Origin of the sequence: Coleofasciculus sp. B1-GNL1-01 (genome assembly GCF_040220235.1) — a bacterium.
In the GTDB taxonomy this organism is placed as follows: Bacteria; Cyanobacteriota; Cyanobacteriia; order Cyanobacteriales; family Coleofasciculaceae; genus Coleofasciculus.
The window spans coordinates 1-47,592 of the sequence record NZ_JAVJTO010000023.1 but is presented as its reverse complement, the minus strand read 5'-3'; the positions used below and the strand labels follow the sequence as shown (position 1 = coordinate 47,592).

Here is a 47,592-nt window from a genome sequence, read left to right as displayed (position 1 = left end):
GGCTCGATTCCCGCGATAGGTGCCATCGGGATAGCCCGCGATACAACCATACCGTTCCACCAGACTGCGTAGGGCTTCATACGCCCAATCGCCAGGGGAAACATCTCGTAACTGAGAGACACTGGTGACTTGCTCAAGAGCATTCGTTTGGGTGATGGGGTTGTACCGCTAGGTGATCGGGCAAGACCTTAGAACTGAATAGGGTGTGAGGAGTAACTATGGCAAAAACATGGTGGAATACTGTAATCGTGAACCCAGTGGTGTTGGGTGGTACTTGGGCAGTTTGTGCCGCCCCAAATGCTTTGGCACAGATTGAGGGGTTACTCGGCGTCACAATTGTGATAATCATTATCATAAGAACGATTATCGTTATTGTAAATCAAAGGTCAGAGTTTTCATGACAAACCATTCGGCATCCTTACCCGCGAACATTGACATTGCCATTGTTGGCGCAGGTCCCCAGGCTCTAACTCTAGTCACTCACCTACTGCAAAAACGTAAGACAATGAAGGATAGGTTTTGGGTGTTTGATGCTAGTGGCAGATGGATGAATCGGTGGTTCCATCAATTTGCCGCCCTAGACATTCCTCATCTGAGATCCCCTGCGGTTCACCATCCCCACCCCAACCCTTATGCGCTGCGCTCTTTTGCCGAAAACCGGGAGTCGGCATTTTTTCCACCCTATGATCTTCCCGGAACGCAGCTATTTGAGGAGTTTTGTCAGGATGTTATCCATCAGTGGGGATTGCCGGATAAGCTGGTTCGGGCTGCTGTGAGTAGCCTTAAACCAACCACGGTTCTCAAACGCCCTCGATTTCGCCTAGAGTTATCCAATGGGCAATCAGTCATCGCTCGTCGGGTGGTTCTGGCGACGGGTGCAGGGAGGAAGATTGTACCGGATTGGGTGGATAAGATGACATCGGCTTATCCAACTGACCGATTATGCCATGCTCAAACTGTTGATTTACGGAACGTGCCGATAGTTGGTGAGCAGGTGTTGATTATTGGGGGTGGGTTGACGAGTGGACATTTAGCCGTGGGTGCAGCAGCACGGGGAGCGAAGGTGATGTTAATGTCGCGGCGTCGGCTTCAGGAAAAATGGTTTGATGCTGAACCGGGTTGGTTGGGACCGAAGTATCTCAAGGACTTTTGGGCTGAACCGGATTGGCACAGGCGGTGGGAGATGATTCAGGGAGCGCGAAATGGGGGATCAATGACGCCAAAGATGATGTTTCAGTTACGCCGCCTGGAACGGCAAGGTAAGCTGAGGTTTTATCCGGAATGCCAGGTGGTTGAGGCACGGTGGCAGGATAACCAGTGGCAGGTTGACTGTGATGATGGTCAAGTCTATGAATGTCAACGTATTTGGTATGCCACTGGAACTGGCTTTGATGCCACCGTTGACCCGTTACTTAAGGATGTTATTGACGCATATCCTGTACCGCTTGTCAAGGGTCTGCCCGTTTTAGACGAGCATCTGCGTTGGTCGGGTTGTGAATTATTTGTGATGGGAGGTTTAGCCGCACTCCAGATAGGACCCGTGGCACGGAACCTGTACGGTGGGAAAATGGCGAGCGATCGCATTGTACCCGCCTTAACCAAACCGACGCTGTATCATTCCTCTTCAGGCTAATTTTCACCTGTCATTAGTTTGAACGGAGTACAAGTTCCACCCAACCCTTTCGCGATCGCGCAGGTATTGTGTGTCATCATTCCGATATAGGTTGCCGTGTCACTATTTTGGGCACCCAGACTACCAACAAACAGTTTTTGGTCCCAAACCTTGACATTCGCTTCCCTAGCCACAGTCTCAATGGCGGTGGAATTGGTTGTGGTTTCCACAAAAATCGTGGGAACCTTGGCTTGTTCAATGGTTCCTACCAATTCCTTTACCCGTGCGGCTGAGGGGGTTTCTTCGGTACTGAGTCCTTGTAGCGATTCCGCCGCTTCAAATCCATAAGCGTTGACATAATAAGCCAAAGCATCATGAGTGGTGATAATTTTACGTTTTCCTGAAGGAATTGTTTCCACTTGTGCGTTGACCCAGGTATCTAACTGGTCGAGTTGGGTGGTTAACTGTTGGGCATTTTCCGTATAAAAGTCAGCCTGATCGGGATTAATCTCTGTCAGTTGGTTGCGAATCACATCGACCATCGCTATGCTGTTTTGCACATCATGCCAAACATGGGGATCGGGAACGTTTTCCCCCTTATCGGCGGCATGGTGTTCTTCATGATCTGAGTGTTCACCTTGTTCCTTTTCCCCGTGATCATGGTGATCTCCATGATGATCATGGTGATGTGCTTCTCCCTCCAGGGGATTGGGGACAGCTTCCTCAAATACAGCAACGATAGGGGCTGATGTATTGCTGGCTTCAATTAATCCCTCAACGCCTGGTTCTCCATCATAGCCACCATAAAGGATCAGTTGTGCGGTTTCAACGGCTTTGCGATCCGATGGGGTTGATCGGTAGGTGTGAGGATCTTGGTTCGGATCTAATAAACAGTTGAGTTGAATGGTGTCTTGGGCAATTTCTTCAGTTAAATTGCAAAGGACGCGATGAGACACCACTACACTGGGTTTCTCACCTGATGTCCCATCTTCTGTTGGCGAAACCGTTGTCTGGTTGGTTTGAACACACCCTGTCAGTGCGATCGCTAATGCCAATACCTTACTATTCCAGCCGTTCAAGGTTTGGTTGAATACATACTTTAGCATAGTCAAGCTCCTGAAACCGAGAGACAATTATAATGATAATCATTCTAAATAGATAATCGTTCTAAATATTGGAGTTGAAACGGATGCCGACAGCTATATCCCCAATACGGCTCGCCAGGAGTTCTCATGTATTTTCCTCTCCCCCAGCTTCCCCAGCTTCCCTATCCCTTCTCAAAGCGTGAAATCATGGCAATCGCTATCCGATAAGCTGAAAGCAGAATTTGTTAATGGTAGTCATTCTCACAGACAGGTCGTAATGCTCGAAGTTCATGATTTGGCAGTCAACTACCGAAATACCTGGGCAATCTCCGGTGTTTCCTTTTCCATCCAACCCGGACAGTTAACGGTACTGTTGGGACCTAACGGTGCTGGGAAAAGTACGATTATTAAAGCAATTCTGGGACTCATTCCCCTCACCAGAGGGGTAGCCACATTTCACGCCAAGCCCCTGAAAAGCCAACGAAAACGGGTTGCTTACGTACCACAGCGCACCCAAATTGACTGGAATTATCCGGTTACCGTCTGGAATGTGGTGATGATGGGGCGCACTATCCACACAGGTTGGTTTAAAAATCCATCTCGTCAATCCCAGGAGATTGTTCAGGATGCATTAGAACGGGTGGGCTTGTTTGAATACCGTCATCGTCAAATTGGCGAACTATCGGGTGGACAACAACAACGAGTATTTTTGGCAAGGGCGTTGGCGCAACAGGCAGAATTGTTTTTTTTTGATGAGCCGTTTGCTGGGATTGATCAAAAGACAGAAGAGATTATTTTTGAGATTTTTCAAGACTTAAAGTTTCAAAATAAAATGATATTGGTTATTAGTCATGATTTGGGGGAAACCTTGGAGCAATATGATCAAATATTACTATTAAATAAGGAGCTAATTGCTGTGGGTTCAAAGTCAGAAGTCTTGACAACTGAAAACCTTAAGAAAGCCTATGGTAAACTCATGAGCCTGGTTGTTGCCTAATGTCAATGCAGAAAACTCTAGGGCAAAAAAACAGAGTATAAGTACCTGGGAATAAATTCTGTTTGCTGTACTAAGTAGTCGGACAAAAGAAAACGGTACTGTGTTAAGTTTTGCAAGTTGCCTTCAAACCCTTACTGCTCCCTGTTCCCTGTTCCCTGTTCCCTAATCTCAACCGTTCACTTTAATTGTGTCCACCTACTTAAACAATCAGCAAAAATTGACATCCGGTAAAGCTAAAGATACCATAATACGGATTTTCAGGAAAAATTCATACCAATAGGAAACCAACAATCAATGAGGTGGATAGGATGTGGGATTGGTTAATTGAACCACTTCAGTGGGGATATATGCGTGACGCCATAGCGATTGCGGTGCTGCTGGGAATTTTAGGCGCAGTCGTGGGGAGTTATTTGATTGTGCAACAGATGATCATGATCGCTCATGTGATCGCCCATGCTGTTCTACCTGGACTATCCATCGCCTTTTTTGTGGGGGAACAATTTCTGTCTCTGGGGGCGTTTATCGCGGGAACGTTGAGTGCTTTAGTGGTGGCTGGTATTCATCAGCGATCGCGAGTTAAGGTAGATGCAGCCATGGCATTAACCTTAACCAGTTTTTTGGGCTTAGGAGTTATCCTAATTACCCTCTTAGAAACAAATCAATTTGACCTCAGTTCTATTCTATTTGGTGATATTTTAGGGGTCAGAACCAGCGATGTCTGGCATACGCTCATCATTACCGTCATCGTTTTACTGTTAACCAAACTGTTTTACAAAGAACTCCTTTTTTACACCTTTGACCCCCTCGGCGCTCAAGCCAGTGGTTTACCCGTCACCACCATGTATTTCGGCTTTGTCTGCGCCATTACCTTGACGATTGTCGCCAGTATGCAAACCGTGGGCGTGCTGCTGGTTATCTCCCTCCTGGTTGGTCCTGCCATTACTGCCTATCTTTTGGTCAAAGAATTGCATCAGATGATGGGATTAGGGGCAATAATTGGTGTGATTGCGGGTGTTACGGGGATGTATTTAAGCTATTACCTGGATTTGCCATCGGGACCCGCGATCGTCATGGTTGTCTTTAGTTTCTTTATTCTGGCATTTTTATTCAGTCCCACCCAGGGAATTTTAACCGAACCCGAAACCCTCCGTTGGATTGCCAAAATCCTGCAACCGCTCAAACTCTGGAAACGCTGAGGCTCTCCCTGTTGTGACCGCTAACTGGGGGTTCTATAAGTTAGAATCCAGTCCGCGCAGGCGGACGAAAGTTTGTGTAGCAGCGATTTCAATCGCCATGGCAAAAAAGGGTTTTCAAAGCGGATTTGGTATGAAATGTATCTATCGACTGATTCAAGATCACCTCATATCCTCCTTTAGCTTGGCGTCAGCAATAACGGTGGATTGGTAAGTTAAAGAAAGATACAACAGAGCCTTAAACCCGAAGAGGGAACATTCAATATCAATAAAGGAGGATAACTCTACATGGATAGTAATAAGCAATTTTTGGATAAAAATAATCAACCTATTGAACCTACTGCCAATCAACCCGATGAATCTTCGTCCAATCAAGACAATCAAGGTAAGGGTATAGTTGGCGCTGGTGTAGCTGGCGCAGCCGTTGGCGCTGTAGTTGGTGGTCAAGTGGCTGGCAAACGAGGTGCAGTCGTGGGTGCTGTTACAGGCGCTGTAGCGGGTGGTTTGACGGCTAAGGCTACCCCGGAGGATGCACCGGATAAACTTAAAGGTGCTGCGGATAAGGCAGCCGATAAAGTGCAAGATGCGGCTGAACAAGCCAAGCCAGCTATTGAAAATGCCGCTAACCAAGCGAAAAGTGCTACGGAAAAAGCAGCCGACAAGGTAAAAGATGCGGCTGAGAACGCTAAGCCAGCTATTGAAAGTCAAGCTGACAAAGCCAAAAGTGCTGCGGTGAAGACAGCCGACAGGATTCAAGATGCGGCTGAGAATGCTAAACCTTCACTCCAGAGTAAAGCCGACCAAGCCAAAAATGCGGCGATTGGTGCAGCCGATAACGTTCAAAACAAGGCAGAGAAAGCAAAGCCATCGAATCAAAATAATCAAGATGGTAAGGTAGTGGCAGAACAAGAACGTATTATTGTGGAACCCGACCCAACGGCGGTAGTCGCGGCAAAACCTGTCACTGCTGTGGGAAAAAACGTCGCAGAAACAGAGGTGACGCAGGTTGAGGTTAAGCCAGAAACACCTGAAATACCTGACATTGACAAGCAAACATCCTCTGCCCGGAACAGGAAATGGTAGGATAACTATTCCTAGTGGAACAAAGGGGGAAAGGGATTCAGTTATCCTTTTTCCCCTTTACTCAGATGGTTAGTAAGCTGAGGCTAAGTCTGTGTTTTCGGTGTAGCCAAAATTTACACTTTTTTGTTTGTGCCTTATCATCGCATTGAAGTAAATCCTGAAGTATATCAACCGCCATAGCGGTTAGGACACATCATTTATGTAGAGACGCGCCATGGCGCGTCTCTACAATGGTGCTTATTATAAAGGGGTGTGCTATGCCCCTTTATATATTCTCTGGTGCCATCATCTATTAGTGGCTAAATTGCGTCCTTCTAATGTAGATTCAGCAGAAGGAGCTTTGGAAGAATTGCAGAGAATCATTAGGCTCAAATAGCTTGAGTTTTACCTTTATCTTATTTGTTGACCTTATTCTTCCTTCTCGAATGCTCTTGCTTGAGTCCAACTCCAAAACCTAAGGCGGCAGCTGAACCAAGAAGTGTCAGGGGTTCAGGAACAGGAGTATTGTTAGTCACTTTGTAGGAGAGCGAATCACTGAAGTCTCCATTGATCAAAGTTGCTCCTCCAGTTACCATTCCACCACTTTCCTGGGGAAGTGATAGTATGTCGAATAGAGTGACACTCTGAGTCGGCTGTGCAGAATTGCTGAACAGAATTTGGGAACCATTATTTTCAAATTCACCCTGATCAAAAAAGAGGAAATCCCCCATCTCTAGAGAAACCGATTCAATTGCATCCATTGAATCGTTCGTGGTGAAGTAACCTATATCTACGTTGTTTATTGTTGTTGACCCCCCCAGTGCTGGTGATACAACGTCTATACCATTGATTCGTAAATCATATTTCATTGAAGCGGCTGTAGCCGGGGATACATTGACCATCGTTACGGTAGCGGCAGTGGTAGCAACCGTTAAGGCAGACAGCCACGGTGAGTAGCTAAATTTCATAAATTGGAAACCCTGTAGTAAGTGAAACAACTGTGACAATTAAATGACTAATAAAGGAATGTTTCCTCTATCTTTAGAAGTATTTATAAGACCATACTTATTTGTCTTTGTCAAGTTAATCTCATTTATTATTCTTTATGCTTTATATAAGTTATAATTTTAACAATACACAGATTTTGTATTGCAAGTTGCATTTTATAGCTATAACTAGAACTAGCAATTATATGCCAGAAACAGGATGTATGATTAGGCGTCTAGGTATTTATTCAGTGAGAGGATAAAGTCATAATTTCTACAGGGATTCGGAAGATAATTTTGGCGAAGTGAGATAAGCCAAACTTAAATTTAAGCGATCGCGGCAACTCTTGCCAGGATACTGGCACAAAGCCAAAGCGCCTGTAGAACTGGGCGAGGCGTGTTCCTAAGCATTCCAGATACAGGGGGTGGCTGGCTTGGTGAATCAGATGCTGCGTCAGCAACGTTCCCAAACCGCGATCGCGCCACTCTGGGACAACCACTAAACTGCCTAACTCCTGGGCGTCAGCAAACTGGCGTAACTGTCCACATGCTACCACCTGTCCCTCGCATTCAATCACCCAGAACTGTTGCCATCGTAATTGCGTCGGATCAAGTTTTGCCCCCAGTACCAATCGGAAAATCACGCCCCGATCTCCAGAATTGGCGCGTCGGAGGACACAGTTGGTGGGTAGAGACGGTTGACTTGTATGCATGTAGGATAATTTAGGGGTGCGATCGCTGATTTTAATGGTTCGAGAGTACCCGAAACCTGATACATTTACCGAGTATCGGCAAGCAACATTTATGGATTGACTATGAAAGTCTTGGTTATTGGCGGCGATGGTTATTGTGGGTGGGCAACCGCCCTGCATCTATCCAACAAAGGATATGACGTCGGGATTATGGATAACCTGGTGCGTCGTCACTGGGATATGAAACTAGGTGTAGAAACGCTGACGCCAATTGCACCGATTCAACAACGTATCCAGCGTTGGCAGGATCTGACGGGTAAATCCATTGACTTGTTCGTGGGGGATATTACCGACTACGATTTCCTGATTAAATCCCTGCATCAGTTTGAACCGGAGGCAATTGTTCACTTTGGCGAACAACGTTCTGCCCCATTCTCGATGATTGACCGCGAACATGCGGTGCTGACTCAGGTGAATAATGTCGTAGGCACATTAAATATTCTCTATGCCATGCGACAAGACTTCCCTGATTGCCATTTGGTCAAACTGGGGACGATGGGTGAATATGGCACGCCGAATATCGATATCGAAGAAGGCTATATCACCATCGAACATAATGGGCGTAAAGATACCTTACCCTATCCCAAACAGCCTGGTAGCTTCTACCACCTGAGCAAAGTCCATGATAGCCATAATATCCACTTTGCTTGTAAGATTTGGGGACTGCGGGCGACGGATCTGAATCAGGGCGTCGTTTATGGCGTCTTAACCGAAGAAACGGGAATGGATGAGATGCTGATTAACCGCCTCGACTACGATGGCGTTTTCGGTACCGCCTTAAACCGTTTCTGTATTCAGGCGGCGGTAGGTCATCCCCTAACAGTCTATGGTAAAGGGGGACAAACCCGAGGCTTCTTAGATATTCGGGATACGGTGCGCTGTGTCGAACTCGCGATCGCAAATCCAGCTGATCCGGGTCAATTCCGCGTCTTTAACCAGTTCACGGAAATGTTCAGTGTGGGCGACTTAGCCGTGATGGTGAAAAATGCGGGTACCCATTTGGATATCGATGTGGATATTAAGCACCTGGATAACCCACGGGTGGAGTTAGAACAGCACTATTTCTACGCCAAAAATACTTGCCTGTTAAGTTTAGGACTCCAACCCCATTACCTATCTGATTCCCTGATTGATTCCTTACTGAACTTTGCCAGCAAGTACAAGCACCGTGTAGATGAAAAACAAATCTTACCCAAGGTGTCTTGGCGGCGATAACTCACTCGACTATCGGTTCAGGATTCAGGCTTACGGTAGGAAGACATAAAACATCCAGAAAATGGGGTTTCGCTGGTTGATGTTTCTGTTTTTTCCATCCAAATCAGTCTAGAGGCGTTCATCATAATTACTGAACCGATGGTTTCAATCATCTGCTGTATGTTCCGATAGCTTGTCATCATGATGATCAAATCGGCAATTCTGCTCGTGTTTGTCGTCTTACCGGGTTTCGCTGCTTCTGCCCTCAGTGCTTATTATCTTGTGCCAGAATGGGTAGAATTAGAGCGTCATCATGCTTATTACCAGAAGTTGTCTCAATCTCCGTCTTCGACAATGCGGGATCTATCCATCGCCCAAGCCGCAGAAAACAGACATCGAATCAATTGTTTTGCTGAAGGTGTGGGCGTTTTATTAGGGGGAATTATTGCTGCCATTGGCATTCATGGACTCTGTACGTTACCGCTCAAAAACGCTGAAGATCCTTAGTTGTTTTAGCGGGTATCTTATTAAAACCGAGGTCACGCTTTAGTTGCTCTAAACTAAAGAACTCTCTCCAGAAGCCGCCCCGTCCCCTGTTTAGCTCCCCCTTCCGCCCCCTTAAAAAGGGGAAAATCCTAAGCACCTTCTCGCGTTTGCAATAACACTCCGCACACAGTCACACGATTATGCGAATTGCCTTATTCACTGAAACCTTTTTGCCCAAAGTTGATGGAATTGTCACGCGACTGCGGCATACGGTTGACCATTTACAACGGAATGGTGACCAGGTTCTAGTTATTTGCCCTGATGGTGGACTCACAGAACACAAAGGTGCCAAAATTTATGGCGTTTCGGCTTTTCCATTACCTTTATATCCCGAACTGAAACTGGCATTACCTCGACCCGCGATTGGTATGGCGTTAGCTGAATTTAAGCCGGATGTAATTCATGTGGTGAATCCGGCGGTATTAGGGTTAGGGGGACTCTATTATGCTAAAGCGATGCAAATTCCTTTAATCGCGTCCTATCATACTCATTTACCCCAGTATCTTCAGCATTATGGGTTAGGCATGTTAGAACCTGTGATGTGGGAATTAATTAAGGCAAATCATAACCAAGCCCAGCTTAATTTATGTACCTCAACGGCAATGGTGGAGGAATTGAGAGGGCGAGGGATTCAACACTTGGATTTGTGGCAACGGGGAGTGGATACAGAGACATTTCGTCCCAGTTTGGCGTCTGAGGACATGCGATCGCACTTGTCCCAAGGACACCCAGAAAGTCCCTTATTGCTGTATGTGGGGCGGCTGTCGGCGGAAAAGGAAATTGACCGGATTAAACCCGTTCTGGAATCGATTCCCGGTGCGCGTTTGGCATTAGTGGGGGATGGACCCCATCGCAGCGCCCTAGAAAAACATTTTGCTGGAACTCCCACCCATTTTGTTGGGTATCTGACGGGAGAAGCTTTAGGATCTGCCTTTGCGTCGGCGGATGCGTTTATTTTCCCCTCCCGTACCGAAACCTTGGGGTTAGTTTTACTCGAAGCGATGGCGGCGGGGTGTCCCGTGGTGGCGGCGCGTTCTGGGGGAATTCCCGATATCGTCACCGATGGGGTGAATGGCTACCTGTTTGATCCTAGAGATGAACAAGGCGCGATCGCAGCCACTCAACGTCTATTTCAGGAACAAACCGAACGGGAAACCTTACGCCAAAACGCTAGGGCGGAAGCGGAACGATGGAGTTGGTCAGCCGCCACCCGTCAGTTACAACAATATTATCAGGGCGTGGTATTGTCGCGATCGCTCTTACCTGCGGCTTGATTAGGGGTTGCTGAATAAGTCTTGTGGCGGGAATAGGCAACACCTCGACTTGCAATCAGAGGGTAGTGGCACGGCATTGCCGTGCCTTCTTATATAGCTCTTATATCTCTCCAAATATTATTATTATTATTCTTTAATAAACTAGCTCCTAAAGATTTAAATACCAAACCTTTAGAAGCCAATACACCTAAACTATCCTTAATAATATCATAACCCGGAATCACCGAGTTTGGTGTTGTAAAATGTTGGATTTTGTGTGAGAACCACTCCATATAGTCTGTCTTTGATCAAAAAAAATTACCAAATACAAGGACAAATAATCTAGCTTACTTCTCACAGAGAAACGAGAATGACATAAAACGTAAGACGAATGACGAATGACGAATGACGAATGACAAATTACACAGGTAACTCAATCACAAACTCTGTACCTTGCCCTAATAACGATTTACAATGAATCTCACCCTTATGTCGCTCCACGATACTGGTGTGGGCAACCGATAAACCTAATCCTGTGCCTTGACCAATGGTTTTGGTAGTAAAAAATGGGTCAAATATGCGCGATTTAATCTGACGATCTATCCCTACACCATTGTCGGTAATCCGAATAATAATTTTATTGATATCCGGTTGATTTTGAACGGTAATAAAATCGGTACAAATCCGAATCTTAGGAATAAAGTTTGTATCCTGCTGCATTCGTACTTCTAAAGCATCAATCGCGTTACTCAAAATATTGATAAAGACCTGATTCAACTCTCCAGGATAGCAATCAATTAGGGGTAGATCATCATACTCTCGCATCACCCGAATCGCGGCTCGGTTCGGCTGTTTTCTCAGGCGATGTTGTAAGATCATTAGGGTACTTTCGAGACCCTGGTGAATATCGGCTTTTTTGTAGTCCGATTCATCTAAACGGGAGAAGTTTCGCAAGGATTGAACGATTCCCTGAATTCTTGCCGATCCTTCTTGCATGGAATCCAATAATTGTATAAAGTCTTGCTGAATAAAATCGAGTTCTCTATCAACAATATAGTCTTGAATTTCCTGAGGCGGTGTAGGATAAAATTGCCCGTAGAGGTAAATTAGCTGCAAAAGATCATAGATATACATCCGGGCGGGGTTAATATTGCCAGCAATGAAGCTAACCGGATTATTAATTTCATGAGCAATCCCAGCAACTAACTGACCCAAGGATGCCATTTTTTCCTTTTGGATGAGTTGGACTTGGGTTTGTTGCAATTCGCTGACAGTGAGTTCTAAGGTTTCGGCTTTTTCGCGCAGTTTAGCTTCACTGAGACGTAAATCTGATTCTGCTTGTTTACGGGGGGTAATGTCGGTGACGCGGACTAAATGGAGGGTTTTATCCGCCACTTTAATTCGCTTGACCGCTAAACTTCCCCAAAATAACCGTCCTTTTTTGCTCACATATTCTAGTTCTCGACTCCAAAATCCATACCTCTGAATTTCATCAACGATAGACTCTAGGTCATCGGGATGAAATGGTTCTTTTTGAAGCGCCTGTCCTTCGATATTTAGTAATTCAACTTTGCTGGTGACTTCAAATAACTCGATTGCCCGTTGGTTGCAGTCTAGAGTTAAAAGGGTATCTGGATCAACTAAAAAAATAGCATCGGCTGATTCATTGAAAATCGCTTGCCATAAATCCCGCGCCCGGATAATTTCTGCCTCGGCGTGTTTCCGTAGAGTAATGTCCCGGACAATGGCAATAATTTCCTGGGAATTACAGGCAATAATCCGCGCTTCATACTCGCTGAGTTGCCCGTTAATTGTCAACTGATACTCACAGGTTTGAAGTTGACCGGAGAGAATAGCCTGCTGGGAGGCTTGCTGTAAACGTTGAGTTACGTCTGGCGGCAAAATATCCTGGGGTTTTTTACCGATAAATACCTCGGGTGGCGCGACAGGAATGATACCTTTGGCGGGTTTGAAATCAACAAATGTACCATCAGCACGACAGCGGAACATCATGTCGGGAATGGCATCTAATAAGGCTTGATTGGTATCCGCCACTTTTTGCAATTTGGCTTTAATATGTTGGCGCTGGGTAATATCGAGAATGATGCCATCCCATATTAGCGTCCCGTCAGACAGGCGCATCGGTTTAGCTTTTCCCTGACACCAGCGAATTGTCCCAGATGGTGTTAAAATTCGCCATTTCATACACCAGGATTCTAAGGTTTTAGCGGAATGGTTGATGGATGCAACATAAGCACTGTAGTCGTCGGGGTGAATCCTGTCCCAGATTAATTGAGGGTTGTCTTGAAGGGCTTCGGGTTCTAAGTCAAAGAGTTCCCGAACGCCAGAACTGATGTAGGTAAATTGATGACGACCATCGGGATATTGATAATATTGATAAATTACGCCCGGTATCGTTTCCGTCAGCTTTTGGAACCGCGCCTCGGACTGGGATAACGCCGCTTCTGCTTGTTTAAGGGCGGTAATGTCCCGTTGTACCCCGATAAAATGGGTGACGTTTCCATCACTATCTCGTACTGGGGAAATCGATACGTGATTCCAAAATAGTGTACCGTCTTTCCGATAGTTTCGCAGGGTGACATGACAGTCTCGTTGTTCCTGAAGGGCTTGGCGTATTTCCTGCAATTCGGGTTGATGGGTATCCTCTCTCTGGAGGAAGCGGCAATTTTGACCGAGAAGTTCAGCTTGGAAGTAGCCCGTCATCTGTTCAAAACTCGGATTGACGTAAACCAGGGGATGATCAGGGGCTTGAGCATCCGTAATCACGATACCATTACTTGCCGCCGCGATCGCCCGTTCGAGCAGGTGTAATTTTTCTTCGGTCTGTTTGCGGGCGGTGATATCATGAGCAACGGTATAAATTAACCCTTCTTCAACTACTGGCGTTGCACTCCAGAGTAACCACCGATAAGACCCATCTTTACAGCGATAACGATTCTCAAAATTAATCGTGGAAACGCTATTATGCACTAGCTGTTGGGCTTCCCGTTGAGTGGCGTCTTGGTCATCGGGATGGACAAAATTCAGATAAGGTTGACTCAAGAGTTCCGAGAGAGAGTAACCCAAGGTCGTTTCCCAAACTGGATTTAACTGTTTAAAATAGCCATCAAACCCAGCAATACAAAGCAGATTCATGGACAGGTTAAAGAAACGCTCCTGTTGATGTTCGGGGAGTTGTAGGGGTGGAGCAATAATTGGCGTATTCCAGTTAATTTTATCAGCATCGCATTGACAGGCGAACTCTAATTGATCTGATGTTGGCTGGGTAGATTGTCCGTTTCCATTCTCGTCCGGAATCAACGCTGAGGATTTAGAGAGGAGAGAGTGGCAAAATTCGTTCTTGTCTTCCCTGCTTGGTTTCTCCTCTGTGTCTTGGTTCTGTCGATTCCGCACCTGTTGGCGGGCGATGGCATAGTGTAGGGAACGGATAAGTTGAGAATTATCGAATTTTCCTTTAATTAAATAATCCTGAACCCCAGCTTGAATCAGTTGCAATGCTAACGCTTCATCCTGTGCTGCACCGAGGACGACAATGGGAATTCTGGCATGGGTTGGACTTTTTTCACTATACTCCTGAAGTCGGGCGATCGCATCCAGCCCCTGTGCTGGGCTAGTATCCTGTTCCTCTAAGCGATAATCATATCCGTCGCTCTCCTGAACGCCTTCTGTCTTTTTTTTCTTTGATATCTGACCCAAATCGATTAAAATAATATTAATTTTCTCTTGCTGCAAATGTTCTAGGGCGGCATTAAGACTTGCCACCCGAATGAGCGATAGGTTCGGATTCTGATTATCCAGGAAAATGCCTTGAATCTGTTGGGCGATTTCCGGGTCATTTTCCAAAAACAAAATTTGCCAATTTGCAGGATTCATCGGTATTTAAATTTTGCTGGTTATCTGGCATTTTTTGAGTTGAGAAATAATTGGTACTGACCGTTCAGTTATTCACGGTAGTGTAAACGCTGACGTGATCCGCACAGACACAACAGAATCATCAGTTAGAGAACGGCACGATAGCAGCGTAAAAAATCTCAATAGATGCTTCGTTCAAAACTCAGTGACCCCTGAAAAATACTTCAGTTTTTGATGGCGAACGATAACAGCTACGGGAATATTGCCCGACTCGACCATCAACTTTTAGCCCAAAACCCTAGTATTTTTTAGTTTAACTTATTTTATTACAGCTTATTAACTTAGTACATAATAGCTGTGTAAAAGTTGTATGAACATAAATATTAAGCCATTAGTCATCTATCTCGATGCATATTCTAAAACACAAACCTGTTATGAATTGTTATAAAAAGTTAGGTATTGGGGAAGGAGCAGCAAAATAATGGATGTAGAGCAAGCGCTGATCCTGATCGATCAAAGCCTGCAACCGGAAGGCTTAACCGATATACAAGAACTGATCTTCCGACAATGTTGGCAGGGTAAGAGCTATTATGACATCGCCCAAGAGTTTGATTATGATGCGGGGTACTTGCGGATTGCGGGTTCCCAGCTTTGGCAACAACTCAGCTTGGCTTTGGGAGAAAAAGTCACCAAAGCCAATCTACAGTCAGCACTCAGACGTAGAATGAATGCCAGTCTGCAAGCCTCTATCCTCAATCCACCGCTAACTAAACCCGACTATCCGGGAAGTCCGGTTCCTTACCAATCCCCCTTTTATATCCAACGCCCTCCCATTGAATTAGAGTGTTGCACTGAACTGGTGCAACCAGGAGCGTTATTGCGAATCAAAGCGCCAGAACGGATGGGAAAAACCTCACTGGTGGGGTATCTGCTAAATTTTGCTAAAAACCAAGGCTATAAGACTGTTTGCTTGAGCTTTCAACAAGCTGATGATGTAGCGATGAACGATTTAAATAGTTTTCTGCGTTGGTTTTGTAAAAGTATTAGTTGGCGGCTGGAATTACCCCCTAAGTTAGAAGACTATTGGGATATGGAGACAGGGTTGGCAAAGTCAAACTGTACTCGATACTTTGAGCGGTACATATTACCCCAGTGTCATACGCCCCTAGTTATGGCATTAGATGATCTTGATCAACTCTTTATGTATCCTCAGATAGCCAGAGAGTTTCTCCCCTTATTACGAGTGTGGCATGAATATGCCAATGAGTCAGAAATTTGGGAATCGTTACACACTGTCGTGGCTCATTCAACGGAAGTGTATGTGCCACTGAGAGTCAATCAATCTCCGTTTAATGTCGGATTTCCAATTAGTTTACCGGAGTGGGATGCTCAACAGGTAAAGGTGTTGGCACAAGCTTATGAGTTGAACTTGGCGGACAGGGAAATTGAAGACCTGATGGCAATGGTGGGAGGATATCCGTATCTGGTTCAATTGGCTCTTTATACTGTGTACCATGACAATATAACGTTAGCGCAGTTATTACAAGAGGCGCTGACAGCATCGGGGATTTATAATAATCATTTGCGACGGTTAGCTAGTTTGATTACGACACCTCAGTTGGCTGATGCGGTGAGGCAAGTGATGGGTGCGGATGAGACGGTTTTAAGTGATTCCTGTTTGGCTTATAAATTAAATAGTTTAGGGTTGATTAAGTTGAAGGATAATAAAGCGACGCCCAGTTGTGAGTTATACCGTCAGTATTTTTGTTCTTAGCGTTATCAGTTATCAGTTATCAGTTATCAGTTATCAGTAGGGGCGACCCGCTGGTATTACTGAACAAATCTCTTCCACTCAATTGAATCGGGTCGCCCGTTTTTTGACGTTATAAGTAGGTAGAATATGTTGAGTTTATCTGTCGCTAATTCCTGCTCATCTAACTGAATATAAGGCTAAAGCCCTTACTACAAACGACAAATGACGAATGACAAATGACGAATTTAACTCGTTTGACTCGATATTATAAAGTGGGTGGGGGGTTAAAATATAACCATCCTACCTACGTTCAGCGAGCGGCTGATGACCAATTGTATGAAGCGCTGCTAGCGGGAAATTTTTGCTATGTGTTTAACACCAGACAAATGGGGAAATCCAGTTTGCGAGTGCGAACGCTTCATCACCTCAAGGCTAGGGGGTTCCATGGTGCTTCGATTGATTTAACCAATCTAGGAAGTGAGACGATTACGCCTAGTCAGTGGTATCGGGGACTTTTGTATGAATTAGTCAATAAGTTTCCCCAAATCCAAGGGTTTAACCTGAAAACCTGGTGGGATGCTCATGATGATTTATCCCTGATTCAACTATTAAGTCGATTTATTGAAACGGTTTTATTGGTTCATATTCCTAAAGGAAATATTATTATCTGTATTGATGAAATTGATACCGTTATAGGTTTAAATTTTCCCACAGATGATTTCTTTGCCTTAATTCGATATTTTTATAATCAACGGTCAGAGAATTCAGTCTATCAGCGGCTTACGTTTGCTTTGTTTGGAGTGGCGACGCCCTCGGATTTAATTGCCGATAAAAAACGCACACCGTTTAATATTGGCAAAGCGATCGATTTGCGCGGATTTCAGATATCGGAGGTGGAACCGTTAGCCGAAGGATTGAACCACAAAGCTGAACACCCGATGGTGGTTCTACAGCGAATTTTAGACTGGACAGGAGGACAACCCTTTCTCACCCAAAAAATCTGCCAGTTAGTTGCTAAATCTCCTAACATTATTGAGGCGGGTGAAGAAGCAGAAATTATCGACAAATTGGTGTTAGAACGCCTGCTGTCGGACTGGGAATCGAATGATGAACCGGAACATCTACGCACGATTCGCGATCGCGTCCTGGTTAATCCCCAATTAACCAACCGAGTTTTTGGGATTTATCAGCAATTACTTCAAGGTATTTCTATTCCCAGTGATGACAGTCGAGAACAGATTGAATTGTTGCTTTCGGGGTTAGTCGTTAAGCAACAAGGCTATTTGCGGATTAATAATGCTATTTATCAAGCTGTCTTTAATCTCAACTGGGTACAAGCACAATTGAGTCAATTGCGTCCCTACTCTCAAGCAATTGAGGCGTGGATAAGCAGCCATCAACAGGATACTTCCCGACTGTTACGGGGACAAGCCCTACAAGATGCGCTACTGTGGTCTCAGGGAAAGCGTTTAAGTGATGTAGATTATCAATTTTTGGCAGCGAGTCAAGATGCAGAACGCCAAGAGATTGAAGGAGTCTTACAGGTACAAAAAGAACGGGAACAATATTTTCGCACGATTGCCGATGCTGTACCGCAAATCGTATGGATTATTGAAGCGGATGGGAAATTATCCTATATTAATCAGCGCGGATTGGATTATTTAGACTGTACCTTGGAACAGGTAAAAGACTGGGGACGATTTGTATTTTGCCATCCAGAGGATCAAGCGCGATCGCAAGCTGCTTGGCAACATTGTTTCCAAACCGGAGACCCCTATCAGGTGGAAATTCGCCTCAGAGATAGTCAAGGGAACTACCGTTGGTTTTTGCAACGAGCAACTCCGCTGCGGAGTCCCGATGGAAAACTTGTAAAATGGTTTGGCACCAGTACTGACTTAGATGAAATTAAGCGCATTGAAGAGGCAAAGCGACTCAAAGAAGTAGAAGCGCGACTGGTTGAGGAACACAAACGCTTGCTGCAAGAACATAAAATCACCCAACTGCAACGGGGTTTATTAGCTACGGTGACTGTGGCGTTTGTGGTAGCCAGTGGGTTAGGATTATTTACCCGGTTTCAGAAGCGTCAACTCGCCGTGAGGGAGGTGCAAGCGCTGACAATTTCTGCCGAAGCCTTGTTTGCCTCAGATAATCACTTGGGGGCATTATTTACAGCCATTAAAGCATGGCGGCGATTGCAAAATCTAGCAGTTGTCACTCCTTCTTTACAGGCTAAAACCGAGCAAATCCTGCGCCGCAGTGTCTTTCAAGCCGACCAATCCAATCAATTGTTAGCCAATAAAAATGCCGCCCAAACTGTTGCCATTAGTCCTGATGGTCAACTCATTGCCACTGGGGGTCAAGATAAAATGATTAAACTCTGGCGTCGAGATGGCAAGCTTCTGGCAAGTTGGAGGGGACATGAGGATATCGTCATGGATGTTGAATTTACTCCTGACGGTCAACGACTCGTTTCTGCCAGTTGGGATCAGACGATTAAGCTGTGGCAGCTAGATGGTACAGTGTTACAGACATTCCAGGGACATCAGGATTTAGTCCGGTCGATTGCCATGAGTCCAAATGGTGAACACCTTGCCTCAGGGAGTGAAGATGGCACCGTGAAGCTGTGGCGGTTAGATGGTACACTGCTCAACACCTTCATCGGACATGAGGGGGCGGTGTGGTCTGTGACGTTTAGCCCCGATGGGCAGATGCTGGCGTCTAGCGGTTTCGATAATACAATCAAGCTGTGGAGTTTGGACGGCACCCGACTCAAAACCATTAAAGGGGTTCATCAGGGAGATCAATCTTCGGAATTTGATCGCATTGTCAGTCTTGTTTTCAGTCCTGATGGTCAACGGTTAGCAGCCGGAACCTGGTATAACACGATTCAGATTTGGCAGCGTGACGGAACCTTGATACAAACGCTCAAAGGGCATGAAAGTACCGTTATCGATTTAGCCTTTAGTCCCGATGGGCAAACTCTTGCCTCCGCCAGTTGGGATGACACCATCAAACTCTGGTCAGTCGAGGGTACTCTGCTGCAAACCATTCAGGCAAATCAAGAGGGGATTTGGCAGATCACCTTTAGCCCAGACGGTCAAACCGTGATGTCATCGGGTGTTAATGGGACAATGCGCCTGTGGCGGTTCAACCCACCTAGTTTAACCCGACTTAGAGGTCATTCCAGTTCAGTGTGGGGAATTGATTTCTTCCCCGACAGTCAGAAATTAGTGTCAGCTAGCATCGATGCGACGCTCAAGCTTTGGCAACCCGATGGTACGCTGATCAAAACTCTGGAGGGACATCTCAATCAACTGTGGGGAGTTGATGTCAGTCCGGATGGTCGCTTGATTGCCTCAGGCGGTGAGGATACAACGGTTAGACTGTGGGGGGCAGAGGGTTCACTTCTGAGAACTCTGAAGGGACATCAAGATACCGTGTTTGAGGTGACGTTCAGCCCGGATGGTGAGTGGATTGCTTCAGCCAGTTGGGACAAGTCGATTAAAGTCTGGCGGATTGATGGCACATTATTAACCACGTTACTGGGACATGAGCATGAGGTGAACACGGTGGCTTTCAGTCCGGATGGTCAACTCCTCGTCTCTGGTAGTTCTGATACAACCCTTAAACTTTGGCAACGAGATAGTTCTGGAGGATTTGCTTCTCAACCGATACAAACCTTAACGGGGCATGATGATCAAGTTTGGGATATCGCCTTCCGTCCCGATGGTCAGCAGTTTGCCTCAGCCAGTGCAGATCGCACAATTAAGCTATGGACAAGAGACGGGCAGTTAATTAAAACCTTAACCGGACATCGCGATCGCGTCCAAAGTGTTGCCTATAGCCCTGATGGTCAATTTCTCGCTTCAGCCAGTTGGGATCACAGAGTTAAACTGTGGCGCAGTGATGGGACTTTAATCACTACATTACCGGGTCATCGCGATCGTGTCTTTGATGTTGCCTTTAGTCCTGATGGTCAGACTCTTGCATCTGCCAGTTTAGACCATACGGTGATTCTCTGGAAATTGGATCAGGTGGTGGATGTGAACAAGGTTCTCCAACAGGGCTGTGACTGGATACGAGATTATATCAAGACCAGTCCGGACGTTGAAGAGCGCGATCGTCACTTGTGCGATGATTGATTGGGGAATAACAGTTATCAGTTGTCAGTTTGGTGTAGGGGCGACCCGCTTGCATTAATGAACAACTCTCTTCCACTCAATTGAATCGGGTCGCCCTGTTTTAGCGTTAGTTAAAAGTAGGTAGAATCTATTGAGTTTATCTGTCACGAAATTCTGAGTATCCAACTGAATATAAGGCTAAAGCCTTTACTACGAACAACGAACAATTTCGGGTATTCCGGACTTAGTGGGCTAAACTATCTCTCCTCCACCCCTCTGCACCGCCGCTTCAATTGTTACAGCAGATGTAGCAGATGAATCAAAGTGTATGCTTTTGCGTATGATAAAATAATCAGTTTTTTAATTAACCGCTACGATGATCGTCTCGTTTAAGGAGAGAAACGATGTCACGAGCGACCATAGAATCCGTTCTTCAAGAAAAACGTCTGTTTAATCCACCGAGTCAGTTTAGCCAAGAATCCCATATTAAGAGCATGGAGGAGTATCAGCGCCTCTATGACCAAGCCAAAGCTGATCCAGAGGCATTTTGGGGTCAACTGGCAGAACAAGAACTGCACTGGTTCCAGAAATGGGATAAGGTGCTGGATTGGCAACCCCCGTTTGCTCAGTGGTTTGTCGGCGGTAAACTTAATATTTCGTATAACTGCCTCGATCGCCACCTGACCCCTGAACGACAGGACAAATTAGCCTTGATTTGGGAAGGCGAACCCGGAGACTCCCGGAGCTTCACTTATGCTCAGTTGCATCGGGACGTCTGTCAAATGGCAAATGTGCTTAAACAACTGGGCTTGAAAAAAGGCGATCGCGTGGGGATTTATATGCCGATGATTCCCGAAGCGGCGATCGCAATGCTGGCTTGTTTGCGAATTGGCACACCCCATACGGTAGTGTTTGGGGGGTTTAGTTCTGAAGCGCTCAAAGACCGACTCTTAGACGCCGAAGCCAAAGTCGTGATTACAGCGGATGGCGGTTGGCGCAAGGATGCGATCGTCCCGTTGAAAGAACAAGTAGACAAAGCCTTAACCGGGAATAGCGTTCCCAGCGTTCACAGCGTTCTAGTGGTGCAACGCACAGGTCAACCAATCAATATGGCATCGGGACGCGATCACTGGTGGCACGATCTGCGATCGGGTGTTTCTGGGGATTGTCCAGCCGAACCCATGGACAGTGAAGACCCCGCCTTCATTCTCTATACCTCCGGCACCACGGGTAAACCCAAAGGTGTGGTTCATGCCACAGGTGGGTATAACCTTTATACGCATATAACGACAAGATGGGTCTTTGATTTACACCCCTCAGATATCTTCTGGTGTACTGCTGATATCGGTTGGATTACGGGTCACAGTTACATTGTGTACGGACCCTTATCCAACGGTGCCACCACAGTTATGTATGAAGGGGCGCCCCGTTCCTCAAATCCCGGTTGTATGTGGGATGTCGTCCAAAAATACCGAGTCACCATTTTCTATACCGCCCCCACCGCGATTCGGCTATTCATGAAGATGGGCGAACATTTACCCAAAGCGCGAGACTTATCCTCGCTGCGATTACTGGGAAGCGTCGGTGAACCAATTAACCCAGCCGCTTGGATGTGGTATCACCGTGTCATTGGCGGCGAACGCTGTCCGATTGTGGATACTTGGTGGCAAACTGAAACGGGAGGAATCATGCTCACACCTCTACCCGGTGCCACACCCACGAAACCGGGTTCTGCCACTTATCCCTTCCCCGGAATTGTCGCTGATGTGGTGGATTTAGACGGCAATCCCGTAGAAGATAACCAAGGGGGCTACTTAGTGATTAAACAGCCGTGGCCCAGTATGATTCGTATGGTTCACGGCAACCCGAACCGATTCCGTCGCACCTATTGGGAACATATCCCGCCCAAAGATGGAGACTATCTCTACTTTAGTGGTGATGGCGCTCGTCGAGATCCAGACGGTTACTTCTGGGTTATGGGTCGAGTGGATGACGTGATTAACGTCGCCGGACATCGCTTGGGAACGATGGAAGTCGAATCGTCTCTGGTGGCTCATCCCGCCGTCGCTGAGGCTGCTGTAGTCGGGAAACCCAGTGAGGTGAAAGGGGAAGAAATCGTCGCCTTTATCACCTTAGAGGAAAATTACACCGCCAGTGATACCTTAGCCAAGGAATTAAAACAGCACGTTGCCCAAGAAATTGGCGCCTTGGCGCGTCCTGGTGAAATCAAATTCACCGAAGGATTACCCAAAACGCGATCGGGTAAAATTATGCGGCGGTTGTTGCGATCGCTCGCGGCGGGTCAAGAGGTAACAGGCGATACTTCAACCTTAGAAGATCGGAGCGTCCTCGACAGATTACGGGGTGGCGTTTAATGGGAAGGTGCTTGTAGAGATGTGCCATAGCACGTCTGGGAGCAGGTGAGATTGTAGCTGATCAATGTAGGTAGGGGCGCAAGGCTTGCGCCCTTACCCAGTTGACGCATGAAACCTATTCGCTCAAGCGATCGCCTTCTACAATGAAAGCATCAGACCAAATTCGAGGAGAACGTCATGGCAGCAGAGCGAGAATTTGATGATGCTCTACATGAAGCTGGCGTAGAGGCGGCTAATGTACTCAAAGAGTTTCTGAAGAATCCACCAGAAGGAGGCGCTGAAAACGACGCTAATATGGTCAAAGTTAAAGTTGCGCTTCAGGTATTGGCGATCGCCAATGATCTACCCACTCCCCCATTTTTTATCGATTCGAGCAATCAAGCTTAAAATAGCCGGAAAATCAGTTCCTACAATCAAAGACGTTTCGGCGGAACGTCTCTACCTTCTCCCGCCACACTTCGCGGACGTGAAGATCGCGGCGGGAGTTGTACAATCTAGCTTTGGCGACTTTTTCGATAGGGAATTTCAGAGTCAGTCAGGTTGGATTGGATAGGTTCGTAGTAACGGCAAGACTGACAAGGACCCTCTGGATTAACCGCACAACGCACAAGTTCAGAATTTGCATTATATTCACAACTCGCATCGCCCAGCACCCAGCGCCCATCAACCAAACTTTTCTCCGTTGGGCGCGGAGCCGATTGGACATACAAGGCAATTTTGTGCAAGCGGTAACGCCCAGATTTTAGAAGATAGCGATGGCGACGCTCTAAAACAGCGTAGGTTTGACCGTTATAGTCAAGATAATTACCCGGTTGGGGAGTCCAATCTAATCGGATATTACCCAGACTCTGACGCGATTGCGTCAGGATTAGCTCTGCCGGAAGAGACTCTGGCTCCATAGTGATAAGTGTGATGATGACTACACTTGGATGGTATCGCAATCATTGTTGTCATTTGTCTTATGTCATACTCGCTATCCTTGAGAAGCAAGCTACGTCATTTGGTCAGGGCGGGTTTTACAGCCAAGCTAAGGAAAACCATCAATATTAGTCCCTAAACCCGCCCCTACACACAGATATACCAGGGTAAGTTTCTACATGAGTGTCTTCATCTTCCCCAGCTCCCCCAGCTCCCACCCCTCCGCTGGGGTGTGGGGTCTGACCCATATCCCTCAAATGGTTAGGATGGTTCATATTGGATAAAAGTGTTGATTCAATGCAACGATGAAAATTTCAGTGAGACTTATACCTGGTGCGCTATCTGATTTATTCGCTCAAGCTAGCAGTTCTGGTAAAATTACGCTCGCTGACCGATACGGATTAATGGCAGCATTGCTAGAAGAATCATTAACTGATGAAGAGAGAGACTCCCTAGAACGATTACTCCGCGCATTTCGCCGAGGGCGGATGAAGGTGGTCGATGAGATTTCTGCACTAGGATATTGATACTCTCCCGGTTAAAAGGCGGGAGATTCTTCCGTCACAGGGAGGCAGACCCTTCACTTCGTTCGAGGGCATGGTTTAACGTCTTCCAAGACGGAACCTTTACCCTCAGAAAGCTGAGATGGTGTGTGTTCCACGGCTTGCAGTCCTCTTATTTCTATTCAATAGAAAACTTTAGTTGAATATGGCGAGAAAATTCGGATGTGTTACCGCTGGAGTCAGTCGCCGTTGCGGTTATCGATTGTCCCAAAACAGTAGCAGGTAAAACGGCAGTGAATCCAGCTTCTCCACGGTTATCTGTCGTTACAGATACTGAACCTAAAGGAACTTCGCCTTCACCATAGTCGGATGGATCAGCACTTCTATTGACGAAAAATTCCAACGTGAATTGGGTATGAGGAGTGCTAACCAGTATTCCTTGAATTTCAATGTTATTGTTTTTTACCTCTGCGCTTAAAAGAGTGGGATAATTTTGCAACTTATTTGAGCCAGAGTCTAAATCTAATGCATCGTTCTCAATGGGGACAGAAGCGGATAAACGATGCCCTATCTCACCATTCAAAAAGGCATCATGGGATGTTGAGCGACTTGGACTTAAACTAATGCCCAAACCTTGATTATTAAACAGACGATTTGTCTGAATTAAATTATTAATTGTCTCCGCTATTCCCCCAGGAACGGTTTCCATAGTCGTAATTTGAATACCATTGGCTCCGTTATCGTGAATGGTGTTATTTAAAATTTGGGTGTTAGTAATAGAGGCATTAAACCCTGCTTCATCACCCCTGGCTTCTAACCGAATTCCATTATGACCATTATTCGCGATCGCATTCCCCGTGATCCGCGTTCCCCGAATTAAAACATTCATCAGCGGTAACACAGTATCAGGAGTATAAATATTAGAAAATATGGCAATTCCATCACCGCCATTGGCGATAGTGATGCCACTGGGATTGATCCCAATATAATTGTTTTCAATCCGGTTATCCCAGGGTTGTGTACCAAATCCTCGGTAGATATGAATTCCGTGGCGACGATGCCCACCGATAACATTATTGCGAATTTGGTTGGCGGGCTTTTTGATGCCAATACCATCCGTACTTAAGATGGGACTTAATGCCATTGTTCCTGTAATATCTGTGCCAATTAAATTATTTTCAATGGTATTTTCAATTGCTCCCCATTGCAGGGTTAGATTAGCTTCTGAATTTCCTTGGCAGCGAGCATTTCCGGAAATTAAATTATGGCGTATTTTGTTCAGGCGTGACGGTGCATCAGATCGTGTTCCACCAATCAGCAAACCATCAATACAATTGCCTAAAGCGACGGTTCCGGTAAAATCCGTACCAATATAATTACATTCAATTAAATTATTGCTGGCATAATTAGAAACCCAGAGATTTGTCGTATAGCTTCCAGCAATGACGTTGCCTCTAATGGTATGATTTTGGGCAGGATAGCGGGAATCTAAAGCGGCAAAATTGCCATGCCCAATCACTACACCATGACCGCGTTTTTCCGTGGTATTCCCTAATACATTTTTACCTGTGTAATCTGTGCCAATAAAATTATTAACAATAGTATTGCCTTGCTGATCGGCATTGGCATCGCCGTTGACGAGAACGCCTAAGAATGTATTCCCGGAAATGACATTGTTTTTAATGATAGTATTATTAGGATTTGTCGTGTTCCCAGCTTTAATCACAACACCTCGGTTATTACCCAGGGCGACTGTACCAGTGATATCTGTACCAATATAATTGCTATTAATAATAATTTGGCTAGAGTTATTTAAGATTTCGATACCAGCGCGTTGAAACTGATTAATAACCAGTCCTCGGATCACAACCTGATCCGCATCAATCGTAATACCACTGACTTTACCCGCCGCCGCACCATTTAACTCAATCACAGGACGACTAATTGTTATAGTTTGGGCTGGAAGCGGAACGCCTATTGGATTAGGACAGATTAAGGAATGGGTTGCGGTAGTTTGGAAACCGGGTTGGGATGTGCCATCAATAACCACCGCTTCCGTTATAGTTGGTAATGGCGAATTAGGAATAATGCTGGGTTGAGTCGATTGAATATTAAACGCGATCGCATCAATAATAGGATAGGGAGAACCTGTCCGACAATCGCCATTTGTGGTATCCCTATTCGTATTGGCATTATTAATCGCTTCGCGCAGCGTACAATTGCTATCGCCAGCATTGATATCATCGGCGTTGGTATTAACCACAATAGCCGCAGTTTGTGCCGAAGCACTACCCATGATTAGCGAGAACCCGCTAGCCCATAAACCGATAGATGCTATAGCTTTTGTTTGCGTGAACATAATAACTTTTTCAGCGTAGCGCTACCCCAAAAATGATTATTCATGCCGTTGATACGGTTCGTCAATTATAATACGAACTTACGCCAATTTAATACATTTTTTACTGTTCTCTGCTCCCTTATTCCCTCCCCTTACCAAGCGGGGGGGTTAGGGAGGGGTTTTTCTCAAGGTATTGGGGATTTTTCAGCTTACGTTGATACGGAAAGGGGTTTGTCACACCTGTTCCACCTAACTAATAATTCGCTTAAACAATGACAATTTGCCGTCATAAGGTGGATACCGCCAATTTAAATCGAACCAAAATCCTTTTTTCAATACACTCTTAAAGTGAGAAAAGGTATCAAAACTAGCTTTACCGTGATAGTTGCCCATTCCACTATCCCCAACACCACCAAAGGGTAAAGTTGTCACTCCAACTTGCATTACCGTGTCATTGATACAGACACCACCGGATGAGGTTTGCTGCAAAACTTGTTGCTGTTTCTGTTTATCTTTGGAAAATAGGTAGAGGGCTAAGGGTTTAGGTCGAGCATTAATCTGCGCGATCGCATCATTCAAGTCGCTATACTCTAGCACAGGCAGAATCGGACCAAAAATTTCTTCTTCCATGATCAGTGAATCCCAGGAAACCCCATCAATCACCGTTGGTGCGATATACTTATCTTCTGGTCGAGTTTGTCCGCCAATAACAATCTCCCCGTCCTTCAACAGAGGAACCAGCCGCTCAAAATGTCGATGACTTATAATTCGGGCATAGTCCGGACTTTTCTCCGGCTCCTGACCATAAAAGTCTTGAACACATTTTTGCACTTCTGTCAATAGCTCGGACTTAATTCGCCGATCAACTAACAGATAATCTGGGGCGATACAGGTTTGTCCCGCATTCAGGTATTTACCCCAAGTAATCCGTTTCGCCGTGTCTTTGAGATCCGTATCTGCATCGACAATACAGGGACTTTTACCGCCCAACTCTAACGTCACAGGTGTCAGATGTTTCGCGGCGGCTTCCATGACGATTTTGCCGATCGCAGTACCCCCGGTAAAAAAGATGTGGTCGAATTTTTCGGCTAGAAGTGCTTTACTGGTATCAGCATCTCCTTCAACTACTGCGATATAAGCCGGGTCAAAGGTTTTCTGGATTAGGTTTGCGATCGCGGTTGAGGTATGGGGGGAAATTTCTGAGGGTTTGAGAACCGCACAGTTTCCCGCCGCGATCGCGCCAACTAAGGGAGAAATCAATAGCTGGAAGGGATAATTCCAAGGGGAGATAATCAGCACCACACCCAAGGGTTCAGGGTAAATCTTCCCCGATGCGGGGAATTGTTCTAATCCAACCGCCACCTTTTTCGGTTTAACCCAGGATTTGAGGTGCTTGATAGCGTAATTAATTTCCCCAATCGCCGCGATTTCAAAATAGGCTTCAAACTCCGGGCGCCCTAAATCAGCTTGAACCGCCTTGATAATCGCCTCTTGATCATCAACAACAGCTTGTTTGAGGCGTTTTAGCTGTTCCATGCGCCACTTGACATCTTTAGTTTTGCCTGTGGCGAAAAAATCCCGTTGTTTGCGAATAATATCAGTAACTGGTACTTGGGTAAGCATTCTGGCGTCCTTTCCGGCTGCAACTTATACTTATTGTGATAGCGTACTTTAACCTTGACTGAATCAATCTTGAAACGGATTATTGGCTTAACCGGAGGGATTGGCACAGGCAAAACCACGGTTTCTAATTATCTTGCCGATACCTATCAGCTTCCGATTTTAGATGCAGATATCTACGCCAGAGACGCCGTGCAGCCTGGTTCCCCGGTTTTGAACCGGATTATTACCCGCTACGGTTCTGATGTACAATTAGCCGATGGCACACTGAACCGCAAACGCTTAGGGGAGATCGTTTTCCCGAACCCAAAGGAACGCCAGTGGTTAGAACAACAGATCCATCCTTATGTGCGCGATCGCATTGAGTCTCAACTCAATACAAGCGAGTCTCCGACTGTGGTTGTCGTGATACCCTTATTATTTGAAGCCAATATGACAGACTTAGTGACTGAAATCTGGGTTGTCAGTTGTCCCCAAGACCAACAAATCCAGCGAATTCAGGAACGCGATCGCCTCTCGGTTGAACAAGCTCAATCTCGTCTGGATAGTCAGCTTCCCCTCGCCGAAAAAGTGGCGCGTGCTGATGTGGTTTTAGATAACTCCTCCACTCACGACTCTTTACTTCAACAAGTTGATCGGGCTTTGATGAGAACTAGAACTAATAACTAATGATATGATGTCCGGACTGATCACCCCTACTAAAAATGTAGGGACTTGGTTACCAAGCCCCTACTCCCCATCACCGTAATTATGGGTATTCAACCGGGCATGATATGACAAATGACAAATGACAAATGACGAATGACAAACTAATTACCAATCCTGTGTGGGAGTAAAGGTTACATCTTGGACTTCACCCATCTCTCCCAATGGTTTCGCGGTTTTTTGATTCAACGATACCCATACCGCCCCCGCATTTCCGGATCGGATCGTTAATTCATTTTTAGCGTTCCAACTTTTGGGAGAATCGTCCTCCGTTAAAATTCCCTCAAACTCCGTTTTACCATCAACACTAACCCGCACCCAGGATTCCCCTTTCATTTCTACAGTAATTTGAACCGGGAAATTGGGATCAGAAACAGTCGGCGCAGGCGTTGAGGTGACAGCGGGTTCGTTTGGATTAAGCTGTTGCTCAATTGTCGGAGACTCTTGAGCAGGTGTAGAGGGTTGGGGTTTGAGGACTTGGGTAAGCAGATATACCAATCCACCGATCGCGACAATTCCACCAATACCAATGTAGAGCAGAAAAGGTTGACGGTAGAGCCGATCCGGTTGACGCGATCGCGAAATCGGGGTGGACTCAGAAATTTCGGCTTGAGAGTCAGGAGACTCAGAGGGTTGCGATACCACCTCGGTGGCAAAGCTTTCGAGTAACGTTGTGCTGTCTAAATTCAGTGTTTCGGCATACCGCCGAATAAACCCTTGCACAAAGACAGGTTCAGGTAACTCCTCACACCGTCCAGCTTCTAGCGCTTTCAAAGAGCGTAAGGAGATAAAAGTTTTGAGAGCAATTTCCTCAATCGATTTCTCCTGCTCTTCTCTACAGTGTCGTAAATAGGTTCCTATATTTTTCAGTTGCTCTTCTTGAGCCGTAGTTAAATGGTTCACCTGATCCGCCTATCAAGGATTACACATTTATCGCGAATAGCGCCCCCAGTATATCACCTGTCCGTTGCCTGTTGTGTATTGCTCAGGACAAAGAACAACGGACAACAGGCAAGTGACTGAAACAATGCTACTGACTACCTCCCACGACAACATTGCGAATCCGTAAAGAAGGACCGCCACACCCTACGGGTAAGCCACTTTGTCCGCCTTTTCCACAACCGCCTGATTCATCCCAGTAGAAGTCATTACCGATCGCTTCGATGTCGCCTAAGGTTTTAAACACATTACCGGATAGAGTAACATCCCGCACGGGTTCGGCAATCTGTCCCTCGCGAATCATCCAAGCTTCACCCGCGCTAAAGGTGAACATCTCCCCATTCGTCATACCCCCTAACCAGTTGCGGGCATAAACCCCTTCGCGAATCCCTCGGACTAAATCCTTAACTGGGGTTTTGCCCGGTTCAATCCAAGTATTGGTCATGCGGACAATAGGTGGATAGTGGTAGTTTAAACAACGGGCGTTGCCGCTGGGAGCTTCGCCTAACTTACCTGCTGTTTCACGAGAATGCAGACGCCCCACTAAAATGCCATCTTTAATCAGTTGAGTCGTGGTGGCTGGTGTTCCTTCATCATCGTAGCAATAGCTACCGCGATGTCCCTCTGGGGCAGCACCGTCGAAGATTTGCAAATCTGGTGGACCAAAGCGACGCCCTTTGCTCATGACTTCCAACAGATCCGGGTTTTCATACGCCATATCCGCTTCTGAAAGATGCCCGAAGGCTTCATGAACAAATAAACCGGAGAGAATGGGATCAATAACCACCGTGTAAACCCCTCCCCGAACGGGTGACAAAGACAAAGCATTAACCGCCCGTTGCGCCGCACCCTGCACTTGCATGTCCAGATCAGTAAGATCTTCGTAACCATTGCGAGATCCGGTGGTTTCTCGTCCCGTCTGCACAATCTCATCCTTACGAGCGGTAGCCGAGAAACGCATTTCTAGATCTGCCCAAGATTGCTCAATCAGCGTGCCTTCGGAGGTGGCGATAATGATCCGTTGATGGCTATCCCCGTAGCGGACAGAGGTGGTTGTAATCCGGGGATCAAAACGTTTGAGCAATTGGTTGTAGCGATCGCACAGGGCTTTCTTCTCAGTTAGAGGAATCATCCGGGGATCAGTCCCAGTTAGGGGGAGTTGGCGAGTATCTTGCACAATCGGAATCGGCGCAAGTAGAGTTTCTCCATCCCCGACAATTCGGGCGGCGCTGATTGCTTCTTCCAGTCGATCCTTCAGGCTGGATAGTTGATTGAAACTGGCAAAGCCCCAACCGCCCTTATAACAGGCTCGTACCTGTCCGCCAATAGCAAGCCCCTCACTCAAGGTTTCTACCTTATTGCCCCGCACGATAATGCTGGTTCCTTCAGATTCTTCTAAGCGAATCGCTAAGTAATCCACGCGAGAGCGATAGCGAGCGATCAGGTCTGCAATTAAATTTTGAGTATCCGCGAGTACAGTAGGCATGATCTAGGGAACAAGCACGATAGAACTGCTTCTATTTTGCAATGACTCAAGCCTTGGCTGCTAGGTTTGTTCATCAATCCGCCGTTTATACTCTTGCTCTGTGATTAAATCTTGGGTACTCTCCACCCGGTCTAGAAACACAAGACCATTGAGATGATCATATTCATGCTGAACAATTCTTGCCACAAAATCGGTTAACTGTTGTCGCTGCGGCTTACCCTGTTGATTGGTGTACTCTACCTCAATCGCCTGATACCTCGGCACTAAAGAGCGAATACCAGGAATACTTAAGCAACCTTCCCAGCCTTTGACCACCTCATCTGAGTGAGCCACAATCTGCGGATTGATCATCGCTGTCGGTTCCATGGTGGGGGCATTCGGATAGCGGGGATTGGGACGAGACGCTACGATAAACAAACGGCAGGATTGAGAAACTTGGGGAGCAGCGATTCCTACCCCGTTAGCAGCTACAGCCTTTGCCTTGAGAGCCTCAATCAGCTTTTGTATCGATTCATCTTGAACATTATCGATGGGTTGAGCTAGCTGGCGTAAGATAGGGTTGCCTAACTGAGCGATTTCTAGGGATTGGGTCATAATGGGGTGCAATTAAACTGGACAGTTGCTATTTATTGTTGTATTTTACTCAATGCTAAATCGCTATATCTATAGATAGACGTGTGCCGGAATATCTTGCTCATAGCTCGAATGAGGAGAACAAGCAACAATTACCGACAATAGAGGAATGCCCGTGGAAATGTCCCCCGAACAGCTCTGGATAAAGGTATTGGAGCGTTTACAACTCCAACTCAGCCGACCCACGTTTGAAACCTGGCTCAAGGGAACAACTGCTCAGCAGCTCGACCAGAATTGCTTAGTGGTTTGTACCCCCAATCCCTTTGCCAGAAATTGGTTGCAAAAGTATTACATCAAAACAATCACGGATGTGGTGCAGGAGATTCTCGGACAACCTGTGGACATTTACCTCACCGTGAGTACTAACAACGACAATGCGACAATTAGCGATACAGGCATTTCCTGGTCGGTTCCGGTGGCGAGTAACCCCGATACCGAACGTCCATCCCATCAACTCCCTAAACCCACAGAGTTAAATCAGAAGTACGTGTTTTCTCGCTTCGTGGTGGGTTCAAATAATCGCATGGCTCATGCGGCGGCTTTGGCTGTAGCCGAATCACCAGGACGGGAGTTTAATCCCCTGTTTTTGTGTGGGGGCGTCGGTTTGGGAAAAACTCACCTGATGCAAGCGATCGCGCATTTCCGGTTGGAGAATTCTCCTAACTCTAAAATATTTTATGTGTCTACTGAACACTTTACCAATGATCTGATTGCCGCCATCCGCAAAGATAGTATGCAAAGTTTCCGGGAACACTATCGAGCGGCTGAGGTGCTGTTGATTGATGATATTCAGTTTATCGAAGGAAAAGAATATACTCAGGAAGAATTTTTTCATACGTTCAATACCTTACACGAAGCCGGGAAACAAATCGTATTGGCATCCGATCGCCCACCGCATCAGATTAGCCGCTTGCAGGAACGGCTGTGTTCTCGCTTTTCTATGGGGTTAATCGCCGATATTCAGCCGCCTGACTTGGAAACCCGGATGGCAATTTTGCAAAAAAAGGCAGAGTATGAAAACATCCGGTTGCCGCGATCGGTGGTTGAGTATATTGCCACTCAATATAAATCCAATATCCGCGAACTCGAGGGGGCATTAATTCGCGTCGTCGCCTACATCTCGATTTCGGGAGTCCCGATGAGTGTCGAGAACATTGCACCGATTTTGAATCCACAAACCCCAACTGCACAAGCAGCACCGGAAATCATTTTAACCACCGTCGCCGACGCCTTTAACGTTTCGCTGGAGGACTTAAAAGGAAACTCACGCCGCCGAGAAATTAGTTGGTCTAGACAAATTGCCATGTATCTGATGCGGCAGCATACTGACTTGAGCTTACCCCGAATTGGTGAAGAATTTGGCGGCAAGGATCATACCACAGTGATGTATAGCTGCGACAAAATTAACCAATTACGAGAACGTGATCCCAGCGTGGCACAGAAACTGAGTCAATTGAGCGATCGCATTAATTTGGCAAGTCAAACTCAAAGCCAAGCTTAAAGGGAACAGGGAACGGGGAACAGGAAACTGTGCAGGTAGAGTGTAGGGTGTAGGGGCGGGTTAGACAGATAACATTTTGACCCGCCCTTGGGAGAGAAAAAATTGAATTAGAGCTTATCCGAGAAGTATTGGGTATGGGATGAGTATAAATACACGGTGGAAAAAATTCCGCAATTTTCCACAACCTTTTCCACAAGGACTCCATTCCTAAAACACGAAGAATTCAGGAATTGGCAATCATCTGAGTCTAGTTTTTCCACAGTTTCCCCAAGGTCTGAATTCCATGCTAGAGTTGCCTCTGGATAGATGAGAGAACCACGATTGTGCCTCATGTAGAGTCCCACTCAAATCTCCCTGACTCTCCTTGACGAGAATTCTAGCTGTGCCAAACATTGACGATTCCTTCTATGAAACTAACTTGTACCCAAAGTGAACTCAATACCAATCTTTCTCTGGTGAGTCGGGCGGTTCCCTCACGTCCCACCCATCCGGTACTGGGTAATGTGTTACTCGAAGCCGATGCTGAGAATCAGCGAGTAAGTTTAACCGCCTTCGACTTGAGTCTAGGTCTGCAAACCAGTTTCAACGCCAACGTCGAAGCGGATGGCGCGATCGCGATTCCGGCTAAACTGTTCAATGACATTGTTTCCCGTTTGCCAGAGGGAGACATTACTCTCGAAGACTTCCTCTCCGAAGCAGAGAGTGATGCGGACGCCGAAAGCCAATCAATCACCTTAACCTCGACATCGGGACAATACAAAATGCGAGGAATGAACTCAGAGGACTTTCCCGAACTCCCCCACATCGAAGATGGAATGGTGGTTAAACTCCCGGTTGAAGCCTTAGTTGAAGGATTGCGCGGATCATTATTTGCCACCAGTGCAGATGAAACGAAACAGGTGCTAACCGGGGTGCATCTGATGGTTCAAGAAGATAGTCTGGAATTTGCCGCGACTGATGGTCACCGACTAGCGGTTGTGGAAACTCTTAACGCTAAACCAACCAGTGAGGAAAGCCAAGAGGATGAGGAGAATGAGGAGAAACCAGCCTCTGAAGATACCATATCTTCCTTTGAGCTAACCGTACCCGCTAGAACCTTAAGGGAACTTGAACGGATGTTAGGACTCTCGGAATCAAGCGATACCGTCGCCTTACAGTTTGAGGTGGGTCAAATTATCTTCCAAGGGGGTAATCATCGCTTGACCAGTCGGACGTTAGAGGGACAATATCCCGCTTACCGCCAACTCATCCCCGGTCAGTTTCAGCGCCAGGTGGCTATTCCTCGGCGTCAATTACTGAGTGCGGTTGAGCGGATTGCAGTCTTGGCTGATCAGAAGAATAATATCGTCAAGTTTGATATTGATGCCCAGGCGCAAACCATTGATCTGACCGTGGAAACTCAAGATGTTGGCAGTGCGAGAGAGTCCCTATCAGCACAAGTTACGGGTGAAAGTATCGAGATTGCCTTTAATGTGAAATACTTAATCGATGGCTTAAAGGCGCTGTCTACGTCAGCTACGTCAGATATTCAGCTACAAATGAATGCGGCGAATACTCCAGTGATTCTCACACCTCTGGGTGGCTTAAAAATGACCTACCTGATTATGCCTGTGCAAATCCGGGATTGAGGTTTTTGTCTAGGGTTCATGGTTCATAGTTCATGGGTTCTTACTCTGTAGTTGCCTTGGACGATGAACGATGAGCCTGTTGACATCCTCACCGCCCTACAAGGACGGTGATTCCTTTCCAGTTAGCCAGTCCAAAAAAGACTGCCTAGACTCTTGATGGGTTGACGGCTCAACGCACACTTTGTAAGGATTTGAGTAACATTCACAGAGCTTAACATAGTTCGGTTTATTTCCACCGACCTACTTATGGCAAACTATTTCTCATTTTAGTTATAAAACTCTACATTGTTAATTTATATTTTTCTGGCAGCAAAAAATATTGTCGTCTCCTAAGATAACCTTAAACACAACGTTACCTAAAAACCATCGATTAATTCTCTTCACCCAATTTTCATTACTTTTATTTATCTTTTTGAAACTCTTCTTGATATCTGCTATTATCTATAAGCGGATTTTGCCTTTGAAAAGATGCCATGGAATAGTGGAGTCAGCAAATGGTAAAAACCGACACGCTTCTTTTAGTGTAGTCCATTATACAGTTATCTAGCCAACCTAAAGTAAAGGATGAGTAAAAAAACAAGGCTGACAAATATGCCCAGCAAAGATTATTATTTCAAAACTGATTTAGACACGCTATATCTTGCCATCAATAATTTTTTACCAACTTGAATCTGTCTTTGGGGCGCAATAGACAGACCATTATAAGCCAGACAAGCGGCAATCAGGGTTCAATTTAAACATTTGCCGGACTTGTATATAAACTTTACAAAGTCTTCATTGTCCATTTACAAAGTCTTCATCATTACTTAACTTAATACTCCTGTCTCATTTTCAAATTCTTGATAACTGTAATGTAAACAGTAAGTTAAGCCAGTCAGGGTTCGTCTAGTGCTTACCTTCCCAACAGCGAATGATTGATCTGTGATGCAACCCGTAATCGATAAACAAGTTGTCGTATCTGACCATGTGGTAACCATGGTGTTCACAGACCTGGTTAATTCCACAGCGGTCAAAAAATATTTAAAGGGAAATGACATCACTACCCGCAATCGTCTCTACTTTGACACGATTCTCAAACCCCATCGCCAGCGTGTTGAAGCGAATTTAGTGGCTTACGGAGGGCGTGTGGTTAAGACCGAAGGGGACGCTTACTTTGTGGTTTTCGCCAATGCGTCTCAAGCGGCTCAGTGGGCGGTGGCGCTGCAAATTAGTCACACCTGTGAACCCATTGACACCCCCTTGGGTCCCTTACAAGTCAGAATTGGCATGCACACCGGGAGTCCCTTACCCGACGGTGATGATTTTATTGGCGAGGAAGTTGACTACGCGGCTCGGGTGTCCTCACTCGCCCATGGGGGACAAATTCTGCTGTCGGAAGTGACAACAGACTTGATTGACGATGCTGGACTTACAAACTTAACCATTGTCTCCCGTGGCAATCACTATTTAAAGGGTATTGGCAAAGCACCGATTTTTGAACTGCTATACCTGAATAAAAAGCAACGATCCCGTAAAAAACCCAAATCTTGGAAATCTCGTGGGCTGCAACTGTTGGCCAGTCTGACCGGTGCAAGCATGGCAATTGGTGTCAGTTTGACAGGTATGCTACAGCCTTTGGAACTGAAGGCGTTTGACCACTTTATGCAAATCCGTCCTCAACAGGAAAGTCCTGACCCACGCCTGCTGATGATTACCATTACAGGGGGTGATGTTCAAGCTCAATCCTCTGCCCAACGGCAAGGGTTATCGTTATCAAATACTAAACTGGCTCAACTCCTGGAAAAATTAGCTCAATACCAACCGCGAGTCATTGGTTTAGACCTCTATCGCGATTTTCCGGTAGAACCTCAGTATCGAGATTTAGCGAATCGTTTACGGCAAGACAATCGTTTAATAACCGTCTGTAAGGTGGGAGACACAACCGATAATCCGGGAATTCCGCCTCCTCCCGATATTCCTCCAGACTCTTTACCCGAACGAGTTGGGTTTAGTGATGTCATGTTAGACCCAGATGGCGTTGTGCGTCGTCATCTTCTGGGTTTAGCACCTCCTGAGCAATCTGAATGTCAAATCAGTAACTCTTTGAGTTTAGTCATGGCTTTGCGTTACTTAGAAGAGGAGGGCTTTATAGCCCAATTGACTTCAAATAATGACTTGCAGATTGGTCAGGTTGTTTTCCCGACTCTTAAAAACAATAGTGGAGGGTATCAGAATATCGATGCCGGGGGCTATCAAATGTTACTGAATTATCGGGCTAGAGGTTCAGTAGAATCGATTGCGCGTACCTATACGTTAAAAGAGGTACTGGAGGAGAATATATTAACACCTGAGTTGGTCAAAGACCGTATCGTTTTCATTGGAACTGTTGATAAAACCTTTCACGATATTCATGCAACTCCTTACAATCAAAGCAGGCGACCTGAGGCGGCTGGGGTATTTCTGCAAGCCCAAATGACCAGTCAAATTATCAGTGCGGTTAAAAATGGGCGACCTCTGTTGGTATGGTGGCCTCAGTGGGCTGAATATCTTTGGCTTGGGGCTTGGTCTCTGGTGGCGGGTCTAGTCAGTTGGCGTTTCCGTTCCCCTCTCTTGCTGGGCTTGGCAGTCGCCGGAATGCTGAGTGTTCTCTATGGCTGCTCTTATGTAATCTTTCTCCAAGGAGTTTGGGTTCCTGTGATACCATCAGCCATGGCGATCATTGTCACCAGTGGTATGGTGAGTGTGTATTTTTCTCATCCGAGTCTAAAGTACTGGATGCTCTATTAAAAATAGGGGGAACGTTGTGAATTCCCCCGACTAACTCAAATAATCATAAACAATTGAACGGGCTAGGAGGGATTCGAACCCCCGACACCGTGGTCCGTAGCCACGTGCTCTAGTCCACTGAGCTACAAGCCCTAGCTGTGATTGACTCACCGATTACTTACAATATCACATCTTTATCCAATGACGCAAGACTTTGCCAAAAAATCATCTCTCAGCCATCTAAACTCTCAGGGTCAAGCCCAAATGGTCGATGTTTCCAGCAAACCCGCTACCCGTCGCCAAGCTGTCGCAGCAGCTCAAGTACGGATGCAAACGGCGACATTCCAGGCGATTGAGACAGGTAATGCACCAAAAGGAGATGTTTTAGCCACCGCCCGACTGGCTGGAATCATGGCAGCCAAGCAGACAGCAAACTTGATTCCTTTGTGTCATCCTTTACCCCTACACCAAGTCGAGGTACACATCCAACCGGATGCTCAATTACCGGGTTATCAGATTCAGGCGTCGGTGACAACAAAAGCTGAAACAGGAGTGGAAATGGAAGCTTTAACTGCCGTTTCCGTTGCCGCCCTGACGCTGTACGATATGGCAAAAGCCTTGGAGAAATCCATTCAAATTGAATCCATCCGCCTGTTGAGTAAGAGGGGTGGCAAATCCGGCGAGTATCAATCCCCCAGTTAAGCGATCGCACTGTCGTATCCCCTGTACGCTAATTAGCGCAGGGGATTTACGTATATTTACGGATGTCTAATCAGCTTCAGAGTATTTAAATTTAAATTTGATCAATTAACTTGTCTGAATTAATCAACAGAGACGGGTAGTTTAGTTAAAGCAAGAACTCAATACTAATGATTTACTGTATAGGCATTATTTACGTAACAATCGGAACTCATTTGTTTATGACTTGGTTTGAGTTGGCTGATGACATGAGGAATTTATCTGAGCAAGAAAAAGTCCTCTCCTGGATTACATTGGTTATTGCGGCTTTATTTTGGCCCCTTGTGATCCCTATTGCTTACACAAAACTACTTAAATCTCAAACGTCTAAAAGACTTACTTAAACATCCATCTGGCACTCCTTCCGGGTAAGCTGATTTTAGCTTGACACTCCCCCGCTTACAGTGGTTTCTTGAGCTAATCACCGCCATGAAAGAGTCACCTCTAATAAGGAAGCCTACACTGTACCTATAGGGTTAGTGTAGGAGAATGTCATTCTCTATAGGCTTCCTCTGTTGTTTCAGCTTGTAGTATTGAGGATGAACAGGCTGAGGTAACCAAACTATAAACAGTATGGCAGAACACAAACGGATTGGTATTCTCACTAGTGGTGGGGATTGTGCGGGGTTAAATGCGGTGATTCGAGCAGTGGTTCACCGAGCGGTGGGAACGTACAATTGGGAGGTTTGGGGCATTTATCGCGCCACCCAAGGGTTGATGCAGCGTCCCCCCCAAGCGACTCGCCTAGAACCCAAGCAAGTGGATGCGGCGCTAACCTTGGCGGGAACAATTCTGGGAACCACCAATAAAGGCAACCCATTTGCATTTCCCATGTCTGATGGTACAGTACGCGATCGCTCGGCGGAAATTGCCGAAGGGTACAATCAGTTAGGACTTGATGCCCTAATTGGGATTGGTGGTGATGGCAGTTTAGCGATTCTGCGTAAACTCGCTGAACAAGGGGGAATGAATTTGGTGGGGATTCCCAAAACCATTGATAATGATGTCGGGATTACCGAGCGTTCCATCGGATTTGATACAGCGGTAAATATTGCCACAGAAGCCCTAGACCGTTTACAGTTTACTGCCGCTAGCCATGATCGGGTGATGATCCTGGAAGTTATGGGGCGCGATGCGGGTCATATTGCGATTAGTGCGGGAATTGCAGGCGGTGCTGATATTATTCTAATTCCGGAAATCCCTTATACTCTAGAACGAATCTGCCAGCAAATCCAACAGCGCAAACAGCAGGGCAAAAACTATAGTGTGGCAATTGTCTCCGAAGCGGTTCGCACGGAATCCGGGGAAGTGGTGCAGAATATCCTCAGTTTTGGCGAATGTCGCTATGGTGGAGTTGGTCATTATTTAGCCGAACGCATTAGCGCCTTAAGTGGTGCAGAAACACGAGTCACGGTGTTAGGACATACCCAGCGTGGTGGAACTCCCTCACCCTTAGATCGTCTCACCGCCTCGGCGTTTGGTGTCGCGGCAGTGGATTTAATTGCGGATCAGGACTACGATAAGATGGTGACCTGGCAAAATCGACAGGTTGTCAGCGTCCCGATTTTAGACGCGATCGGTCAGTATAAAGCGGTGGATTCCCAAGGGACTCTGGTGAAAACCGCCAGAGGTTTAGGAATTTGTCTAGGAGATTAATGAACGTTAGAGTCCTAACGTTGTAGCGGCAAATACGAGAAAAGGGACACAAGGCAAAATCAGGCTTTATGTCCCTTACTGCGTAAAATTTTTTCTGGTTCAAAGAGCGTTAAATCGGGTTCGCTTTAGCGTTACCACGCATTATTAGCGGTATTGCGGCGAGATCCACCACGATTATTCTCCCGGGGTCGGGCTTTATTAACTCTGAGCTGGCGTCCCATCCACTCAGCACCGTCTAGTTGGGAAATAGCAGATTCTTCGTGAGCTTCGTCTGTCATCTCGACAAAAGCAAAGCCTCGAACTCGACCTGTTTCCCGATCTGTGGGTAATACGACTCGCTTGACAGTGCCATAATCAGCAAATACTGTTTTTAAGTCGTCTTCGGTGGCTTGGTAAGACAGGTTTCCGATGTAAATGGTCATTTGAAATCGATAAGGCTGAACGAAAGGCTAAAGTTCAGAGCCACAGACGAAAACTCGAAAATGCAAATAGCTTAAAGTCTTGTCTGATAATCCGTGGTTAGTTTCCAGGGTGATCAACTAGGAATGTAGCTGCCCAACCAAAAATCTCACCAAAGGTAGAACTGAACTTACAGATATCGTCAATGATAACCTAGAAATGGTTTTCTAGTCGGTTATCTAGCTTACATCCTGGACAGAACGCGATCGCGGCTTAACCGCTACGTCGTCGGAAAAAATTAAAGTTAACGGTTGAGATTGGGCAACACCTCGACTTCGCTCGGTGTGTCACAGGCAACAGGCAATGGATGTGAGGGTCGTTAACGTTTCTTAGTACAGCGAACAGAATTTATGTCCAGGTATTTATAATACCAAATCCGAGTTGGCTACCCCCGTTATAACCTAGTCCTTACGCCCTCGGAGTTCTATTCAATCGAGATAGATTGAGGTCCGTTCGTCCTGCCATTGTCACTTCCTGTCGGAGTCGTCGTATAGCTGGTGGAACCCGTTTGCTGATCGAGCCAACTTTTAACAGGGTCATCTGAAAGATTGAGTCGAAACACTCCTGAACAAAACCCGCCTAAGAATGCTACAGGCTGTTGGAACAATTCTTTAACGATAGGGGTGAGTTCATCAAGAAACATTGGTGAAATTCTCCTTCAGTCAATCAAAAGTTTGCTTATGGGTGGAATGGACAAAACCCAACCTCTATTTGCCAAGACTGGCGTTCCTAATTTATAGGCAGAGTGGCATTACCATTATCTTACTCGCCAAAGCACCACAAAAAAACGAGTAAGGCAACAATCAGGGTTAATGAGGTGAACGGTTTCAATGCATTTAAGATATCCACCGGAAACAAGACGAGAACCTCTGAAAATAGCCAACTCATAATCAGCAGCAGCGAAATCAAGATAATTAAAGGCACAGTACCTCCAGAGCCAAACGAGTGTGGCAGATGCCAAGGTGTCACCTCTTCAACTATATATAAGCGGGAAATCAGATAGAACAAGAGTAGACAGTCTGATCAACTGGTACTCAAGGGGGATAGGGAAAGAAGTTCACCATCAGTGTTTCCAGGAGAGTTAAGGTATGTTACAGCAAAGGGGTTCTCAAGTATTAATAGCCATGGTGATAGCGCTAACGGCTACACCCGTTTTATCCCAGTCAGCCAATTTTGGCACGTTAACCTTATCACCCGGATTTTCCTCAGAGGAGGGAGCGGCGATAGGTACGACAGGGGGTTCATTTTCATTGCCGTCGCTAGTGAACCGCGATCGCGAAAATAATCCTTGTTTGGGTTATGCAGAAGAAACTCCCGATCACATCATAGACTTAGAAGCAGATTTTAATCAGCTCCAGATTGCTGTTGATAGTGGCGGTCAAGACACCACATTATTGATTACTGGACCCAATGGCTTTGCCTTGTGCGGTGATGATACGGGCGCAAGCAAAGACGCTAGTGTAACCCGCTCAAACGTTGAGGCAGGAGAGTATAAAATTTGGGTGGGAACCATCAATCCCAATCAAGCCTGGAACTATACCCTGACTGTGCGAGAGTAGCCAAGAACGATAAGATAGTCAAGGAGTTGTTTACGTTTGTTTGTCTTAACTCGCTTGTGCTATCTACGTTTTTAGCTGACTTCCGCATCATCTTTGAGCGCGATCCCGCTGCTCGCAACTGGCTCGAGGTTTTATTATGCTACCCCGGTCTACAGGCACTCCTGTTTCACCGCCTCTGCCATTGGTTACATAATATTGGGATTCCATTCATCCCTCGCTTTATTTCTCAGTTTTCTCGCAGCTTGACAGGTATTGAAATCCATCCCGGCGCCCAAATTGGTCAAGGTGTCTTTATTGATCATGGTATGGGTGTTGTCATTGGTGAGACGGCAATTGTGGGTGATTACTGTCTGATTTATCAAGGCGTCACCCTAGGGGGTACAGGGAAAGAATGTGGCAAACGCCATCCCACCTTAGGAGAAAATGTTGTCGTTGGTGCGGGTGCCAAGGTTCTCGGTAACATTCAAATCGGTAACAATGTTCGCATTGGTGCAGGTTCAGTCGTTTTGCGAGATGTTCCGTCTGACTGTACAGTTGTCGGTATTCCTGGTCGCATCGTTTATCGTTCTGGAGTGCGCGTTAATCCCCTAGAACACGGTAGTTTGCCAGATTCCGAAGCCACTGTGATTCGATCATTAGTGGATCGGATTGAAAACCTGGAACAAAAGTTGGCAGAGTTAAGCGAAAAGCCGTCATCGACACCTGTGCAAAATTGGCGCGATTTGAATTCTGATCGGGTTCCGATGGTTAAGGCGGATAGCTGCCAACTTCGAGATAAAGCGATTCAGCAATTTTTGGATGGAGCTGGAATTTAAGAGTTTTACCGGAATTCACATCTTAGCCAAGGACAAAGGATGAAGAATGCCGAGGACAAAGGAAGGATGGAGGATGGAGGAGGGAACCAGGATATTCTAATGCTTCATCCTTCATGCTGCATTAATTCATGCTGCATTAAGCTGATGTGCTTTTCAATTGGATATTCCATTCCCTGTTCCCTTTGATTAGTACATGCGACTCAGGACGTAATCAGTTAGCTCAACTAAAGCTGTCGTAGCAGGCGAGGGTTTCAAGGGCGTCAGATTTTCTAAGGCGAGACGAGCATGGTAAGCCGCCAGTTCACGTGATCGCTCAATACCCCCACTCTCCATCACTAATGCCAAGGCTTGATTAATGTCATCCGGTTGGGCAAATTCTCGCTCAATCAAGACCTCTAGGTAGGGTTTTTCTTCCATAGCATATAAGACAGGGGCAGTTAGATTTCCGCTAATCAAATCAGAACCCGCCGGTTTGCCCAACACCTCTGTGGATGCAGTGAAATCGAGGATATCATCAACAATCTGGAAGGCTAAACCTAGATGATTTCCATAGCGATACAGATTTTCAGCTACCTCGGCTGAGACGCCACTCAACAGTCCGGCTGACTTGGAACTGTTGGCAATCAGGGACGCTGTTTTCTTGTAGGTCTTTTCTAGATAGGTATCAATGGTGGTACTCGCTTCAAATCGCGTCAGTCCCTGCTGAATTTCTCCCTCCGCCATATCCTTAATCACTTGGGAGAGTAACTTGACCACCTCTAAGTTGTTGAGATTAGCCAGATACCAAGCCGATTGACCAAACAAAAAATCTCCAGCTAGTACGGCAACACGGTTATTGAACATATTATTAACCGTGGGGACATTACGACGGACTGATGATTCATCCACGACATCATCGTGAACCAGAGAAGCGGTATGAATCATTTCGGTAATTTCCGCTAGACGTCGATGACGGGGGGTAATATCCGAATCCAGCACCGTCGCTCGCGCAATCAATAGGACAATGGCTGGTCTTACCCGCTTGCCCCCAGCCCCAAATAGGTGTTCTGCTGCGGCATAGAGGATGGGGTGACGGGCACCCACTAGGTTCTTTAAGTTCTCGGTCAGCAGATAGAGGTCTGCTTCAACAGGGGCAAAAAGGGAAGTCACTGAGGTCATGGATTGGGCGACTCAGAAATTAGGTTACGAAAGTTTACATATTCTTTCCTTAATTTTAAGCGAAGCGTCCCAAGTAGGGAAATCTGTTTGACCAATAACCTGACTGAGGGGACTCCCTGGAATTGTATCGACTTATTAAGTTGATAAGAAAATTCCTAGAAATTGCTGGAACTCTTATGTTAAGCTAAATATTAAGGATTTCAAAAGATTAATCGACCGATTGACTCCGAGATGGTAGGGACAACTAGCTTCCTTACCTGTAGGTTAAGGTGCCGTTAGGTAGGCAGAGATAGCCTCAAGGTTTTGGATGACGGCTTGGTAGTTTAACTAAGTGTCGTCCTCTATTTTACATAAGCAGGAGCTTTCCGGTAGGAAACCTGTCAAGCTTCATCCAACTGAGTTGGGGAAAGGCTTGTACACATCACCGTCAGTAGTAGTGAAGCAACTGAAAAGCTGGGGAAGTCTTCCCTAGGGTTCATGGTGTCAGGGTTTATTGCTCCCTGGTCAGCTAGTACCGTTGCTTCAGCTTCTATGGAATATGGAATCTTACATAACTTTGCTGTTCGTTCATACTATGATTTACACTGATATGCCTTTGATTATTCCTGTTCTGGCAACTGTTTATTTGGTCGCGATTTACTTGCTGTTAATGGTAGCTCAACGCACAAAAAAGAGTTCGCAATACTTAGCTAGCTCTCTGACCGATGTTTATGCTACTTCAGCGGGTCTGACACAAAACACTACATCTTCAAGGGATGAAGTAGAACAATCGCCAGCTTCAACGGTTCCAGAGGTGAGTAGTCCACCACTGACTTAAACATACCACTCTACTCTCCAGAGGTCAGACCTGATAAGGGGGTAGATGTTCATATCTTGAGAGAACTGGTGAAAACGTTTGACTCTGGAGGTTAGCGTTTAGCCCAGTCTCTCTAACCCCCCATTCAAATAATTCTTATTATTACTATTTATTAGCATCTCAGGGAACTTGTCGGACGTTCTAGGTTGAAGGAACACCCTTGAAGAAATTCTCGACCAAGACTTGCGCTTAAGGTACGATGTCGTTTAATTTAGATTGTTTGCCGATAAGAACGCCTGTGGTTGCATGACTTCAGATTCTGACCAACTATTATCGATGTCAACGGTTGCTGAGAGCGACATGGCAATGGATTGCCAGTCTCAAGTCCGTCTGAAACAGACCGAGGAAGGGCTACAGCTTATCTTGCCCTCAGTGGAAGATATGTCCGATGCCAGTTGGTCTGATCTGTGGCAGCAGTTTAAGCATCGCTGTCATGGAAGCGATCGCTTCTGGCAAGTGCCGGGTACGGTACATCTGATGGCAGGTGACCAACTATTGGATGGACTGAAGTTGCAAGCGATCGCGGATGTATTGAACGATGTTGGGCTGCGAATCTCACGGGTGTACACCAGCCGACGACAAACAGCCGTTGCTGCGGCGACAGCCGGGTATAGTGTCGAGCAACAATCAGCAACGTATTCACTCCATCAAACCCCTGAACTCTCTCAGGAGTTAACCGAACCTCTATACTTACAAATGACCGTGCGATCGGGTGTAGAAATTCGGCATCCTGGTACTATTGTTATACTGGGAGACCTAAATCCGGGGGGTACAGTGATTGCAGCCGGAGACATCTTCATCTGGGGACGTCTACGCGGGGTAGCTCATGCGGGAGCTGATGGCAATCGTTCCTGTCGGATTATGGCTCTGAAAATGGAACCCACCCAACTCCGAATTGCGGATGCTGTGGCTAGGGCACCGGAGACGCCACCGATTGAGTTTTATCCAGAAGTGGCGTATGTCACACCCCAAGGTATTCGTATTGCTAGAGCTGCTGATTTTGCTAAGACCCAGTTATTGTTAAATTCATGAGTCGTATTATAGTGATCACCTCTGGCAAAGGAGGGGTGGGTAAAACAACGGTTACGGCGAATTTAGGCGCGGCGATCGCGAAATTAGGTCGTCAGGTGGCACTTGTTGACGCCGATTTTGGATTGAGAAACTTAGATTTGCTCTTGGGGCTAGAAAATCGGGTGGTGTATACCGCCATTGAAGTATTCGCAGGGCAATGTCGCTTAGAACAGGCGTTGGTTAAAGACAAGCGCCAAGAGGGATTGGTACTGCTTCCGGCTGCCCAAAGCCGGAACAAGGAAGCGGTTAGCCCTGAGCAAATGAAAAAACTCATCGCTGTGCTATCTCAGAAGTATGAGTACATCTTGGTTGACTCTCCAGCCGGAATCGAAATGGGATTCCGTAACGCGATCATTGCGGCGTCGGAGGCGTTAATCGTGACAACGCCAGAAATTGCCGCCGTGCGAGATGCCGATCGCGTCGTGGGTTTACTGGAAGCTCAAGGCATAAAGCGCATCTTCCTAATTGTCAATCGCCTTAAACCCGCTATGGTGCAAGCTGACCAAATGATGTCTGTTCAAGATGTGCAAGAGATCCTAGCAATTCCCTTAATTGGCGTGATTCCTGATGATGAGCGCGTGATTGTTTCTAGCAATCGGGGCGAACCCTTAGCCCTAGCGGAAAATCTCACGCTTCCCGGTATTGCTATTCACAATATTGCTCGGCGTTTGGAAGGCGATAAAGTTCCTTTCCTGGATTTGATGGCAGAACATGACACCTTGATTAATCGTATCCGTCGCATGTTCCGCAGTTGAAGTATTGAAATTTTGAGTGTTGAGTTTTCAATTAACCCAACTCATCACTCCCCACTCCTCACTCACCACGGATGCAAAACCCCATGATTAGCGAACTTCTAGAACGACTTTTTCCCTGGACAAGTGCCAGTAACAGTCGAGCGGAAGTAAAACGCCGCCTACAACTGGTTATTGCCCACGATCGCGCCGATCTCAGTCCCCAGATGATTGAGTCGATGCGTTCCGAAATCCTAGAAGTAGTGTCTCGTTATGTGGAGATTGATCAAGAGGGTTTGGAGTTTACCCTAGAGAGTAACCAACGGGCAACAGCGTTAATTGCCAATCTTCCTATCCGCAGAGTTAAGGAAGAAGAACCCCCCTTACCGTCGGTTGACTAAAGAAAATCCCTTTTTGCCCTGTTGAAAAGGAAGTCACGGCTATACAAACAAAGTCCGCCTGCGCGGACTGAATTATGAAGGGGATAGTAATATATATCTCAGCACAACCAAATTTTTCCTATTCTTACAGCAGTTTTCAAGTTAGTAGACTACAGACGATCATTGCGCTGAAAAGCAAGCCGATACAATTTTGTATTCCATAAACGTGAAAAGCGCTGTAAATACATTTTTATGTGCAATCAGATGAGCCACTTACCAAGTTTGGCGATGGAGAAGTCTAGGTACAACCTCAGTCGCGAATAGGGTAAGCAGACTGTAGCGCCAGTAGAT

The 47,592-nt window shown here is 46.2% G+C and carries 41 protein-coding genes, 1 tRNA gene and 2 pseudogenes; 25 read left to right on the top strand and 19 right to left on the bottom strand.

Annotated features, from left to right (window positions below; all coding sequences use genetic code 11):
• Positions 1–141: pseudogene (locus RID53_RS05390) on the bottom strand (S-layer homology domain-containing protein); the annotation flags it as partial.
• The gene (locus RID53_RS05385) at positions 134–349 is read right to left on the bottom strand and encodes a hypothetical protein (RefSeq protein ID WP_446387141.1); all 216 of its coding nucleotides are present in this window, start codon (positions 347–349) and stop codon (positions 134–136) included. The gene RID53_RS05385 and the pseudogene RID53_RS05390, both read right to left, overlap by 8 nt.
• A gap of 48 nt (positions 350–397) precedes the next feature.
• Here RID53_RS05385 and RID53_RS05380 point away from each other — a divergent pair, with 48 nt between their 5' ends.
• Positions 398–1,633, top strand: a complete 1,236-nt coding sequence (locus RID53_RS05380) for an FAD/NAD(P)-binding protein (RefSeq protein WP_446387140.1) — start codon at positions 398–400, stop codon at positions 1,631–1,633.
• Here the strand turns inward: RID53_RS05380 and RID53_RS05375 are convergent.
• Entirely contained in the window at positions 1,630–2,718 is a 1,089-nt protein-coding gene (locus RID53_RS05375) for a metal ABC transporter solute-binding protein, Zn/Mn family (protein WP_446387139.1), read from the bottom strand. The genes RID53_RS05380 and RID53_RS05375 overlap by 4 nt on opposite strands.
• A 256-nt stretch (positions 2,719–2,974) precedes the next feature.
• Here RID53_RS05375 and RID53_RS05370 point away from each other — a divergent pair, with 256 nt between their 5' ends.
• From RID53_RS05370 to RID53_RS05355, 4 genes and pseudogenes are all read left to right on the top strand, one after another.
• The gene (locus RID53_RS05370) at positions 2,975–3,694 is read left to right on the top strand and encodes a metal ABC transporter ATP-binding protein (protein WP_446387144.1); all 720 of its coding nucleotides are present in this window, start codon (positions 2,975–2,977) and stop codon (positions 3,692–3,694) included.
• A 308-nt stretch (positions 3,695–4,002) separates the two neighbouring features.
• Positions 4,003–4,890, top strand: coding sequence for a metal ABC transporter permease (locus RID53_RS05365; protein WP_446387138.1), 888 nt, complete (start codon positions 4,003–4,005; stop codon positions 4,888–4,890).
• A gap of 285 nt (positions 4,891–5,175) precedes the next feature.
• On the top strand, positions 5,176–5,970 hold the full coding sequence (locus tag RID53_RS05360; protein ID WP_446387137.1) for a YtxH domain-containing protein: 795 nt from the start codon (positions 5,176–5,178) through the stop codon (positions 5,968–5,970).
• A gap of 235 nt (positions 5,971–6,205) precedes the next feature.
• Positions 6,206–6,340 (top strand): annotated as a pseudogene (locus RID53_RS05355) (transposase); the annotation flags it as partial.
• Between the two features lie 25 nt (positions 6,341–6,365).
• On the opposite strand, the gene RID53_RS05350 reads toward RID53_RS05355, so the two are convergent.
• Positions 6,366–6,917, bottom strand: coding sequence for a PEP-CTERM sorting domain-containing protein (locus tag RID53_RS05350; protein WP_446387136.1), 552 nt, complete (start codon positions 6,915–6,917; stop codon positions 6,366–6,368).
• Between the two features lie 266 nt (positions 6,918–7,183).
• A complete protein-coding gene (locus tag RID53_RS05345) occupies positions 7,184–7,648 on the bottom strand; it encodes a GNAT family N-acetyltransferase (RefSeq protein WP_446387135.1) in 465 nt (154 codons plus the stop codon).
• Between the two features lie 102 nt (positions 7,649–7,750).
• Here RID53_RS05345 and RID53_RS05340 point away from each other — a divergent pair, with 102 nt between their 5' ends.
• Positions 7,751–8,902, top strand: a complete 1,152-nt coding sequence (locus tag RID53_RS05340; RefSeq protein WP_446387134.1) for a UDP-sulfoquinovose synthase — start codon at positions 7,751–7,753, stop codon at positions 8,900–8,902.
• Between the two features lie 17 nt (positions 8,903–8,919).
• Here the strand turns inward: RID53_RS05340 and RID53_RS05335 are convergent, their stop codons facing one another.
• Positions 8,920–9,084, bottom strand: coding sequence for a hypothetical protein (locus RID53_RS05335; protein WP_446387133.1), 165 nt, complete (start codon positions 9,082–9,084; stop codon positions 8,920–8,922).
• On the opposite strand from RID53_RS05335, the gene RID53_RS05330 reads away from it, so the two are divergent.
• On the top strand, positions 9,083–9,388 hold the full coding sequence (locus tag RID53_RS05330) for a hypothetical protein (protein WP_446387132.1): 306 nt from the start codon (positions 9,083–9,085) through the stop codon (positions 9,386–9,388). The genes RID53_RS05335 and RID53_RS05330 overlap by 2 nt on opposite strands.
• Positions 9,389–9,567: 179 nt before the next feature.
• Positions 9,568–10,701 carry a glycosyltransferase family 4 protein gene (locus RID53_RS05325; protein WP_446387131.1) on the top strand — a complete coding sequence of 378 codons (1,134 nt, stop codon included), beginning with the start codon at positions 9,568–9,570 and terminating at the stop codon, positions 10,699–10,701.
• 89 nt (positions 10,702–10,790) lie between these two features.
• On the opposite strand, the gene RID53_RS05320 is transcribed toward RID53_RS05325, so the two are convergent.
• Both RID53_RS05320 and RID53_RS05315 read right to left on the bottom strand, forming a co-directional pair.
• Positions 10,791–10,973 carry a hypothetical protein gene (locus tag RID53_RS05320; RefSeq protein WP_446387130.1) on the bottom strand — a complete coding sequence of 61 codons (183 nt, stop codon included), beginning with the start codon at positions 10,971–10,973 and terminating at the stop codon, positions 10,791–10,793.
• 127 nt (positions 10,974–11,100) lie between these two features.
• Positions 11,101–14,574 carry a PAS domain S-box protein gene (locus RID53_RS05315; protein ID WP_446387129.1) on the bottom strand — a complete coding sequence of 1,158 codons (3,474 nt, stop codon included), beginning with the start codon at positions 14,572–14,574 and terminating at the stop codon, positions 11,101–11,103.
• A gap of 460 nt (positions 14,575–15,034) precedes the next feature.
• Here RID53_RS05315 and RID53_RS05310 point away from each other — a divergent pair, with 460 nt between their 5' ends.
• From RID53_RS05310 to RID53_RS05295, 4 genes are all read left to right on the top strand, one after another.
• On the top strand, positions 15,035–16,327 hold the full coding sequence (locus RID53_RS05310) for an AAA-like domain-containing protein (protein ID WP_446387128.1): 1,293 nt from the start codon (positions 15,035–15,037) through the stop codon (positions 16,325–16,327).
• A 215-nt stretch (positions 16,328–16,542) separates the two neighbouring features.
• Complete coding sequence (locus RID53_RS05305; RefSeq protein ID WP_446387127.1) at positions 16,543–20,448, top strand: WD40 domain-containing protein; 3,906 nt, start codon at positions 16,543–16,545, stop codon at positions 20,446–20,448.
• 383 nt (positions 20,449–20,831) lie between these two features.
• Positions 20,832–22,802, top strand: a complete 1,971-nt coding sequence (acs, locus tag RID53_RS05300; protein ID WP_446387126.1) for an acetate--CoA ligase — start codon at positions 20,832–20,834, stop codon at positions 22,800–22,802.
• 177 nt (positions 22,803–22,979) lie between these two features.
• Positions 22,980–23,189 carry a hypothetical protein gene (locus tag RID53_RS05295; protein ID WP_446387125.1) on the top strand — a complete coding sequence of 70 codons (210 nt, stop codon included), beginning with the start codon at positions 22,980–22,982 and terminating at the stop codon, positions 23,187–23,189.
• A gap of 107 nt (positions 23,190–23,296) precedes the next feature.
• On the opposite strand, the gene RID53_RS05290 is transcribed toward RID53_RS05295, so the two are convergent.
• On the bottom strand, positions 23,297–23,701 hold the full coding sequence (locus RID53_RS05290) for a DUF6464 family protein (protein WP_446380939.1): 405 nt from the start codon (positions 23,699–23,701) through the stop codon (positions 23,297–23,299).
• Positions 23,702–24,025: 324 nt separating this feature from the next.
• Between RID53_RS05290 and RID53_RS05285 the strand changes: the two genes are divergently transcribed.
• The gene (locus tag RID53_RS05285; RefSeq protein ID WP_446387124.1) at positions 24,026–24,247 is read left to right on the top strand and encodes a hypothetical protein; all 222 of its coding nucleotides are present in this window, start codon (positions 24,026–24,028) and stop codon (positions 24,245–24,247) included.
• 154 nt (positions 24,248–24,401) lie between these two features.
• On the opposite strand, the gene RID53_RS05280 is transcribed toward RID53_RS05285, so the two are convergent.
• Positions 24,402–26,582, bottom strand: coding sequence for a right-handed parallel beta-helix repeat-containing protein (locus RID53_RS05280; protein WP_446387123.1), 2,181 nt, complete (start codon positions 26,580–26,582; stop codon positions 24,402–24,404).
• Between the two features lie 228 nt (positions 26,583–26,810).
• Positions 26,811–28,184: an aldehyde dehydrogenase gene (locus RID53_RS05275; protein WP_446387122.1), complete on the bottom strand. Its 1,374-nt coding sequence runs from the start codon at positions 28,182–28,184 to the stop codon at positions 26,811–26,813.
• Positions 28,185–28,250: 66 nt separating this feature from the next.
• Between RID53_RS05275 and coaE the strand changes: the two genes are divergently transcribed.
• The gene (gene coaE, locus RID53_RS05270; RefSeq protein WP_446387143.1) at positions 28,251–28,850 is read left to right on the top strand and encodes a dephospho-CoA kinase; all 600 of its coding nucleotides are present in this window, start codon (positions 28,251–28,253) and stop codon (positions 28,848–28,850) included.
• Between the two features lie 144 nt (positions 28,851–28,994).
• On the opposite strand, the gene RID53_RS05265 is transcribed toward coaE, so the two are convergent.
• From RID53_RS05265 to def, 3 genes are all read right to left on the bottom strand, one after another.
• On the bottom strand, positions 28,995–29,789 hold the full coding sequence (locus RID53_RS05265; RefSeq protein WP_446387121.1) for a helix-turn-helix domain-containing protein: 795 nt from the start codon (positions 29,787–29,789) through the stop codon (positions 28,995–28,997).
• Positions 29,790–29,916: 127 nt separating this feature from the next.
• On the bottom strand, positions 29,917–31,311 hold the full coding sequence (locus RID53_RS05260; RefSeq protein ID WP_446387120.1) for a TldD/PmbA family protein: 1,395 nt from the start codon (positions 31,309–31,311) through the stop codon (positions 29,917–29,919).
• A gap of 60 nt (positions 31,312–31,371) precedes the next feature.
• A complete protein-coding gene (gene def, locus RID53_RS05255; RefSeq protein ID WP_446387119.1) occupies positions 31,372–31,905 on the bottom strand; it encodes a peptide deformylase in 534 nt (177 codons plus the stop codon).
• Positions 31,906–32,059: 154 nt separating this feature from the next.
• Here def and dnaA point away from each other — a divergent pair, with 154 nt between their 5' ends.
• The 3 genes from dnaA (at position 32,060) to RID53_RS05240 (ending at position 37,839) form a co-directional block, all read left to right on the top strand.
• Positions 32,060–33,445, top strand: a complete 1,386-nt coding sequence (gene dnaA, locus RID53_RS05250) for a chromosomal replication initiator protein DnaA (protein ID WP_446387142.1) — start codon at positions 32,060–32,062, stop codon at positions 33,443–33,445.
• Positions 33,446–33,852: 407 nt separating this feature from the next.
• Positions 33,853–35,073 carry a DNA polymerase III subunit beta gene (gene dnaN / locus RID53_RS05245; protein WP_446387118.1) on the top strand — a complete coding sequence of 407 codons (1,221 nt, stop codon included), beginning with the start codon at positions 33,853–33,855 and terminating at the stop codon, positions 35,071–35,073.
• A 924-nt stretch (positions 35,074–35,997) separates the two neighbouring features.
• A complete protein-coding gene (locus tag RID53_RS05240; protein WP_446387117.1) occupies positions 35,998–37,839 on the top strand; it encodes a CHASE2 domain-containing protein in 1,842 nt (613 codons plus the stop codon).
• A 58-nt stretch (positions 37,840–37,897) separates the two neighbouring features.
• On the opposite strand, the gene RID53_RS05235 is transcribed toward RID53_RS05240, so the two are convergent.
• Positions 37,898–37,971 (bottom strand) — tRNA-Arg (locus tag RID53_RS05235).
• Positions 37,972–38,019: 48 nt separating this feature from the next.
• On the opposite strand from RID53_RS05235, the gene moaC reads away from it, so the two are divergent.
• Together moaC and RID53_RS05225 are read left to right on the top strand one after the other, a co-directional pair.
• The gene (moaC, locus tag RID53_RS05230) at positions 38,020–38,520 is read left to right on the top strand and encodes a cyclic pyranopterin monophosphate synthase MoaC (RefSeq protein ID WP_446387116.1); all 501 of its coding nucleotides are present in this window, start codon (positions 38,020–38,022) and stop codon (positions 38,518–38,520) included.
• 609 nt (positions 38,521–39,129) lie between these two features.
• On the top strand, positions 39,130–40,212 hold the full coding sequence (locus tag RID53_RS05225; RefSeq protein WP_446387115.1) for an ATP-dependent 6-phosphofructokinase: 1,083 nt from the start codon (positions 39,130–39,132) through the stop codon (positions 40,210–40,212).
• 131 nt (positions 40,213–40,343) lie between these two features.
• Here the strand turns inward: RID53_RS05225 and RID53_RS05220 are convergent, their stop codons facing one another.
• The 3 genes from RID53_RS05220 to RID53_RS05210 form a co-directional block, all read right to left on the bottom strand.
• Positions 40,344–40,634 (bottom strand): RNA recognition motif domain-containing protein, encoded by a 291-nt coding sequence (locus RID53_RS05220; RefSeq protein ID WP_446387114.1) that lies wholly within the window; start codon positions 40,632–40,634, stop codon positions 40,344–40,346.
• 461 nt (positions 40,635–41,095) lie between these two features.
• Positions 41,096–41,314: a hypothetical protein gene (locus RID53_RS05215; protein WP_446373445.1), complete on the bottom strand. Its 219-nt coding sequence runs from the start codon at positions 41,312–41,314 to the stop codon at positions 41,096–41,098.
• Positions 41,315–41,433: 119 nt separating this feature from the next.
• Positions 41,434–41,679: a hypothetical protein gene (locus tag RID53_RS05210; RefSeq protein WP_446387113.1), complete on the bottom strand. Its 246-nt coding sequence runs from the start codon at positions 41,677–41,679 to the stop codon at positions 41,434–41,436.
• Positions 41,680–41,759: 80 nt separating this feature from the next.
• On the opposite strand from RID53_RS05210, the gene RID53_RS05205 reads away from it, so the two are divergent.
• Together RID53_RS05205 and cysE are read left to right on the top strand one after the other, a co-directional pair.
• Positions 41,760–42,230 carry a hypothetical protein gene (locus RID53_RS05205; protein ID WP_446387112.1) on the top strand — a complete coding sequence of 157 codons (471 nt, stop codon included), beginning with the start codon at positions 41,760–41,762 and terminating at the stop codon, positions 42,228–42,230.
• 56 nt (positions 42,231–42,286) lie between these two features.
• Entirely contained in the window at positions 42,287–43,045 is a 759-nt protein-coding gene (gene cysE / locus RID53_RS05200) for a serine O-acetyltransferase (protein ID WP_446387111.1), read from the top strand.
• A 186-nt stretch (positions 43,046–43,231) separates the two neighbouring features.
• On the opposite strand, the gene sds is transcribed toward cysE, so the two are convergent.
• Positions 43,232–44,203, bottom strand: coding sequence for a solanesyl diphosphate synthase (gene sds, locus RID53_RS05195; RefSeq protein ID WP_446387110.1), 972 nt, complete (start codon positions 44,201–44,203; stop codon positions 43,232–43,234).
• Positions 44,204–44,777: 574 nt separating this feature from the next.
• On the opposite strand from sds, the gene RID53_RS05190 reads away from it, so the two are divergent.
• From RID53_RS05190 to minE, 4 genes are all read left to right on the top strand, one after another.
• Positions 44,778–45,020: a hypothetical protein gene (locus RID53_RS05190; protein ID WP_446387109.1), complete on the top strand. Its 243-nt coding sequence runs from the start codon at positions 44,778–44,780 to the stop codon at positions 45,018–45,020.
• 285 nt (positions 45,021–45,305) lie between these two features.
• Positions 45,306–46,091 carry a septum site-determining protein MinC gene (gene minC, locus RID53_RS05185; protein ID WP_446387108.1) on the top strand — a complete coding sequence of 262 codons (786 nt, stop codon included), beginning with the start codon at positions 45,306–45,308 and terminating at the stop codon, positions 46,089–46,091.
• Entirely contained in the window at positions 46,088–46,885 is a 798-nt protein-coding gene (minD, locus tag RID53_RS05180; protein ID WP_044208809.1) for a septum site-determining protein MinD, read from the top strand. The genes minC and minD overlap by 4 nt, the downstream gene beginning before the upstream one ends.
• A gap of 83 nt (positions 46,886–46,968) precedes the next feature.
• Positions 46,969–47,262 carry a cell division topological specificity factor MinE gene (gene minE, locus RID53_RS05175; RefSeq protein WP_006103004.1) on the top strand — a complete coding sequence of 98 codons (294 nt, stop codon included), beginning with the start codon at positions 46,969–46,971 and terminating at the stop codon, positions 47,260–47,262.
• Positions 47,263–47,592: the final 330 nt, after the last annotated feature.

Bases quoted from the DNA above. Each gene is read 5' to 3' on its own strand.
- RID53_RS05385 (WP_446387141.1), bottom strand. From the start codon at position 349: ATGATTATCACAATTGTGACGCCGAGTAACCCCTCAATCTGTGCCAAA.
- RID53_RS05380 (WP_446387140.1), top strand. From the start codon at position 398: ATGACAAACCATTCGGCATCCTTACCCGCGAACATTGACATTGCCATT.
- RID53_RS05375 (WP_446387139.1), bottom strand. From the start codon at position 2,718: ATGCTAAAGTATGTATTCAACCAAACCTTGAACGGCTGGAATAGTAAG.
- RID53_RS05370 (WP_446387144.1), top strand. From the start codon at position 2,975: ATGCTCGAAGTTCATGATTTGGCAGTCAACTACCGAAATACCTGGGCA.
- RID53_RS05365 (WP_446387138.1), top strand. From the start codon at position 4,003: ATGTGGGATTGGTTAATTGAACCACTTCAGTGGGGATATATGCGTGAC.
- RID53_RS05360 (WP_446387137.1), top strand. From the start codon at position 5,176: ATGGATAGTAATAAGCAATTTTTGGATAAAAATAATCAACCTATTGAA.
- RID53_RS05350 (WP_446387136.1), bottom strand. From the start codon at position 6,917: ATGAAATTTAGCTACTCACCGTGGCTGTCTGCCTTAACGGTTGCTACC.
- RID53_RS05345 (WP_446387135.1), bottom strand. From the start codon at position 7,648: ATGCATACAAGTCAACCGTCTCTACCCACCAACTGTGTCCTCCGACGC.
- RID53_RS05340 (WP_446387134.1), top strand. From the start codon at position 7,751: ATGAAAGTCTTGGTTATTGGCGGCGATGGTTATTGTGGGTGGGCAACC.
- RID53_RS05330 (WP_446387132.1), top strand. From the start codon at position 9,083: ATGATGATCAAATCGGCAATTCTGCTCGTGTTTGTCGTCTTACCGGGT.
- RID53_RS05335 (WP_446387133.1), bottom strand. From the start codon at position 9,084: ATGATGACAAGCTATCGGAACATACAGCAGATGATTGAAACCATCGGT.
- RID53_RS05325 (WP_446387131.1), top strand. From the start codon at position 9,568: ATGCGAATTGCCTTATTCACTGAAACCTTTTTGCCCAAAGTTGATGGA.
- RID53_RS05320 (WP_446387130.1), bottom strand. From the start codon at position 10,973: ATGGAGTGGTTCTCACACAAAATCCAACATTTTACAACACCAAACTCG.
- RID53_RS05315 (WP_446387129.1), bottom strand. From the start codon at position 14,574: ATGAATCCTGCAAATTGGCAAATTTTGTTTTTGGAAAATGACCCGGAA.
- RID53_RS05310 (WP_446387128.1), top strand. From the start codon at position 15,035: ATGGATGTAGAGCAAGCGCTGATCCTGATCGATCAAAGCCTGCAACCG.
- RID53_RS05305 (WP_446387127.1), top strand. From the start codon at position 16,543: ATGACGAATTTAACTCGTTTGACTCGATATTATAAAGTGGGTGGGGGG.
- acs (WP_446387126.1), top strand. From the start codon at position 20,832: ATGTCACGAGCGACCATAGAATCCGTTCTTCAAGAAAAACGTCTGTTT.
- RID53_RS05295 (WP_446387125.1), top strand. From the start codon at position 22,980: ATGGCAGCAGAGCGAGAATTTGATGATGCTCTACATGAAGCTGGCGTA.
- RID53_RS05290 (WP_446380939.1), bottom strand. From the start codon at position 23,701: ATGGAGCCAGAGTCTCTTCCGGCAGAGCTAATCCTGACGCAATCGCGT.
- RID53_RS05285 (WP_446387124.1), top strand. From the start codon at position 24,026: ATGAAAATTTCAGTGAGACTTATACCTGGTGCGCTATCTGATTTATTC.
- RID53_RS05280 (WP_446387123.1), bottom strand. From the start codon at position 26,582: ATGTTCACGCAAACAAAAGCTATAGCATCTATCGGTTTATGGGCTAGC.
- RID53_RS05275 (WP_446387122.1), bottom strand. From the start codon at position 28,184: ATGCTTACCCAAGTACCAGTTACTGATATTATTCGCAAACAACGGGAT.
- RID53_RS05260 (WP_446387120.1), bottom strand. From the start codon at position 31,311: ATGCCTACTGTACTCGCGGATACTCAAAATTTAATTGCAGACCTGATC.
- def (WP_446387119.1), bottom strand. From the start codon at position 31,905: ATGACCCAATCCCTAGAAATCGCTCAGTTAGGCAACCCTATCTTACGC.
- dnaN (WP_446387118.1), top strand. From the start codon at position 33,853: ATGAAACTAACTTGTACCCAAAGTGAACTCAATACCAATCTTTCTCTG.
- RID53_RS05240 (WP_446387117.1), top strand. From the start codon at position 35,998: ATGCAACCCGTAATCGATAAACAAGTTGTCGTATCTGACCATGTGGTA.
- moaC (WP_446387116.1), top strand. From the start codon at position 38,020: ATGACGCAAGACTTTGCCAAAAAATCATCTCTCAGCCATCTAAACTCT.
- RID53_RS05225 (WP_446387115.1), top strand. From the start codon at position 39,130: ATGGCAGAACACAAACGGATTGGTATTCTCACTAGTGGTGGGGATTGT.
- RID53_RS05220 (WP_446387114.1), bottom strand. From the start codon at position 40,634: ATGACCATTTACATCGGAAACCTGTCTTACCAAGCCACCGAAGACGAC.
- RID53_RS05215 (WP_446373445.1), bottom strand. From the start codon at position 41,314: ATGTTTCTTGATGAACTCACCCCTATCGTTAAAGAATTGTTCCAACAG.
- RID53_RS05205 (WP_446387112.1), top strand. From the start codon at position 41,760: ATGTTACAGCAAAGGGGTTCTCAAGTATTAATAGCCATGGTGATAGCG.
- sds (WP_446387110.1), bottom strand. From the start codon at position 44,203: ATGACCTCAGTGACTTCCCTTTTTGCCCCTGTTGAAGCAGACCTCTAT.
- RID53_RS05190 (WP_446387109.1), top strand. From the start codon at position 44,778: ATGATTTACACTGATATGCCTTTGATTATTCCTGTTCTGGCAACTGTT.
- minC (WP_446387108.1), top strand. From the start codon at position 45,306: ATGACTTCAGATTCTGACCAACTATTATCGATGTCAACGGTTGCTGAG.
- minD (WP_044208809.1), top strand. From the start codon at position 46,088: ATGAGTCGTATTATAGTGATCACCTCTGGCAAAGGAGGGGTGGGTAAA.
- minE (WP_006103004.1), top strand. From the start codon at position 46,969: ATGATTAGCGAACTTCTAGAACGACTTTTTCCCTGGACAAGTGCCAGT.